Here is a 54819-nt window from a genome sequence, read left to right as displayed (position 1 = left end):
TTCGGCCGTTCCCGCCGTCAGCCTGGTCGATGCCGAAATCTACTACCGCCTGCATCCGGAGGCCTTCGACCGCCCGGAAGCCCGCCGCCTGCGCCACATCCTGATCACCTTCAACAACGACAGTGAAAAGGAAAAGGCGCTGCTCACGCTGGAAGGCCTGCGCAGCAAGCTCAAGGACCCGGAAGCCTTCGCCGCCGCCGCCCTGCGCGACTCGCAGTGCCCGACGGCGATGGAAGGCGGCATGCTCGGCGTGGTCAAACACGAGCAGTTGTACGCCGCGCTGGAGCCGGCCGCCTTCGCGCTGAACGTTGGGGAGATCAGCGCCGTACTCGAATCCCCCATCGGCCTCCACATCATCCGCTGCGACGAAATCCTGCCCAACGGCATGCTGCCCTTTGCCGAGGTCGGCGCGCGCATCGTCGAACGCCTGACCGACAAGCGCCGCCGCGAAGCGCAGCGCGACTGGATCAAGGCCCAGGTTGGCAAAAACCTGGGCAAAAAAAAGGAGGCCGAAGCCTCCTGAAAGGTGGGTAGAGCTCAACGCAGTAAGCCCCCCGACCGCAGAGACACCCCATAGGGTGCAGGAAAGAAAGATCAGTCGCCGCCGCGCAGGTTCTGCACCTGGAACAGTCCCGGCGGGTTCTTCTTCGGATCGACCTGGCCCTTGAACTGGCCGGTGGTGCAGTGCTTGGACTGCAGGTCGACCATCGAGAAGGCATCGTCGATACCGATACCCGAGCCCTTGTTGACCGGCAGATGCTGATCGGGGTGCGACTTGCCGACCATGAACACCTTCCACAGCTCGCCCTTGCGGTCGTAGATCTCGTTGGCGCCGTTCAGGTTCTGCAGCTGGGTATCCATGTAGAAGACACGCTTGCTGACCGGGTGGTTGGTATTGACCGGGGCGGCTTCGAGGACATAGACCTTGCGCAGCTGCCAGGTGCCTTCGTGGAAGCACTTGCCCTGGCCGGCGAAATCGACGTACTTGTAGCCGTCGGCTTCGGCCGGCATGTCGGACGCCAGCTTCAGTTCGTTGTGGTTCCACATCGGCAGCAGGATGTTCTTGGTGCCCTTGTAGGTCCAGTGCATGTCGGAGACGCGGCCGTTGTAGCCTTCGAAGTCCTCGATCATCAGGTCGGAGCCGAGGAAGGCGTCGGTCACCTGGCCTTGCGCCAGGCGACGAACGCGACGTTGGAAGCCGAGGTAGAGGTAGGCGTCGTCCAGCTTGGCGTCATCCTCGAAACGCTGAATCAGCAGCTGGGTGTTCTTCAGGTCGTTCGGCTCGTGCGCCTTGGTGTAGATGGCGCGGAAGATGCCCGACGGGTTCGGGGTGAATTCCGGGATCGGCGCATCCTTGGTCCGGTGCATGAAGTTCAGGAAGTGGAAGTCCCACTTCAGGGTCTTTTCCACCTGGCCGGTCTGCATGTTGCGGTACTTCCAGTAGAACGGCGAAATGATCGCGCCGTCGCCCCAGTTCACACCGTACTTGTAGTTCCAGGCCAGCTTCTCGCCGGCACGCTGGTCCTTGGCGTCCGGCTCTTCCGGGAAGGGACGGCCGGCGACGTAGCCGGTGATCATCTCGCCGGCCTTGGCGCCGAGCTTGGTCTTGTTCAGGTTGGCCTTGGTGGCGTCGATGTAGTTCTTGTTGATGGCGAACTGGGTCGTCGCGCCGACCTTCATTTCGAACAGGCCTTCCTTGATCAGCTTGTACACGCCGGCGCCGAGCACTTCCTTGAACTGGTCGACGTTGGCCTTGTTGATCACGGTGCCCGCGGTCAGCCCGGGGAAGCTCGGCATGCCGGCCTTGTACGGGTTGAACGAGTTTTCCACATCGGCATCGGTCGCGGCCTGCGCCACGCCCACCACACCGGCTGCCATCATGGGCAGCAGGGCAATCAGATGCTTTTTCATACGCTATGTCTCCTCTGTTGGATCAGAACTTGTAGTTGATGCGAAGGAAGATGTCGTTTTCCTTGAAGGCGGCGCCGATCGGGCCGGCGCGGAAGCGGCCGAGCGGTTCCATGCCGCCGAAGCCGCGCGAATACGGGGTATTCGGGTTGGCGTCGCCGGCCGGAGCGGTAAAGGGAGCGAACGGATTACAGGCGCGGCAGTCGTCGAACTTCCAGTGATCGCGGCCGTCGGCCAGCTTGTAGTTGGCGCCGATGGTGATCTTCAGGTCGTTGGTGTAGTTCCACTCCACCTGCGGGGCGATGGCCGTGGCCTGGGCGCGGAAGTCATGCGCCAGGATCAGTTGCGGGCTGACCGAGCCGTTCTTCAGGAAGCCCTTGATCAGCAGGGTGCCGATGAAGTTGTTTTCCCAGTCCGGCATGCCGACCGGGCCGTACTGCTCCTGCTTCCACTCGTGCTGGAAGATGTGCTGGTAGAACAGCTGGGCCGAGATCAGCGTCGCGGAGGTTTCGCTGATGAAGGGGATGAAGGTCGGACGGTCGACACCGATGACGGCGCGGAACACGTCGTTCTTCGAATAGAGCTGCTCACGCATGGTATTGGCGAATTCCTCGCCCTGCGTATAGGCCGCTTCCATGCGCACCGCTGCACCGGCCGCCGGGATCTGGAAGTCCATCGAGCCGCCGACCAGATTGACGCGCGGGAATTCCATGTCGAAGGAGATCAGGTAGGGCCAGGCGTTCTGCTGTGCGCCGGTGAAGGAGTTGGTGGCGCGCTTGCCGCCATGCAGCGACGGCAGTTGCGAACGGTAGGTCAGGGCGTTCAGCGAGAAGGACAGGCCGCCCATGGTCACGCCTTCGTACTTGGCGCCCAACTGGGTGTTGGAAATGCTCCAGTCCGGCAGGTTCACGTCCTTCAGGCCGATCTGGCCCGGACCGAAGTTGGTGGCGAGCAGTGTTCCCGGCGCGATGTTGGCGAAGTTGGCCACCGTGCCGCCGTTGTCCCACAGGTTGGCCATGCCGCGGAAGAAGCAGCCGGCGTCGAGGATCACGTTCGGCGTGCCGCACTGCCCCAGGTTGTTCGGACGGAACTTGTCGAAGTTCCAGACGATCTGGAAGTTGCGGTCCTGCATCCAGTCGCTGGCGCCCATGCGGTATTCGGCCTGGGCGATCCACATCGGGATGCGGATGTCGGACAGTTCGTCGTAGATGTTGTTGCGCGAGAAATCGACCGGGTTGATCACGTCGAGGACGCGGAACAGGTCGGTACGGCCCCACACCACCTGCTGCTTACCGACCTTGACGAACAGTTCCTTGCCGTCGCCGAGGCCGAAAGTCTTCTTGGCGTACAGCTCGCGGATGAAGTCGAGGCGGTCGTTGAACTCGGGCATTTCCAGTTCGGACAGCGTCTTGTTGCCGTAGCCGCCGAAGTCGCGGCAGCCGCGGCTATCCACGTCACAGGGGCGAACCGGTACGGCGAAGCCGACGCCGCCGTCAGTGCCATGCCAGCGGTCGCCGAGGACGCGCAGGCCGGTGTTGGGATTGTTCGGATAGCTCGCCGGGAACTGGGCCAGACCACCCAGCGCCGTATTGAACGGCGGGGCCGGCGGGGCGCCGACACCCCAGGGCACCGTCACTTGGTTGCCGTTGACGGTCGATTGCGAGGTGATAGCCCCGCCCGCATCGTTGCCGTACTCCTTGCTGTTCATGCGATACACGCCGTCCCAGCTGCCGCGCAGGATGCCGTGGATACCCCAGCCGTTGCCGGCGCGCTTGTCGAACTCGGCCTGCATGGTGTTGCGGAACTTGGCCAGCCCGGTGTGCTCGCGCTTGACGGTGTGGTTTTCGTAGGTCAGATCGACCTGCCAGGGCGAGGAATCCTCGCCCAGCGAGGGAAGTTCGCTGCCCCACGCCTGCGTTGCGATGCTGCCAATCAGCACCGCCGCCAGCAGCGACAGACGCCTTCCCGTATTCAAGTTTGTCTCCATGGATTTACCCCCAATGGTGTTGTCGGAAAAATGCTTGCTGTTCCCCCCGGTCGGGCCGGAGTGTTGTTAATCGTTCTCGAGCACCCCGTCCTCGTCGTAGTGGATGGCGGTCACGAACTGCGGCTTGAAGACCACGCACCACGACGGCACGATCAGCACGGCGGCGATCGCATTGACGATGAGCATGAAAGAAAGGAGGACGGCGGCATCCGACTGGAAGCGCAGATCGGACATGAATATCCACATCACGACGCCGGCGATCAGCGTCACGGCGGTAAAGCTGACGGCGTAGCCGGTGGTCGCCACAGCGTTGATGACGGCCTGCTTGATGTCGCGCAACGCGGCGAATTCCTCGCGGATGCGGTCCATGAAATAGACCGCGTAGTCGATGCCGACCCCGACGCCGACGGCGATGACCGGCACGGTGTTCACGTTGATGCCGATGTTGAGCGCCCCCATGTAGGCGTAGGTCATCAGCGTCGAGAACAGCATGGGCAGGATCATCAGCCAGCCGGCGTGCAGCGAGCTGTAATAGACCATGACGATGACGAAGGCGAGGATCATGACCGCCGGGATGATGATCATGTGGTCGGTGTGCAGCGCCTGGTTGCCGGCCGCCGTGACGCCGATGATGCCGCCGCCCAGCTCGACGTGCAGGCCGGGCACTTCCTTCTCGATCTGCTTGATGCCCTCCTCGGCCAGCGCGACGATGCGGTTGATGGTGTCGGCCTGGTGGTCCTTGTAATAGAACACCATGTCGGCCTCGTTTTCGTCCGGCGTGATGAACTCCTTCAGGGCGCCGGGAATCGGGCTGGAGGCCATGTAGGCGAACATCAGACCGCCGATTTCGTCGGCCGCGTCGGGCAGCTGCATCCAGCGCGGGTCGTCGTTGTGGGTCAGCTTGTTGACCACGCGCACCACCCCCGGCAGCGCCTTGGTGCCGCCCAGTTGCGGGTCGGACAGCATGTGCGCCTGGAAGCGTTCGATGGCGGCCATCACCTCGGGACGCTTGATGCCGCCCTTGTCGTCGGTACGGGCCACGACGTGCAGTTCCTCGGAACCCGGGAAGCGCGTGTTGATCGCCTTGGTCGAGATGTTGTAGTCGTGGTCGCGGTGGAGCAGCGGCGAGCCGGGCTCGGACTCGCCGAGCTGCACCTTGCCGACCAGGTAGGCGCCGCCGATGGCGCCGATCAGGGTCAGGATCAGGATGGAGCGCGCCCCGCCGTCGGTGCCGCCGGTCAGCGCCATGGCCTTGGCCAGGAAGTTGCGCACGCCCTCGTTGCCGTTGGCGTGTTCCTTCGGCGCCGGCAGCACGGTCAGCGCCAGCGGCACCATGAAGTGCACCGTGAAGATGACCGAGAAGCCCCAGAAGCCGGCGGCCAGGCCGAGCTTGTGGTTGAACGGCGCGGCACCGAGCACCAGCACGGCGATGCCGACCGCGTCGACGATGATGGCCAGCGAACCGGGACGGAACAGGGCATCCAGCGCATTGCGTGCTGCCTTCTTGCCGTCATGGACGATGGCCAGTTCCTCGTAATAGCGCACCACCAGCTGCACGCCGTGCGACGTGGCGCGGGCGGCGATCAGGAAGGGGATGGGCAGCGACAGCGGTTCCAGGTTGATGCCCATGGCCGCCATGAAACCGAGGCCCCAGATCGACGACAGCGCGATACCGAGCAGCGGCAGGGCGATACCGTAGAAGCGGCGGAAATAGACGATGAGCAGCGTCGCCAGCAGGGCCAGCGTGTAGGCCATGATCTCGACGATCTGGTTCAGGTAGGTATAGACCCAGCCGGTGAGCACCGGATTGCCGGTGACGTAGATCTGGTGCCCCGGCTTGGCCAGCGCCTTGCGCACTTCCTGCAGGGCGGCGAAGGTGGCCGGGTAGTCGATGTCGCCTTCGTTGAGCTGGGCCTTGATCAGCGCCGCCTTCATGTCCGGCGAGACGAGCAGGCCGTAGATGGTCGGGTTGGCGATGACGTCCTTCTTCAGCTGCTCCAGTTCGGCCACGGTGCGCGTCGGCTTGAGCGGGTCGTAGTAGGACTCGGAGGCGAAGCCGCCCTGGTCGTCGAGGAAGACCTTGCGTGCCGTGCGGTGGGTCAGGCTGGTGACCAGGTTGTGGTTCACGCCGGGCAGGTTGTCGATGCCCTGGGTCGCCTCGTGGATCAGCTTCAGGGTGTCGTCGTTGAAGATGGTGCCCTGCTCCACCTCGATCGACATGACGAGCATGTTGGCGCCGCCGAAGTTCTCCTTCAGGCGGTTGTAGACCTTGATGTAGCCGTGGTTCTGCGGCAGCAGGTCGGAAAAATCGGTAAACACGCGCAGCTTGGGCAGCGCGATGCCGAACAGCAGCGTCACCGCGAGGACCAGCGACAGCACGATCTTCGGGTTGCGGAAAATCCACTCCTCGCCCTGATGCAGGCGATGGGTAATGGAATGACGAATTTGACTGACCATGGTGTTGCTCGCTCCCGAATCTATTTGTTGGTCGCCGTGCCGACGGCGCGCAGCAGGCCGCCGGGGCCGCCGATGACGACCGCCGCCTGGCCGGGCAGGGATGCACCGCCGCCGAGGAACATCGGCAGCGGATCGGGATAGGGGACGTTGCGCCAGCTGTCGCCGTCGAGACGGGCGACGATGCCGCCGTTGCCGGCGCCGTAGGGCACGCCGTCATGCACGAACAGGCGGTTCAGCGCGGCCTGCGTGGCATTGACCTGCTTGTGCCAGGTCTGGCCGCCGTCGCGGGTGTGCAGCATCTGGCCGGCAATGCCGCTCACCCAGCCTTCGCGGGCGTCGCGGAACAGCGCGGCGTAGGGATAGAAGTCGCCGGGAATCTTCGGACCCTTCTTCCAGTTCGCGCCGCCGTCGTCGGACATCACGGTCAGGCCGAATTCGCCCACCGCGACGACGCGTTTGGCGTCGACGAACTGCAGGGCGGTGATCTGGGTATCCTCGCCGAGATCGGTTACCTGCCAGGTCTTGCCTTTGTCGGCGCTGCCGGCGATCACGGCATTGGTGCCGGCCACCCACCAGCCGCCCTGCGGGCTGCAGGTCACGGCCAGCGGCGTGCGCGGCTGCTCGAGCTGGACCGACTGCCAGTTCTTGCCTTCGGCGTCGGCCGACCACACCTTGTGGTAATGGTCGATGGCGACGAAAGTCTTGTCGGCACACACCGCGATGTCGACCAGCGACGTCTGGCCGAGCGGCTGACGTTGCCAGGTCGCGCCCTGATCGCGGGAAAGCAGCGCCACCCCGCTCTGGGTGCCGACCACGATAACCTGGCCGTTGCCGGCGATGGCCTGGCTGATGTCGTAACGCTTGACCGAACGCTCGCGTTCGGCGGCAATGCCCGACATGTCAGGCGCTTGCGTGCAGGCCGACAGCAGCAGGCCGGCGATTGCGGCACCGAGCGGCCAGTGTCGTGCGGCAGATATCCGCCCCATATAACCTCCTCCTTACTGGGCGGCCGTTGTTGCGGCCCGCCCGTGATTTGCTCCGTCTCCTGCTTTATTCCGGGATTTCTAGGCTTCCCGTGAATCGCAGAAAATCTCGATATTTTTTTATTGATCGAATAATGGCCGACATCGGCCAATACCGTCCAATACCATTTGCTCGTTACTCCGATACCTGTCGGGTATCAACCCAGAATCGGCAGATGGGTCGGGGCTTGCGCCCCGCCCTTTATGCCGAATTGCTAGCGACCGAGGTCCTTGGCGGTCTTGCCGCCAATGCCCCACTGCGCCTTGGGTACGTCCTGTATCCACACCCGGGTGTTTTCCAGCGGCGCGCCGAGCGCCTCGGCCATGGCGGCGCTGACCTTCTCGATAAGCACCTTTTTCTGCTCATCGCTGCGGCCTTCGATCAGGTAGATTTGGGCGAAAGGCATGGCCGCTCCCTCAGGCGAACTTGAGACTGACGCTACCCAGGGACTGGATGCGCAGATTGACGTGATCGCCCGCCTCGACGGACACCGCTTCAGTGACGCCGCCGGACAGGATCATGGTGCCGGCCGGGATTTCCTCGCCGAGCTCGCCCAGATGGTTGGCCAGCATGGCGATGGCCGCCGCCGGATGGCCGAGCACGGCGGCGCCGGCGCCGATGGCGACGGTCTGGCCGTTCTTCTCCATGACCACGCCCAGGGTGCGCAGATCGAGGTCGGCGACCGGCACCGCCATGCCGCCCAGTACATAGCGCGAGGACGAGCAGTTGTCGGCGATGACGCTCTTCAGGTCGAACTTGAAATCGCGATAGCGCGAGTCGATGACCTCGATGCCCGGCATCACGAAGTCGGTGGCGGCGAGCACGGCGCCGACATGGCAACCCGGCCCGCTGAGCGGCCGGTTCAGCACGAAGGCGATTTCCGGCTCGACCTTGGGGTGGATCAGTTCCTTGATCTTCACCTCGCCGCCATCCGGCACCGTGAAGTAGTCGACCAGGAAGCCGAAGCACGGCGTCTCAACGCCCATCTGCTTCATCTTGGCGCGCGAGGTCAGGCCGCATTTCAAGCCGACCACGCGGTTGCCGCGCGCCAGCTTGCGACGCAGGATTTCGTTCTGGATGGCGTAGGCGTCGTCCCAATCCATTTCCGGATGGGCATCGGTGATCTTGACGACATCGTGCGCCTGCAGTTCGGCGGTTTCGAGCAGCTCGGCGAGGCCGACGATGGTGTTCTGGTTGAGGTTCATTAGATCAATCCCCGTTCGCGTGCCATGGTGATGGCGGTGTCTTCAATCATGTCTTCCTGGCCGCCGACCATACCGCGACGGCCCAGTTCGACCAGGATGTCGCGCGCCGGCACGCCGTACTTGGCGCTGGCGCGCTTGGCGAAAAGCAGGAAGGAGCCATAGACCCCGGCGTAGCCCAGGGTCAGCGCATCGCGGTCGATGCGGATCGGGAAATCCATCATCGGGACGACGAGGTCTTCGGCGACGTCGGTGATCTTGGCAACATCGACCCCGGTCTCGATGCCCATCAGGCTGCACACGGCGATGAAGACTTCCATCGGCGTGTTGCCGGCCCCGGCACCCAAGCCGGCGGCTGCCGCATCGATGCGGTTGGCGCCGACTTCGATGGCGGCGATGGAGTTGGCGACGCCCATGGCCAGGTTGTGGTGGCCGTGGAAGCCGAGTTCGGTTTCCGGTTTCAGGGCTGCGCGGACGGCAGACAGACGTTCCTTGACGCCTTCCGGCAGCAGGTGGCCGGCCGAATCGGTGACGTAGATGCAGTTGGCCCCGTAGGACTCCATCAGCTTGGCCTGCTTGACCAGGCCGTCGGCACTGTTCATGTGGGCCATCATCAGGAAGCCGACGGTGTCCATGTCCAGCTTGCGGGCCATGGTGATGTGCTGCTCGGAGACGTCGGCTTCGGTGCAGTGGGTGGCGACGCGGATGGTGTGGACGCCGAGGTCTCTGGCCATCTTGAGGTGGTCGACGGTGCCGATGCCGGGGAGCAGCAGGGCGGAAACCTTGGCGTTCTTCATCCTGGGGATGACGGCGCCGAGGTATTCCTCGTCGGTGTGGGCCGGGAAGCCGTAGTTGACCGAGGAGCCGCCGAGGCCATCGCCGTGGGTGACTTCGATGAGCGGCACGCCGGCGGCGTCGAGTCCGGTGGCGATGCTGACCATCTGGTCGAGGGTCATCAGGTGGCGCTTGGGGTGCATGCCGTCGCGCAGCGTCATGTCATGGACGGTGACTTTTTTGCCTTTGAGGGTCATTTTGTTTTCTCCTATTCCTTAGGCTTGCACCGGGGCGAGCTTGAGCGTGCCCTTGAGCATTTCTTCGGCGAACATTTCGGCGGTGCGGGCACCGGCGGCGGTCATGATGTCGAGGTTGCCGGCGTAGGTGGGCAGGAAGTCGCCCAGACCGGTGACTTCCATGTAGACGGAGACGCGGTTGCCGTCGAAGACCGGGCCGTTGACCAGGCGGTAGCCGGGGACGTACTTCTGGACTTCCTTGATCATGGTGTGGATGGATTCGGTGATCTTTTCCTGATCCGGGGCGGTTTCGGTCAGGCAGTGCACGGTGTCGCGCATGACGAGCGGGGGTTCGGCCGGGTTGATGATGATGATGGCCTTGCCTTTTTTGGCACCGCCCACCTTTTCGACGGCACCGGCGGTGGTGCGGGTGAATTCATCGATGTTCTTGCGGGTGCCAGGGCCGGCGCTCTTCGAGGAGACTGTGGCGACGATTTCGCCGTAGGCAACCGGCTGGACGCGGGAAACCGCGGCAACCATCGGGATGGTGGCCTGGCCACCGCAGGTGACCATATTGACGTTCATTTCACGCCGACCGACGTGTTCCTTGAGGTTGACCGGCGGGACGCAGTAGGGGCCGATGGCGGCGGGCGTCAGGTCGATCATCAGGACGCCGAGGGCGTTGAGCTTGCGGGTGTTCTCGGCGTGGACATATGCCGAGGTGGCGTCGAAGGCGATCTGGATTTCGTCCTTCAACACATGCGGCAGGAAGCCGTCTACGCCGGTGGCGCAGGTCTTCAAGCCCATGTCGGCGGCCCGCTTGAGGCCTTCGGATTCAGGGTCGATACCGATCATCCATACCGGGTCGAGGACGGGGCTGCGCTTGAGCTTGTACAGCAGGTCGGTGCCGATGTTGCCGGGGCCGATCAGCGCGCATTTGATTTTTTGGGTCATGGGATTATTCCTTGTTGGGGTTTCAACAAATCGTGGACACGATGCCGCCTTCGACGCGCAGGGCGGCGCCGGTGGTCGCTGCCGCCCGCGCACTGCACACGTAGGCAACCAGCGCGGCGACTTCGGACGGATCGATCATTCGCTTGAGGATGGAAGTCGGCCGGCCTTCGGCGAAGAAGCGACGCTCCATTTCAGCCAGGCCAATACCGGATTCGGCGGCCAGCTTGCCGAAGAACTCGGCGACGCCTTCCGAGCGGGTCGGGCCGGGCAGCACGGCATTGACCGTGACGCCGGTGCCGGCGCAGCTTTGCGCCAGGCCGCGCGACACAGCGAGCTGGGCGGACTTGGTCATGCCGTAATGCACCATCTCGCCCGGGGTGTTGATGCCGGATTCGCTGGAGATGAAAACGATGCGCCCCCAGTTGGCAGCCTTCATGCCGGCGACGTAATGGCGCGAAACGCGGACGCCGCTCATCACGTTGGTATCGAAGAAGCGCTGCCATTCGCTGTCCGACGTGGCTTCGAAGGGCGACGGATCGAAAATGCCGAGGTTATTGACCAGGATGTCGGCCTGCGGATGGGCGGCGAACAAGGCTTCGCAGCCGGCCGCGTTTGACAGGTCGGCCGCGCAGCCCGCCACCAGGGCGCCCGGCACGGCGGCCTTCAGGCGCGCCACCGCGGCATCGACACCGGCCTGGCTGCGGCCGTTGATGACCACGCTGGCGCCTTCGCGGGCCAGTTCGCTGGCAATGGCGAAGCCGATGCCGGCGGTCGAACCGGTGACGACCGCTTTCTTGCCGGAAATCTGGAGGTCCATGGCGCGGTCCTTAAACGAAACGCACCGAGCAGCCGCCGATGCCGCCGATCGACACGCGCAGGCTGTCGCCGGCGGTGACCGGAAACAGCGGGGCGAGCGAACCGGACAGGATGACCTCGCCGGCCTTGAGCGGAATGCCCAGCTTGCCCAGGGTATTGGCCAGCCAGGCCACGGCGTTGATCGGCGAGCCGAGGGCGGCGGCGCCGGCGCCGGTGCCGATGATCTCGCCGTTCTTCTCGACCACCATGCCGCACATCGTCAGGTCCAGGCACTTCGGATCGACCAGGCGGTCGCCGAGGACGAAGACGCCGCACGAAGCGTTGTCGGCCACGGTGTCCTGGATCTTGATCTTCCAGTTCTCGATGCGCGAATCGACGATCTCGAAGCAGGCCATCACGCCTTCGGTGGCGGCCAGCACGTCGGCGTTGGTGACGCCGGGGCCCATCAGGTCCTTCTTCAGCACGAAGGCGATTTCACCCTCGGCCTTGGGCTGGATCAGGCTATCCATCGGGATCGACTCGCCCTCGTTGTACACCATGCCGTCGAGCAGGTAGCCGAAGTCGGGCTGATAGACGCCGAGCATGTCCATCACCACCTTGCTGGTGACGCCGATCTTCTTGCCGATGATCTTTTCGCCATTGGCCAGGCGGCGGGACAGCATCTGCTGCTGGATGTGATAGGCGTCCTCGATACTGATGTCGAAGCCGCGCGAAGTCAGCGGGCTGACCGTCTTGCGGGCGGCCAGCGCCTCGTAGAGTTCATCGCCCAGTTGCAGGATTTGTGCTTTTTCCATCGTGTTGTTTCCTCGGTTCAATCGGCCAGGAAGTGGCTGACGAGATGGTTGAAATCGGCGTTGTGCTCGATCTGCACCCAATGGCCACAACGGCCGAAGACGTGCAGTTGGGAATCCTCGATCCAGCGGTTCAGGGTCAGCGAATTGGCCAACGGAATGACCCGGTCGTCGCGGCCGTGGATGACCAGCGTCTTGTGCTTGATGGCTCGGATGTCTGCTTCGGCGCTGGCCATGGCATCGACCCAACGCTGGCGCGGGGCCGGGAACATGGCCGAGAACGACTCCTGGAAGCCGGGCCGGATACTGGCCTGGTAGCGCAGTTCGGCCAGCTCATCGGTGGCCAGACCACGGTCGTAGGCAAAGATGTCGAGCAGGCCGCGCATGGCTTGCAGCGACGGCTGGTAGCCCCACACCGCATCGAGTTCGGCGGTAATCGGGAACGGCACGCCGACGCTGCCCATCAGCACCAGCCGGCGCACGCGCTGCGGATGGCGGATGGCCAGGGCCAGCGCGATGGCGCCGCCGAAGGAATTGCCGATCAGGTCGGTTTGTTCGATACCCAGGGCGTCGAGCAAGCCGATGGCGTGATCGACCCAGCCATCGACACCGTACTCGATACCGGCCGGCCGCTCGGTGTAGCCAAAGCCGACCATGTCCGGCGCGATGGCACGGCAGGTCTTGGCCAGCTCCGGCAGCACCAGCCGCCAGTTGGCCCACGCCGTCACCCCCGGCCCCGAACCGTGGATGAGCAGCACCGGCGCCCCACTACCAACATCGTGGTAGTTGGTGGCGATGCCGCCCGCCACGATCTGGCGGCCGATTTCGGGAGAGTTTGCCGACATGCCGTGCCGCCTTACAGCTTGATGCAGACGTTCTTGAGTTCGGTGTAGAACTCGAGCGAATGCACGCCGCCTTCGCGGCCGATACCGGACTGCTTGGCACCGCCGAACGGCGTGCGCAGGTCGCGCAGGAACCAGCTGTTGACCCAGACCAGACCGGCTTCGATCTTGCCCGCGACGCGGTGCGCACGATTGACGTCCTGCGTGAACACCGAGGCGGCCAGACCGTAGGTGGTGTCGTTGGCGCGCTTGATCACTTCCTCTTCGCTGTCGAAGGGCATGATGGTCGTGCACGGTCCGAAGATTTCCTCGCGCACCACGGCGGCGTTGTCGTCGAGGCCGGTCCAGATGGTCGGCTGCACCCAGGCGCCGTTGGCCAGTTCGCCCGGCATGTCGGGAATGCCGCCGCCGGTGACCACCGTTGCGCCCTCCTCGACCGCCTTGGCGTAGTAGGACAGCACCTTGTCGCGGTGTTCCTGGCTGACCAGCGGCCCCATGTTGGCGCTCGGGTCGCTCGGCACGCCCAGCTTCAACTTCTCGGCGCCAGCCTTCAGCGCAGCGACGAAGGTCTCGAAGAACGGCCGCTCGACATAGACGCGCTCGGTGCCCAGGCAGACCTGGCCGCAGTTCGAGAAACAGGAACGCAGCGTGGCTTCGATGGCGACGTCGAGGTTGGCGTCGGCGAACACGATGGCCGGGTTCTTGCCGCCCATTTCCAGCGACACCGGGCGGGCGCCCTCTGCGGCGGCACGCATGATGGCGGCACCGGTACGCGTTTCGCCGGTGAAGGTGATGGCGTTGACGTTTTGGTTGGTGGTCAGGAATTCGCCGGCCGAGTTCGGGCCGAAGCCATGCACGACGTTATAGACGCCCTTGGGCACGCCGCAGGCGTTCATCACCTCGCCGAGCAGGGTGGCGGTTTGCGGGGTTTCTTCCGACGGCTTGACGACCACGGTGTTGCCGCAGGCCAGCGCCGGGCCTACCTTCCAGGTCATCAGCAGCAGTGGCAGGTTCCACGGACAGACGACGCCGACCACGCCGACCGGGCGGCGCATGGCGTAGTTGATGGCGCCCTTGCCGTCCGGGGTAGCCATTTCGAAGAATTCGGTCGGCGCGTTCTTGATCACGTCGGCGAAAATCTTGAAGTTGGCGGCGCCGCGCGGGATGTCGATATGCGAGGCGAGGCTCTTCGGCTTGCCGGTATCGGCGCATTCGGCTTCGAGGAATTCGTCGAAGCGGCGGTTGATCTCGTCGGCGACCTTGTTCAGGATGTCGGTGCGCTCGACCACGGTCATCCGGCCCCACGGGCCGTTCAGCGCCTCGTGCGCGGCCTTGACCGCGGCGTCGACCTCGGCCTTGCCGGCCTCGTGCACCATGCCGATCAGCGAGTTATCGAGCGGGGTACGCTTCTCGAACTGCTTGGCGGTTGAGATGAATTCGCCGTTAATGAAATTCAGGATCTGTTTCATGCTGTCCTCTGTTGGGTTTCGTTGTCAGGCCAGCCCGATGGCGGCCAGTCCTGCCTTGGCGCATTCCTCGTCCTCGGACTCCGAGGCACCGGATACACCGATACCGCCTATCCATTCACCGCCCTCGCCCGGCACCGGCAAACCGCCGCCGAACACGATCAGGCGAGGCTGGTTGGAGAAGCCGAACTTCATGCCGTCGTCGTGGCCGATGGCGCCCATCCAGGCCTTGGTCGGAAAACCGAAGCTGGCCGAGGTGTAGGCCTTGTCGATGGCGATGTCGATGGAGTGGATGTAGGCACCCGGCTGGCGCAGGAAGGCCATCAGGTTGCCGCCGCGGTCGACAACCGCGACGTTGATTTTCCAGCCCTTCGCCGCCGCGAAGGCAACCGCCGCCGCACAGGCTGCGGAGGCTGCCTCGGCAGTGATCCCCGGTGTGCTGACGGCGACTTGCATCAGGTCACCACCGTCAGGAAGCGGTCGTTCAGCTTGCGGTCGTGGTAGAACACGGCGGCGCCGACTTCATCCATCGTCCACTTGGTCGGCTTCTGGTCGGGGTAGGCATAGTTGCCGCCGCAGAAGGTTTCAAAGCGATTGCCGTTCGGATCGAAGGCGTAAATCGTCGTACCGCGGGTAACGCCGTGGCGGGTCGGGCCGATATCGATGGAGACGCGGTTCATCGACATGATGTCGGCGGCGCGCAGCACCTGCTCCCAGGTTTCGAGCAGGAAGGAAACGTGGTGCAGCTTGCCCGGTTCCGGATGGCGAACGAAGGCGATGTCGTGCGCCTTGGTCGAGCACGACAGCCAGATGGCCAGATCCTGGCTGTCATCGAGGGCGATGTGCTCGACCAGGAAGAAGCCGAGGACGTCGGTAAAGATGGCCTGGGCCTTCTCGATGTCCGGGCCGTAGAGCAGCGCGTGATCGAGGCGGATCGGGGCGATGCCCTTTTCGGCATTGGCGCACCAGGCTTCCGGGTTCAACTCGCCCATTTCGTTGCCGATGGCGGTCTTGTGCGCATACAGCTCGATGTCGTGACCAGTCGGCAGCGTGAAGCGCACGCGCTCACGGGTTTCCAGCAGGTCGCCGGCCTCGATGCGCTTGGTAGCAACGCCATAGGCGTTGAGGTCCTTCTCCAGCTTGGCCAGGGTGGCGTCGCTGTCGACCTTGAAGGCAAAGAAGTCGACCCCGGCGTTATCGGCCTGACGCAGGATCACGCTGTGGTGATCGCGCTCTTCCCAGGTCTTGAAATAGACGCGTCCCATGGCATCGCGGCCGGTCTCGATGAGACCCAGGACGTTCGAATAGAAATCAACGCTTTCATTGAGATCGAGCACTCTCAGTTGAACGTGCCCGGGACGAAGTACGCCAGTCATTGCCATTTGTCTGCTCCTTTTTTTGAGTGTGGCGGTCACATAAAAATCTATGCAATCGCTTTACCATAACGATATTTACAGTTAATCTCGATGTCAACAATTTTTCTCGAGATTTTTTAATTCACCCGAAAATTCCTGCTATCGGGTTAGAATTTTGCAAACGTGGTCCTACCCATAAGCCAAACATCATGAACATCAGCGCTACTGCCGAAGGCCTCGCCGCCGAGCCGAAAACCCTGGTCGAATCGGCCTACCGCGCCTTGCGCCGGGACATCATCGAAGGCCGCCTGGCCCCCGATGAAAAGCTGCGCGTCGAACACCTCAAGGACAACTACGGGGTCGGCGCCGGCACCCTGCGCGAAGCCCTCTCCCTGCTCATCTCCGACGCCCTGGTGATCAGCCAGGGGCAGCGCGGCTTTCGCGTCGCCCCGGTGTCGCTCGAGGATTTCGAGGACATCACCCGCACCCGCGTCATGCTCGAATGCAACGCCCTGCGCCAATCCATCGCCATGGGCGACGATGCCTGGGAGGCCAACCTGCTGGCCGCCTTCCACCGCCTCGCCAAGGCCGAGGAAAAGCGCATCGGCAGCGAGGACCGGGAGGAATGGGAAGAACGCAACCGCATCTTCCACGAGGTGCTGATCGCCGCCTGCCCGTCGCGCTGGCTCAAGCATTTCCTGTCCATCCTCTATCACCAGGCCGAGCGCTATCGCCGCATGTCGCTCTACCTGCAGCCCATCCCGCGCGACATCCACGTCGAGCACGAAGCCCTGCTCCACGCCGCCATGAACCGCGACGCCGACAAGGCCGCCGACATCCTGTCCGAGCACATCCAGCTCACCTTCCGCTCGGTGCAATCGATCCCGGTCGAACAGCTGAACGAGAAGCGGCACGCCTGATCAGCGAAGCCGTCATTCCCACGCAGGCGGGAATGACGGTTTCTTCTAGGCCGCCGCCGACACCGCCGACGCCAAGGTCTGCGTCCGGCAAACGTTCTTCGCCATTTTTCCCAGCACGCGCAGCGTGATGTCGCTGGTCGGCCGCACCCGACAGGCCAGCACCCGGCCCGCCGCCTCGTCCTCGACGCTGACGTAGTCGCGGCTCATCACCCGCTTCTGATAGCTGCCCGAGGTGATTTCCACCTTGCACACCCCGCAGCCGCCGCCCCGGCACCCGACCGGTATGCCCTTCTTGCCCAGGCGCTCCATGCCGACGAGCAGAGATTCATTGGGTGAGCAACGAAAGGTCTCGCCGGTTTCCTCGATCAACACGTTGAAATAGATCATGGCCGCTCCGTCGCCGATCAGATGTTCCTGAACAGCGGGCTTTTCAGCTGCTGCGAGGCATCTGCCGCCGAGAAGAACTTCTCCATGTAGATGTCGCGCTCGAACAGCCGGCCCTGCATCAGGGCCGTGATGCACGCTTCGATCATGGCCGGCGGACCGCACAGGTAGGCCTTGTGGCCGCGGAAGTCGTTGCCGAAATAGGCCTTCGCCGCCTCGTGCACGAAGCCGCGCTGCCCCGTCCAGTCCGAACCGGCCGGCTCGTCGGACAGCGCCGGCACGTAGGTGAAGTTCGGGTATTTCCCGGCCAAAGCCCGAAACTCGGCGTCGTAGTACAGCTCGGCGCGGCTACGCTGGCCATAGACCAGGGTCATCGGCAACGAACAACCCTCGCTGAGTAGGTCTTCGATCATCGACTTCGGGCTGGACAGCCCCGAACCGCCGGCCATGAAGACCAGAGGCACGTTGGCCGACTTCTTGACGAAGAAGCGCCCGTACGGGCCGGTAAACTTCAGGCGGTCGCCGACCTTCAACTGCTCGTGCAGCCAGGTCGTGACCTGCCCGCCGGGCACGATGCGCACGTTCAGCTCGACCACGTTGTCGGTCTGCGGCGCATTGGCCAGCGAGAAGGCGCGCGACTGGCCACCCAGGGCTTCGATTTCCAGATTGATGTACTGGCCGGCCTGGAATTTCATCGGCCGGTCCAGCTTGAGCCAGATGCCCTTGATGGTCGGCGTCAGCGACTCGATCCTGACCACCTCGCCCTCGTAATCCTCGACCGGCAGGTTCAGCGAGTCGGGATCGTCCTCGATCTCGGCCTCGATCACTACATCCGATTCGAGTCGGGAGCAACAGGCCAGGCATTTGCCCTCCTCGCGCTCGAAGTCCATCAGGGCAAAGGTCGAAGCCTCGCCGTGATCAACTTCGCCGTCCGTCACCTGCACCTTGCAGGTGGCGCACAGGCCGTGGCAGCAGGCGTGCGGCAGGTAGATGCCGGCGCGCAGGGCGGCGTCGAGGATGGTCTGGCCGTCCTCGACTTCGATGGTCTGGCCCAGCGGTTCGATGGTCAGTTCGTAGCTCATGCCGCCCTCGACCTAGAAGTAGGTGCCGTTGCCGTTGAGGCCGGGCGTCTGCAGGCGCAGCACGTCCTTGTGCTTGAGGCCCAGCTCGGCCAGGGTCTTGTTCATATCCGGCTGGAACGGCTGGCCGGACTTGAGCCAGACGGCCTTGCCGAAATCGACCTTCTCCCAGTCCGGGTGACGGCTGTACGAATGCGGCAGGTGCTTCTCGACCAGTTCCGAGAACTTGGTGCTCGGCGGGATGCAGTAGGCAAACGGCGCGCAGAACATCAGGTGATCATCCCAGCCGACGTAGAGCAGCTGGTTGCCGTGGAACTTGTCCTGCGTATCGGCGGCCGGGAAGTTGTATTCGCTAAGGGCTTTGACAGCCATGTTCGTCTCCTAAATGCTTGTCGGGAGGGCGCAATCGCCCTCCGCTGGTTGTGATCGATCAGGTGTTTTGCGTTGCGGCACCGCGCCAGGCAGCAAAATTGGCCTGGTCGCCCGAGCCTTCGTAGTCGAGGTTGTCCTTGCCGTTTTCGACGTGGTACCACTCGAGCACCTTGGCCATCGGGTCGAAGCCTTCGACCGTCGGGTCGGTGCCTTCGGGGAAGCAATTGCCCTGGTAGATCTGGTGCACCGGCAGCCAGGCCTGGACGTACTTCTCCGGTTCGTCGTCGAAGATGTGCTTACAACCGTCCGAACAGGTGTGGTACTTCTCGCCCTGGTAATCGGATTCGCGGTAGCAGATCTTGGTCGGGTCGTCCGGCTCGGTGAACACCATCGGAATCTGGCAGACCTGGCACAGCATGGGCAGCGTGTTGTTGTAGAAACGCTCGCCCTTGTCGGCCATCTCCCGCCACTTTTCGTAGCGCGGCCGGTAGTACTTGTCGAAGGTGTTCGGGTACTTGGCCGACAGCCAGTCCATTTCCTCGTCGTTCGGCAGCCAGGTGTGGAAGGCCGAGGCGTGGGCGTACTGGTAGAAGGTGGCCCAGGCCTGGTGCGAGATGTGTTCCTTGTCGACCGTGCATTGGGTGATGCAGTCCGGCACCTTGATGCCGTACTTGGCCAGGTCGTTGAACAGCGCGCCGCCGTTCTGCTCGAAGTAGATTTCCCAGGCTTCCTTCCAGCTCATGACGCGCTTGGGCAGCATGTAGTCCATCATCATGCCGACCAGGGTCAGCACGCGGATGCCGCGCCAGGCCCACTTGTCGATCCACTTCTGAACGATGGGCAGGTTGTCCGGGTCCTGTTCCAGCATGAACTTGATGCACTCGAGGCCGAGCGTCATGTGGCGTGCTTCGTCGGACTGGGCCGAGAAGCCGAAGGTCACCGTCGCCATGTCGCCGTTGTAGGCGGCACCGGACATGAAGGGCACGAACAGCAGGTTGGTCAGCACGTATTCGAAGGAGAAGCCGATGGCGATCATCCATTCGAAGGGGCCGGCCGAGAAGGCGTCGTCGAAGAAGGATTTGGGCACCGACAGGTACCAGACGCGCTCGATCTGGTGCGCGGCGCCGGCGTGGAAGCCTTCGTAGAACTTGTTGTAGTTCGACAGGGCGTGGATCTGGGTCTGGGCGTGGCGGATTTCGTCGATCGACTGCATCAGGCAGGCGACGCGCGGGCCGACGCCCGGGAAGTTGCGGCCGGCCGCGGCGAAACCGCGGTGGGCGACGTATTCGAGCGGCGAAATGCCGGTCAGGAACAGCTTGACCGCATTCAGGTAGCGCGCATCGGTGATGCCGAGGTGGCCGTTGTTCTGGGCGAAGGCGTCGAGCACGGCGTACAGCTTGCGCTCCTTCTCGGCCTGGTACTTCCAGTAGGCGTCCATGGTCAGGCGGAAGGGGTCTTCCCACTTCTCCCAGTCGTGAATCTTGATGCCTTCGAAGGCAGCCTGCGGGAAGACCTTGTCCATCGGCTGGTAGGTGGTTTCCCAGCCCAGGCCGCGCGTCATGTGGGCGTACTTTTCCTTGAGGCCCAGCTTCTTGGTGTTGGTTTTCATGTCCATGTGAGTCTCCTTGCTCAGTTTTTCCAGGCCAGCGTGAACTGGTCGTCGTCCTCGTCGATGTTGCCGGACAGCGTGATCAGGTTGATCTGCAACTCCTGCAGGTCGAAGTCGCGGCCGATGCGTTCCTCGATGGATTCGCGCTTGATGACCAGCTTGCCCTCGGCATTGATCTTGACCATGGCCGGCTGCTCGTCGAGCACCGCATGCGGGTTGTCGGCGAGGATGGACTCGACGATGGGACGGGTGTCCTCGTTGGTTTGAAAGGCGATGAATACGGTAGACATGAAAACTCCTAGACAGCCAGGCCGAGCTTGGCGCAGCGGGCGTTGAATTCGGAGGCGAGATCGGCCAGCACCTCGTCGGCCTTGTCGCCGAAGGCACGCTGGGCAATCGGGGCGAGCGCCTCGCGGGTGGCCGAGCGGTACTGTTTGATCCAGGCGCTCAGCTGATCCTTGTTGGCCGGCGACTCGGCGGCCACCACCTTGATCTGGGCATCGACCCACTTGGCGGTTTCGGCCGACCATTCGGCCATGAAGCGGGTCATCATCGAAATGGCCGTGCCGCCGTGGGCCGAGAACTCAGCATCCAGGTAGTCGTAGAGCATCGGATTGAGCAGGCCTTCGAGCACGAAGTTCTGGGCGACGAAAATCTCGAACCAGTCGTCGAGGACGAGCAGGTTCTCGACATGGTGGCGCATCGGCTGCCAGGCGGCGCCGGACATCCAGGCTTCCTTGGCGGCATCAAGGGCATCCGGACCGTCGAGCACCAGCCCGATGCGGGTCAGGTACTGGGCGACGCCGAGGTGGTCCATGGCGTGGTACAGGCAGGGCTGGGTGATGACCGTGCCGTAGCCGTAGGCCGCGATATAGGAATTGCCCATGTTGCCGCCCCACTCGACATGGCGCATCGGCACCAGGACGTCGAGGGCGATCTGCTTCAGTTCGGCCGGGATCATTTCGGCCAGGCCACGATCCTCGATCATGTCGAAGCTCGACTCGGCGGCGTCCTGCTGGCGGGCACGGGCGATGGTGTAGGCCCCGTAGTAGAACTGGCGCGGGTCCTTCAGCGCGTACCAGTCCTTCATCTCGATCTTGGTGCGCTTCTTGTCGAACAGCACGCGGTCGGCATCCCAGGTCGGCCGGTAGTGGAAGATGTGCTCCTGCTGGATGTTGTAGCTGCCTTCCTGATAGCGGCTGGCCGGCTTGTCGCCGAAACGCTCGATCAGGTGGTCGAAGGTGTGGCGCAACGGCTTGATGGCCACGGTACGCAGATCAATCTGCATGTAGGTCTCCTCTCGTTATTCCCCGCGGGCGGGGTATTCAAACTTCGTCAAACTGCGTCTTCAAAACCCTGGCGCGAGGCATCGTTCAACCGGGAAACCCAGTCGCCCTGATCCGAGGTGGCCGGATCGAGCACGATGACCTCGTTGCCCAGGCAAAACTCGTGGAAGGCCGGTTCGGGCAACATCAGCTCGACAGCCAGTTCCGGATCGCCGATCGAAAACTCGAATTCGATGAAGCCGTCAGGACGACGCTTGCAAATGCGGACATAGTGACGCCCCGCATCGAAGGTGCTGCCTTGCTTCTCGTGATGCCCCATGCCCTGCCTCCTGAAAACTGCGCAGCGCCCATCGCTGCCGGACCTTTCTTTATCAAGGAGCGTGCCAATGAATTAAGTCGCTGTTTTTATTGGAAACACGAAAAACAGATGCCCGTTTTGCTGCGGCGCACGATTACGATCTGATGAATAGATTTCGCTTCAGTTAATCAAATGATCAACTGCCGGATGACCGGTTTTGATGCCCGAAGCCGCCCCCGCGAATTCCGCCGCGCCGGCCGCCATGCCATGTGAATGGCGCGCCGTTTTGGGGTGCATGCACTCCCCCACGGCCGACAAAACCGTGGAATAATCTCGAGAAAATTATCGGTTGCCGGAGCAAGGCCAAGTCGGCACCACGACAGAACATAAGCAGACCGCCCCGGCCCCGGGGACGCTCCGCGACAGTGAGACAACATGACTATCATCCGTTACCCGGAATCGAACGACCTGCGCAATCTGGTCAAGTTCTGCGAGAAGGACGGCACGATCTGGCTGGCCGAGAACCGCATGGTGCTGATGCACACCTCGGCCCTCGGCGCCCTGCGCCGCGAGTTGGTCGGCTCGGTCGGCAAGGAGCACGCCCGTCGCCTGCTCACCCGCATGGGTTACGCCGCCGGCGTCTGCGACGCCGAGCTGGCCAAGCGCATCCGCGGCCACCAGTCGCTGCAGGACGCCTTCTTCACCGGCCCGCAACTGCACATGCTGGAAGGCATCGTCCGCGTCACGCCGATCGACATGAAGCTCGATTTCGACAGCGGCACCTTTTCCGGCGAATTCCTGTGGGAGAACTCCTGGGAGCAGGATATCCACCTGCGCGAACTGGGCCAGTCGGACGAACCGGTGTGCTGGTCGCAGATCGGCTACGCCTCGGGCTACACCTCGGCCTTCATGGGGCGCTTCATCCTGTTCAAGGAAGTCGAGTGCGTCGCCTGCGGCCACAACAACTGCCGCATCGTCGGCAAGCCGCTGGAGGAATGGGAAGACGCCGACCAGCACGCCGGCTATTTCGAATCCGACTCCATGCTCAACCACCTGCTGGAACTGCGCCACCAGGTCGACTACCTGCGCACCACCATTTCGCAGCAGGGCCAGGCGCCGCAACTGGTCGGCAATTCCAAGGGTTTCCAGCATGCCTACGACCTCGTCACCCGCGCCTCGGGTACCCAGGTCACCGTGCTGCTGCTCGGCGAAACCGGCGTCGGCAAGGAGCGTTTCGCCCGCACCCTGCACCAGATGAGCAACCGTAAGCAGGGGCCGTTCATCGCCGTCAATTGCGCGGCGATGCCCAACGACCTGATCGAATCCGAGCTGTTCGGCGTCGAGAAAGGCGCCTTCACCGGCGCCCAGACTTCGCGCATGGGCAAGTTCGAGCGCGCCGACGGCGGCACCCTGTTCCTCGACGAAATCGGCGAACTGCCGCTCGCCGCCCAGGCCAAGCTGCTGCGCGTGCTGCAGGAAGGCGAGATCGAACGCTTGGGCGACGACCGCGTGCGCAAGCTGAACATCCGCCTGGTCGCCGCCACCAACGTCGACCTGCAGGCCGCCGTCAAGGCCGGGCGTTTCCGCTCCGACCTCTATTACCGGCTCAGTGTCTATCCGATCCAGATTCCGCCGCTGCGCGAGCGCATCGCCGACATCCCGCTGCTCATCGAGGCCATGGTCACCCGCTTCGGCACGCTCTACGAAAAGAAGCTGCTCGGCGTCAGCGACAAGGCCATGCAGGCCATCAAGCACTACCAGTGGCCGGGCAACGTGCGCGAACTGGAAAACATGATCGAGCGCGGCATCATCCTCGCCCCCAACGGCGGCTGGATCGAACTTGAGCACCTGTTCGCCAACGTCGCCGACAGCGATTTCAGCGAAGCACAGATTTCGCAGGCCGGCAGCCTGGAGCAGAAGCAGGAGCCGTGCGCCTCGGCCGGCCTGATCGATGCCATCCTGGCCAGCGGCATCCCCTTCGAGGATCTGGAAAACCGCCTGATCGACGAGGCCGTCAAGCGCGCCGACGGCAACCTGGCCGGCGCCGCCCGCACGCTGGGCATTACCCGGCCGCAGCTGCAATACCGGCTGAAGAAGAAGGATGGCGGCTAAGGGGGAGCTGACATGGAATTCAGGCAACTCAAATACTTCATCGCCGTCGCCGAGGAACTCAACATCGGCCGCGCCGCGACCCGCCTGCACATTTCGCAGCCGCCGCTGACCCGGCAGATCCAGCAGTTGGAAGAGGAATTCGGCACCCAGCTTTTCCTGCGCACGGCGCGCGGCGTCGAGCTGACCCAGGCCGGCGAGATGCTGCTGCGCGACGCCCGCAACATCCGCGAGCTGATGACCCAGGCCGTCGAGCGCGTCCGCGAGGCCGGCCAGGGCAAGCGCGGCAAGATGGACATCGGCATTTTCGGCTCGGGCATCCTCGACGTCATCCCCAAGGTCTTGCACGCCTTCCGCGCCAGCCACCCGGACGTCCAGATCGCCCTGCACCAGATGAGCAAGAAGGAGCAGATCGAAGCCCTGCGCCAGCACCGCATCATGGTTGGCTTCAACCGCATGCTCGCCCCCCTGCCCGACATTTCGTCGGAGCCGGTCATGCTCGAAAGCATCATGGTCGCGGTCAACGAGAAACACCCCCTGGCGGCCAAGGCAGCCATCCTGCTCAAGGAACTGGCCGGCCAGCCGCTCATCCTGTTCCCCAGCGGCGCGCGCCCCAGCTTCATCGACAAGGTGTGGTCGCTGTGCGCCGGCGAAGGCTTCGAGCCGAATGTCGCCCAGGAAGTCGGCGACGCGCCGACCAGCGTCGCCCTGGTCGCCGCCGGCTTCGGCCTCAGCCTGGTCCCCGAAGCCGCCACCAGCCTGAGCGTCCCCGGTGTCGTCTACCGCCGCCTGGCCAACGCCCCCGACGCGGTGGTCGACCTCAGCTGCATTTACCGCACCGACGAGACCTCACCGATCTTGCAGGCCTTTCTGCAGACCATACGGGAATTCCGGGCGAAGAACGACGGGCGGCATTGAGCGAAGCGGCCAGGCAGGTGTCGCTGAGACGCCCGCCCTGCCGTGCGGCCGGCAGACTGCGCTGCTTACAGTGCGTTGGTCAGGATGGCGACCACCGCTTCCCGGGGGTAGCTATCGGCAATACCGAAGACGCGCAGGTTCCCCAGCACGTTGTCGACGGTGGCAGGCAGGTCTGCTTCGCGGATTCCCAGCTGCCCCAGCCGTGTTGGCGTACCGATCTTGGCGAACCACGCCTCCAGCGCCGCAATGCCTTGCTCGCCGGTATCGACGCCAAACACGTTTCGGGCGAACCGCGTGAACTGGGCCGGGTTGCGCTCCTGGTACCACTTCATCCAGGCCGGCACGACGACCGACAGACCGGCACCGTGCGGCACGTTGAACAGCGCCGAAAGCGAGTGCTCGATGGCATGATTGGGATAGCTGAAACCGGCGGCGCCGGAATAGCTCAGTCCATTCAAAGCCAGGGTCGCCGCCCAGGCGAACTGGGCGCGCGCATCGTAGTCGGCCGGATCGGCGAGCAATGCCTCGGTCGTCTCGATGATGGTATTGAGGAGTGACTCGACCAGCCGGGACTGCAACCTGGGATGCACGGTCGCGGTGAAATAGGCCTCGATCAAATGCGCGATGACGTCGGCCGCCGAATAGGCCAGATAGTCGCGCGTCACCCCCTGCATCAGCGCCGGATTGACGATGGAAACCTTAGGGAACAGCGCCGTCGAGGCGATAAAGAACTTTTCCCGTGTCTCGTCGTTGGTAACGACCGACGACGGGTTCATCTCGCTGCCGGTAGCGGCCAGGGTCAGGATGGCGAACAAGGGGAGTGCCGACGCGATGCGCGCCTTGCCGGCAAACAAATCCCACACGTCGCCGGCGTAAGGCACGCCGGCGGCAATCGCCTTGGCGCTATCGAGCACCGAACCGCCGCCGACGCTCAGGATGGCATCGACCTGCTGCGTTCTGGCCAGCGCAATCCCTTCACGCACCTTGGAGATGACGGGATTGCTGACGATGCCGCCGAGTTCGACCAGTGAAATCCCTTTCTCGGACAGGCTCTTGCTGACCAGATCAAACAGGCCTTCCCGCTTGATGCGCTCGCTGCCGTAGCAGAGCAGCACCTTCTTGACGCCATGCTCGGCCAGATGCCGTCCGATCAGTTGCTCCTTGCCGGTCCCGAATTCGATCCTGGTCGGATTGAAGAAGGTGAAGTTTTCCATGTCCTTATCCTTTGCATGAAATGGTATGCCTTGCCGCTTGAGGCGTATTTTTGTCCATGCACACCATTCATCGATATACGAATCGTCCGCTTTTCTTGCCTGATTCTCCAACAGCGCCTTGCCGTATCTAGCTCAACAAAGCGCGGCATCCGATGCTGAGGAAATGGAAGACCCAAGCGCCAATTGCGCCACCGCGCCGCCCAAGCGAACGCCCGTCAGCTCACGCCGACGATCTGAAAGGAATGGTGGGGACCAGGGACTCAGAATCCGGCTTGCCGGAAGCGGGCCCGGCAGCGACCGTAACAGTCGCGCATTTCCTCGCTGTCCCACGCGATCTGCAGACTATGGACCGCTGCCGCATTGAGCCTGGTCAGGCGATTCTTGGGCGAAGGGGGGATATCCAGAGCGCGGGTCAGACTCTCGGCCACGTTGATGACGGCCTGCAACGGGCTGCTGACCGTGGTGCCATCGTGATGCTCGGCAATCGCCGACACGAAATCGTCGGGCAGCCCCCAGTGCCGGGTGAGTTCCCCCCCCAGCATCGCATGATCGACCCCGAAAATAGCCGCTTCATGCTCCAGCAACCTGCCGTCGATCGCTGATAGCCGATACACCTCCTGGAAGGCATCGGCATCCAGAACATGGAAACAGAGCTGCCCGATATCGTGCAGTATGCCGGCGACGAAGGCCTTTTCCGGCGACACGCCGCATAGCGCGGCCAGTTCCTGGGCGACGATGGCGACCGCCCGCGAATGCTGGAGCAGGAAATCCGCCCCCTTCTGATTGGCGAGAAACTTGTTGAGCGCCGATTCGACCACGATGCGGCGCAACTGGTTGACGCCGATCAGCGAGGCGCCGATGAACGGATCGTAGATTTCCGACTGGAGATGAACGCGCCGAATGCGGTTGGCCGTTGCCAGGATGCCGGAGGTGATCACCGGGTCGTTGCGCGCCAGCCGGGCGAGCGCTTCGAGCGAGGTATCTTCGTCGCGCAGCATGTCCAGCAGTTGCAATACCACCTGTGGAAACGGCGGCAAGGTGCCGGCCAGTTTGGCTGCGTCGGCGGCGAGATTGGCTTGGCTCAACATGTGCCGGGTCCCTCGGCAAGCAATGCAGCCAGCAGGGGGCCGCAATTTTCGTCGGGGTCGGCGCCGAAGATTTCGTGCAGCCGGGATTCGTAGCGGGCCACCGCTTCCGCCCGGCCTGCCTCATCAGCCGGCGCCTGCCGCGCGACGGCGACGCACTCCACCCCCTTGGTGATCAATTGGCTGATCGTGCTGGCGGTAATGCTGCTGCCGACCGCCAAATGCATCGACAACTGCTGGCCGGAGCGGCCGAAGACCGGCCTGGCCAACACCATGCCGGGCTCGAGATCCATCGTTGAAAGCCAACAATGGGCACCTGGAGATGGGCCTTCATCCGTCTCGATCAACATCGCTGTCCGTCCAGTTTGTCGTCTTTGATAAATTTCTCAACAAGATAACCAAATCCTGCGCCGAAAGCCAGATGCCACAATGGCCGGCCTACTGAGGGTTGGATCACTGAGGGAACCTTGCCGTTCGCAACCACTCGAAAAAGAGTACGGGTGAACTGTTCACCGTTCCGTGTGTGGAGTTGTTCGGACCGCCTGCCGGAAAAAGCTGCTCTACGAAACACGTAGCATCTATTGTGCAGGGCAGCGTTCGTTATGGCCGTTTCACTGAATATCCAGCCAGTCGCGCTCACCGATCCGAGCACGATCAATCCGCTCTTCGACCGGTCGCCGACCAGCGCCGCTGCGGTAAGCAGGGCGGCAGTCGCGGACAGTACTTCCAGTATCGTCCGCGTGTCGTCGCTTGGGCGCTTCCTGGCAGCAACGCCAGTAGCCGATACATCGCCCGCGGCTGCACCCACCGCAAATGCCGCGACCGTTACGGCGGCAGCCCCAGTTGGCGTGTCGAATGCCGACGCCTTGGCCGCAACACAGAGCACCTCGGCCGCAGCGGCTGCCTTGCAATCCCTGGTGAATGATCCGGAATTACGTGCCCTTGCCAACAATCAGTTCAACCCGGTTTACTCGGCGCTAATGGCGGCCGCGCACCAAGCGGACTTCATCACGCCACAAGCCGAGACGCGATTCAATGCGCTTGCACTCGACATCCCGGCCCCTGTCCAGCCGATAACTCCGAGCGAGGCTATCAGCAATTACATCCAGGCGGCACAGGATTTCGTCCGCCAGCGGACGGAAAAGACGAGTTGAATTCGACGCGTTGAATTCGCGCTCCGGCCGGCCTACTGATAGAGCGCGGGGAATTGTTTGCGCAGATGCTCGATCTTGGGCAAGTCGTGGATGACGATGTAGGGTTGGTTGGGATGCAGCGCGAGATAGTTCTGGTGATACGCCTCTGCGGGATAGAACTGCTGCAGGGCAGCGACTTGGGTGACGATGGGTTTACCGAATGTACGATCCGCCGTCAGTTTCTGTATCTGGTCGGCGACCGTTTTTTGCTGCTCGGCATCGGTGTAGAAAACAGCTGAACGGTATTGGCTGCCGACGTCCGGGCCTTGCCGGTTGAGTTGCGTCGGGTCGTGAGCGACGACGAAGAAGACTTGCAGTAGTTGTTGATACGAAACCTGCGCCGGATTGAAGCGAACGCGCACCGCTTCGGCGTGCCCCGTGCGGCCGCTGCTGACCGCCTCGTAATTGGCCTTGTCGGCGCTACCGCCGGCATAGCCCGATTCGACGCTGGCGACGCCTTTGACGTGCTTGAACACGGCATCGACACCCCAGAAACATCCCCCGGCGAAAACGGCGGTCTGCAAGGCGTTATCCCGGACGCTCTCGGCCTGCACCGGAATGGCATGGGCGGGAATCGCAAACGCCAGGGCCAGTCTGGCGAGCAGCGCCGGCAAGCCGGCTGTCAACGATCTGAAAAGAAAATTCATGGTTTGCTCCTGCCTGGTGTCGCCTTGGAACGGTGGGGCCAGGCGAATTTGCCCCGTACCCCACCTGATACCTACTTACTTCTTCATTTCGTCCTTGCCCATGGCGTCCTTCTTCATTTCGCCTTTGCCCATGGTGTCCTTCTTCATCTCGCCCTTGCCCATGGCATCTTTCTTCATGCCATCCTTGGCCATGTGGTCCTTGCCCATCGCATCCTTCTTCATGCCGTCCTTGGCCATGCCGTCGTGCGACATGGCGTCTTTCTTCATCATGTCGTCGGCAAAGGCGGTGCTGCCGGCAAGCATCAAACATGCGGCGAAAATGCTGGTAATGATTGTTTTCATGATGGACTCCGTTGTAGTTGGTAAGTAGCGGCAAAAGTGCCGGGTATTCAGGGCAGTTGTGCGGGATTGCTCAGCTGCCGCCGAACCAGTTGTACCCCTGGTCTTCCCAGTAGCCCCCGGGGTAGGTGTTGGTGACGAAAATGGCCTGGATGTGCTTCGGGTTCTTGTAGCCGAGCTTGGTCGGCATCCGCAGTTTCATCGGGAAGCCGTAGCGCGGCGGCAAGGGCTGACCGTCGTAAGTCAGCGTCAGCAGCGTTTGCGGATGCAGGGCGGTGGGCATGTCGATGCTGGTGTAGTAGTCGTCGGCGCATTTGAAGCCGACGTACTTGGCGTTCAGATCGGCCCCCACCCGGCGCAGGAAGCTGGAAAACGGCACGCCGCCCCATTTGCCGATGGCGCTCCAGCCTTCGACGCAGATGTGACGCGTGACCTGGTCGGTCTGCGGCATGGCGCGCAACTCGGCGAGCGTCCAGGCGTGCTTGTCGGCGACCAGGCCGGTGACTTCAAGGCGATAGCCCTCTTCCTCGACTTCCCGGATCTCGTCCTCGCCGTAGTAGGCGTTGAACGGGAACGGGCGGGTAATCATCGAATCCGGATAGGTCGGCGCCAGCCGGTTGGGGTCGAACAGGAAGGCCTGGGCCTTGTCGTTGAAGCGCGAGACTTTCATCAGCGCATTTTCGACATCGCTTTCCTCGACGATGCCGCAGCCGCTAAGCAGCGACAGCCCGCCCAGACTCAAGGTCCGCTGCAGGAAGGCGCGGCGCATCGGTTGCTCGAGATGACGCCCCATATCCTTCAGCGCGTCCTTCAGTACGAGATCGCCATGGGCGATGGGTTGCCGGGAAGGTTTCTTGAACATGGCGATGACTCCTAACGACCGCGGATCATGGCCAGCAGCGTGCGGGGAACCAGCGCCACCATGACGATGTGAATGACGAAGAAGGCGACCAGCGCCGCCATGGCCAGAAAGTGCTCGCGCCGAGCCGCTTCGTAGCCGCCGAGCAGTTCACGCAACAGGGGGAATTGCACCGACTTCCACAGCACCAGGCCGGACAGCACGAGCAGCACCAGGTCGAGCATCACGAACAGGTAGGCGGCCCGTTGCACCATGTTGTAGTGGCTCAGATCGGCATGCGCCAGCTTGCCTTTCAGCGCGGCCAACGCATCGGCCACAAAGGCCCGCGGCGACCACGGGAAGAACTTGCGCCCCAGGCGTCCGCTGACGATATTGCACGCCAGGTAGATCAGGCCGTTGCCGACCAGCAGCCACATCGCCGCAAAATGCCATTGGATCGCGCCGCCCAGCCAACCGCCGAGGGTGATTTCACCCGGGATGGCAAAGGGGAAAAATGGCGAGGCGTTGTAGATGCGCCAGCCGCTCATGGTCATGATGACGACGGCGACGGCATTGACCCAGTGGGTGATGCGTACCCAGCGTGGATGTATCAGATCGGTAGTGTTTGCCATGGCCGTCCTTCCAACAGGTGGCTAATGAGTTTGATTGCCTTGTCTGAAAGGTAGTTCGCGCATGCTTGGTGAATGGTTACAAGCTCAGGCAAAATTTCTTTTCCCAACACATCGGCCGGTATTTTTTCCGGCTGATGTAACCAAAGGCCCCGATGCAACGAATAAACAGAGAAGCAGGGTTTCGTGCCAAGGAAGATCGCCTGAGAGGACTTCTGGTACGGGGTCTTGCCGGCGACAATGCCGCCTACCAGGCGTTCTTGACGGAATTGAGCGCGCATCTGCGCGCCTTCCTGAGACGACGCCTGAGCGGCTTGCCAGACGAGATAGAGGATTTAGTGCAGGAGTCGCTCCTCGCCGTGCATAACCAGCGCCATACCTATGACCCTGAGCAGCCCTTGTCGGCCTGGGCGCAAGCCATCGCCCGCTACAAGCTGGTCGATCTGCTCCGGCGGCGGGCGGTGCATGAGCAGTTGAACGATCCGTTGGACGACGAAATGGAACTATTCACCACGGCCGATTCAGAGGCGGCCGAAGCGCGGCGGGACCTGAGCAAGCTGCTCGACGACTTGCCCGATCAACTGCGCCTGCCGATTGTGCACACCAAGCTGGAAGGCTTGTCGGTGAAGGAAGCAGCCGATCTGAGCGGGATGTCGGAATCGGCGGTGAAGGTCGGCGTCCATCGTGGCTTGAAAGCGCTCGCCGCCAAGATTAGAGGTGTCCTATGAAAACTGATGACCTGATCACCATGCTGGCCAGCGGCGCCGTTGCCGTCGATGGCCCCCCAGCCGCCCAACGCTATATGGCATCCATCGGCTGGGGCGCGCTGGGTGCCGGCCTGCTCATGCTTCTGCTGCTGCAGATTCGCCACGACCTCGCGCAAGCGATTCTGCTGCCGATGTTCTGGGTCAAGATCGGATTTGTCGCCTCTCTGGCCGCGGCTGGGCTGTTTGCCGCCCTGCGCCTGTCGCGCCCGGGCGCCAAAATCGATTGGGTGCCGGTGGCGCTCGGCCTGCCGGTTCTCGGTATCTGGGGCATCGCCGCCTTTGCCTTGATCGAGGCTGAACCCCTGGAGCGCTCCAAGCTGTTCTTCGGCGACACCTGGAAAACCTGCCCCTTGTTGATCGCCCTGCTCTCGATCCCGGTCTTCGCCGCCGTGATGCGCGCCATGAAGAACCTGGCACCGACCCGGCTGCGGCTGGCCGGTTTTGCCGCCGGCCTGCTGTCAGGCGCTGTTGCCGCCGTCGTCTATTGCCTGCACTGCCCGGAAATGGGCGCCCCCTTCGTCGGCTTCTGGTACCTGCTGGGTACGCTGATTCCGGCCGGAATCGGCGCCCTGCTGGGTGACAAGATCCTGCGCTGGTAGCCATCATCGGGGGAATGTGCCATGCCTGCCGCCCACAAGACAGCCCGCATCATCGAACCGCAACGCAGCATCCTCGTCTTCCAGGGCGGCGGGGCGCTCGGCGCCTACCAGGCCGGCGTTTACGAGGCATTCGAGGCCAGCGGCCGGCAGCCGGACTGGGTGGTCGGCACCTCGATCGGCGCGATCAATGCGGCATTGATCGCTGGCAACCCGCCAAATAGACGCCTCGAACGGATCAAGGCTTTCTGGAATCGCATGGCGCGGCCGGAGACCGGCCTGGCCGCCGGCTGGTCGCTGCCCGACGAAGCCGGCCAGCTGCTGGGCAACGGCTTGGGCAGCATGCTGCGCAGCCTGCACACCATGGCCTTCGGCCTGCCCGGCTTTTTCCAGCCCCGGACCAATGCCGCATTTGCCTGGGGCCTGGCCGGCGCGCCGACCGATGCCAGTTTCTATGACGTCGCCCCGCTCCGCGAAACCCTGCTCGAACTGGTCGATTTCGATTACCTCGCCGACTCGCCGGTGCGCCTGTCGGTCGGCGCGGTCGATGTCGAGAGCGCGCAGATCCGTTATTTCGATTCGCAGCATTGCCGCATCGGGATCGAGCACATCCTGGCCAGCGGCGCCCTGCCCCCGGCCTTTCCGCCGGTGGAGATCGACGGCCGCCTGTACTGGGACGGCGGCCTCTACTCGAACACGCCGCTCGACTGGATCCTGCACCAGCCGCGCATCCACTCGCTGTGCCTGTTCGCCATGCTGTGGCAGCAAAACGATATCCCGCCGCAAACCCTGAGCGATGTCCTGCGCCGCAGCAAGGAGATCCAGTACCTGAGCCGGGCCGAATCGCTGATTGCCATCGAGCAGGAACTGCATCAGCTGCGCCATGCGGTCAATCTGCTCAGCTACGAACTGGCCAAAACGGACGCGCAATCGCCCTTGCGCGATCTGGCCCGCCTGGGGTGCGGCAGCGTCTTCCACCTCGTCTATTTGCAGGTGCCGCGCCTGGCCGGCGAGGATCACAACAAGGACATCGAATTCACCGCCGGCCGCGTCGCCGAGCGCTGGGCCGCCGGACTCGCCGATACGCACCTGGCGTTGCGCGAGAAACCATGGGAACGGGAGAAAGTGGCGCGCTCGGAAGGCATCGTGGTGCACGACTATTCGTCGGCGAGTGCACGCTAGCGTCGGCGCACCGACGCCAGCGGTCGCGAAGCGCCCCGGGTCTTCCACAAAAATTCAACGGAATTTTTTTTGACAGGGCGATGTCGAAAAAATACGTCGCAACCTCAGGAGAAGAAGATGAAGAAAACTTCTGTTCGCTTCGTCCAGACGGCCCTGCTTGCGCTGGCTGTCGGTTTCCACACCCCTCTCGTGCGCGCCGAACTGGTGACCACCCCGGAAGCAGCCTCCCAGGAGTCCGCTGATGCCGAGCGAGCCAAGGTGCAGCACTTCCTCGAACAGGCCACCGTCAAGGATCGGCTGCAGGCCATGGGTGTCGGCGGGGTCTTTGCCGCCCAGCGCGTGGCGGCCCTCGATCAGCAGGAAATCCATGCCCTTGCCCAACGCATCGATGCGATGCCGGCGGGGGGCAATATCACTACTACGGAATGGATACTCATCGTGCTCGTTGCCATCCTGATAGTCATCCTCGTCTGATGTGGGACTCCTCTCACGCTGCCTGAGTGCCGCCGCGGTTCTGGCCCTGGCAGCGTGTGCGGGTCTCCCGCCGGCCGGCTGGGATACCGCACCTCGTGATTCGCTTCCCGAACGGGCGGAAAGGCAGGATGTGCCTTTCCATCCGCAGGAAGCCTACCAGTGCGGCCCGGCAGCCTTGGCCACGGCCTTGGCGAGCGTCGGCATCCGGCGTAGCCCGGACCAATTACGGGATGAGGTCTATATCCCTGCCCGGCAAGGCAGCCTGCAGCCCGAAATGCTGGCGGCCGTTCGCCGCGCGGGCGCCATTCCTTACCGCCTTGCTCCCGAGCCGCAGGCGCTGCTGAAGGAACTGGCAGCGGGGCATCCGGTGGTGGTGTTGCAGAATTTGCGCTTCGACTGGGCGCCCCAGTGGCACTACGCGGTGGCGGTAGGTTACGACCTGCCCGCCGGACAGGTGATACTGCGCTCCGGCGTCGAGAAGCGCCTCGTCATGGACCTTGGAGCTTTCGACCGCAGTTGGGCGAAAGCCGGGCGCTGGGCGTTTGTCGCTCTGCCCCCCGAGCAGCTTCCGGCCGCCGCCAATGAAACCGACTACGTGGCGGCGGCGGTCGCACTGGAGCGCGTCGTCCCGGAAGCCGCCGAGAAAGCCTACGGTACTGCCTTGAAGACCTGGCCGGGCAATCTTCTCGCCCGCATCGGAATCGGGAATGCTGCCTACCGGCGAGGTGACTTGGCCGCAGCCGAAGCCGCCTTCCGTCAAGCGGTTGACGAGCATCCGGCATCCGGCGACGCCTGGAACAACCTCGCCCAGACCCTGCACGAACGGGGAAACCAGCCGGCCGCCCGCGAAGCCGCGGAACGGGCGGTAGCCATTGGCGGACCGCGCCTGCCTATCTACCGGCAGACCTTCAAGACCGTCTCGGGCGGGTGACCTGATTGGAAAAAAACAGCCAGAAGTGCGCCGCAGAGCGGCTGCCTGCCAAGCTGCCCGTTTAGCGTTGCGTGCACACCTCGGTCCCGAAATTGCCGCCCTTGAATTCGGGTTCGTAGTAATACTTGGCGAAAGACCACTTGCCCGATTTGGCCCTGGCAAACGAGGCGATTCCGGTCCCGAAATCCTTGGGGGCCGGGTCGGTGTTGGCGAAATGAATCGCCATGGTCTTGCCCCGTGACGCGGCATGGCCGGGATAGCTGCCATAACCCGGAACTTCCAGCTTGAATGCATACGCGCCGTGGGGTCCGGTGCTCTGGCTGTCGACCCGCGCCAGCGTTACGACGCCGGTATAGGGCCCCTCGTGGCTGTCCTGCCCGGTGCAGTCGTAGGTACCGCTGAAGTCCGGTCCGGTAAAGGCCGGCTTGGCGTAGGCGGCACCCGGCAAAATGGCGAGAGCCGCCAGGAAGGCAAGGAGTCGCATGCATGCTTCGTGAGGACAAAGGAAACCACTATAGCCCAAGCGGCTGCCTGACCTGATGGTAGACCGCGGCCTGCGCTCCACATGCAGCAATTCGCCAAAACCGATTCCTTGCCCGACTTGTCTATTGGATTGTGAATATGGCGAAGCGGAGGCCATCCATGCCTGATATTGACGAAGACAAGCGCTTTGCGGGTTCCATTCCACGCCTCTACGACAGCTATCTGGTGCCGCTCATTTTCGAACCCTATGCCGGCGACTTGGTGGGGCGGCTCGACATGGAGGCGCCTTCCCGCATACTCGAAATCGCGGCCGGCACCGGCGTGGTGACACGCGCTCTGGCTGCTGCCTTGCCGGACACCGTCACCATCGTCGCCACGGACTTGAACCAGGCCATGCTCGATCATGCCTTGAGCGTGGGCACGCAGCGTCCCGTCGCCTGGCGTCAGGCGGACGCGATGCAGTTGCCCTTCGCCGCCGAATCATTCGATGCCGTGGTCTGCCAGTTCGGCGCCATGTTCTTTCCCGAAAAGTCCGCAGCCTTCGCCGAGGTGCGCCGGGTGCTCAGGTCGGGCGGCGTGTTCATTTTCAATGTGTGGGACCGGATCGCCGACAACGAATTTGCCGACGTCGTGACGACGGCCCTGGAAGCCATCTTCCCGGAAAATCCGCCGCATTTCCTGGCGCGTACGCCGCACGGCTACCACGACCGCCAGATCATCGAGCGGGATTTGGCGACGGCCGGATTCAGCCGCCCGCCCCAGTTCCACACCGTCGCCGCGCGCAGCCGTGCCGCCTCTGGCCGCATCCCGGCGATTGCCTACTGCCAGGGAACGCCCTTGAGGAACGAGATCGAGGCCCGCGATGCTTCGCGCCTGGGCGAAGCCACCGAGGTCGCGGCGGCAGCGATTGCCGGACGCTTCGGCGTCGGAGCCGTCGATGGCAAGATCCAGGCCCACGTTGTCATCGCCGTAAAGTGACAGCGGACGCCCTTTGCGACCGCCTGGCCTTTTTCGAGCCGGGCGTCAAGGCCGTTCGGCTCCATCCGCCGTCGGTCCGGCGCCGGGAAAGGCGCCTGCTACAATCCACGGCATTTCAACACCGAAGCCGAGCACCGTTGGGTGCAGGTGGGCTTCACCCATGGACATAGCGCTACTCCTCGTACTAATCCTCATCAATGGCGTCTTCGCCATGTCGGAAATTGCCGTGGTGTCGTCCCGCAAGGCCCGACTGCAGACGCTGGCCGATGACGGCAGCCCGGGCGCGCAGGCGGCGCTTGCGCTGCAGCACGAACCGTCCAGTTTCCTGTCCACCATCCAGGTCGGCATCACGTCGGTCGGCATCCTGAGCGGCGCCATCGGCGAAGCCGCGGTGGCCGACCCGTTGGCCGACATGCTGGCCGCCGTGCCGCTCCTCGCCCCCCATGCCCGATCCGTGGCGCTGGCCATCACCGTGGTCGCGCTGACCTATTTCTCGGTGGTGGTCGGCGAACTGGTGCCGAAGCGGCTGGCCATGCTGGCACCGGAAGGCATCGCCTCGCTGATTTCCCGCCCGATGATGGTCCTGGCCAGGATCGCCCATCCGCTCGTGGTTGTCCTGTCGTCGTCGTGCACCGCCATCCTGAGCCTGCTCGGCGCCCGCCGCAAGGAGGAGCCGCCGGTCACCGACGACGAGATCAAGGTGCTGATGGAGCAAGGTGCCGAAGCCGGCGTCTTCCACGAAAGCGAGCAGGAGATCGTCGCCAACGTGCTGCGCCTCGACGAGCAGCGCATCGCCGCCATCATGACGCCCCGCCGCGACATGTTCGTCATCGACCTCGCCGACGACGAGGAAAACATGCGCCGCCAGATCGTCGACACTGAGTTCTCCCGGGTCGTCGTATGCCGCGACGGCCTGGAACACATACTCGGCGTCCTGCAGACCGGCGACCTGCTCCGGAAAGCAGTGCCCGGCCATTGCATCACCGCGGCGGATGTCGAGGCCGTCCTGCTGCCGCCGCTCTACGTCCCGGAATCGGTGACGACCACCCAATTGCTTGAGAATTTTCGCAACTCCCGCCTCCAGTTCGCCCTGATCGTCGATGAATACGGCGAGGTCGAGGGCCTGGTGACGCTGACCGACGTCCTGTCCGCCATCGTCGGCGAACTATCGGTGCCGGCCGCGCCGGAAGACCGCGACATCGTGCAGCGCGAGGACGGCTCGTGGCTGGTCGACGGCGACGTCAGCATCGAACGCCTGAAATCCTCGCTCGCCATCGCGGCCGACCTGCCCGGGGAAGACGAGCGCAGCTTCCATACCCTCGGCGGCTTCATCATGCACACGCTCGGCCGCATTCCGGCCCCCACCGACCATTGCGAAGCGGTGGGCTGGCGTTTCGAAGTGATGGACATGGACCGCAATCGGGTCGACAAGGTCCTGGTTTCCGCCACAATCCCCGCCGGCTAAGCCGTTAGCCTGCGCCGGGAGCTTTCCACTCGGCCATCCAGCTGGGCAGATCGGCCGCCGGCATGGGCCGCGCGATGAAATAGCCCTGCGCCAGGTCGCAGCCAGTTTGACGCAGGAAATCCCAGTCGGCCAGGTCCTCGACCCCTTCGCCGACCACTTCCATGCCCAGTTGTTTCGCCAGCCCGATGCTGGCCAAATAGATCGCCCGGATCGTTTCGTTGGCATGGGCGCCATGCACAAAGCTCTGATCAATTTTCAGCTGATTGAAAGGAATGTCGCGCAACTGGACCAGCGACGAATGTCCGGTCCCGAAATCGTCTATGGACAAACCGAAACGCTTCAAACGCAGGCGGGTCAGGATTTCCAGCGGCGTTCGCAAGTCGCCCATCAGCCGGCTTTCCGTGACCTCCAGCACGATTTTCTGCGGCGCTACGCCGGCCGCCGCCACCAGCCCGGTGACGAGACCCGAGAATTCCAGCGAAGTCAGGTTGTCCATCGACACGTTCACCGCCACCCGCAACTCCAGTCCGGCTTCCTGCCAGTCCTTGGCTTGGGCCAACGCGGCGTAGAGCACGGCGCGCGTCAGGTCGCCGATCAGGCCGTGTTCTTCCGCAACGCCGATGAACTGGTCCGGAAATACCAGGCCATCCGCCGGATGGCGCCAGCGGACCAGGGTTTCCACTCCGACCACCCGTCCGGTGGCCAGGGCCACTTTGGGTTGGTAGAAATTGATCAGCTCGCCGTTGGCGATGGCGGCCCGCACCTCGTCCACCCCGTAAATCTTCTTGGTCGGGCGCGGCACCTTCGGAGCGGGCGGCAGCCACTTCTCCAGCAGTCTGGCCAGTCCGTCCGGAGAAATCGGCTTGTTGAGATGGCCGAGCAGCGTGATCCGATGCGCTTCGACCAATTTCTCGGCCGTCTGCAGCAAGCGCTCCCCTTCCCCGCTGACCAGGATCAGGCTGCCGGCGTAATGGTGCTCGACCAATTTGCGGACAAACTCGATACCGTCCATTTCCGGCATGTTGAGGTCGGACAGGATCAAATCCGGCGTACGCTGCGCACTGCCGACCCATTCCAGGGCGGCGCGCGCCGTATCGCAAGTCGTCACCTGGGTAAAACCCTGCCTGGCCAGCATATGGGCAATCAGCTGGAGCATGAAGGGCTCGTCATCGAGAACGAGAATCCGGATGGCCGATTTGTCGATCATGGTCATTCCTCGATTACGTCGGCGAATGGGCGAAACAGACTTGGAGATAAGTCTCCACGTGCGCCATTTCCTCCTCGAAACGAGGCAGCAGTACGGATAATTGTTCATTCCGGCCGCTATTGGCGGAGGCTTCCAGCTGCGCACACAACTCACCGAGCGCGAAGGCGCCCACGGAACGGGCAGAGGATTTCAGTTTGTGCGCCTCCGCACTGACCTTCGCGGCCATGCCGCTCGCGCAGGCGCGTTTCAACTCCACAGCTGTTTGGGCAGCGGTGGTCTGGAAGAGTTGCAAAAGCTCCCGAATCAGTTTGGGATCGCTGCCTACCAAGGTCTTCAACACGTCGATATCGACCGGCGTCACATGCTTGCCCGCGGCGTGTTGCGGCACGGCCGGGCCCGGTCCGGTTTCGGCCGCCGGCAACCATTTCTTCAACATCGCTTGCAGGTCGGCCAGCTGCACCGGTTTGCTCAGATAATCGTCCATGCCCACGCTGCGGCAGTGCGTGGCTTCTTCCTTGAGAGCGTTGGCGGTCAAGGCGATGATGGGCAGGTGCCGGGTGCCCTGTTCCTGTGCGCGGATCGCCGTTGTCAGCTGATAACCGTCCATTTTGGGCATGTGCAGGTCGGTTAGGAGCGCCGCATAATTTTCCTCCGGCAAGCGTTCCAGGACTTCGTGGCCATTGCCGACGATATCGGCTGCGAAGCCGAGCAGATGGAGCTGCTGCAGAATGACCTTCTGGTTGGTTTCGTTGTCCTCGGCGACCAGGACCAGGCGCCCGGATCGTCCGGCCTCTTCGCGTGACGGCGGGCTGATCGGAGCGCTGATTTTGCCGGATTGCGGGATGACATCGTCTTCTTCGGCGCGCCCGGCGGCGATTGCCACCGCTTTCAGCAGCATCCGGCGCGTCAGGACATTGCGGTCGACCTGCACCACACCGCTGGCTTCGGCTCGCGGCCGCCGCCGTGTGCCGCGCCCGACCACCACGAAGCGCAGCATCAGGTCGGAGCGGGTTCCGCCGATGGAGTGCAACGCGTCGGCCGACGGCCGCTGGTCGTCGCCGACGATGACGCACACCCATAGGCCGGGCGCCAAACTGGCGGCCCGGTCAGCTGCCGCTGGCAGATCCGGCGCTTGCTCGACCGTCGCCCCGCCGTGCGCGAGATAGGCCGCGAAATCGGCGGCCAGGCCCGACGCGGCGCCGACGACCAGGCAGCGGACCCCGGCGACCGCTGATCCTGCCTGACCCGTGTCGGCCTCGGCGGCCAAGGTCGCAAACGGGATGGACGCTGTAAAGGTGGCCCCTGTACCGACCGTACTGCGCACCGTGATCGTCCCGCCCATCAGTTCGACCAGATGGCGGGAAATGGCAAGCCCCAGGCCGGTCCCGCCGAAGCGCCGGGTGGTCGACACATCCGCCTGGTTGAAGGGAGCGAACAAGCGCGCCATGGTCTCGTCGTCCATGCCGATGCCGTTGTCGGTGACCTGAAACTCGATCACGACCTTCTCCGCATCGCGTTCGGCGAGCACGGCGCGCATGGCGACCGAACCGGAACGCTCGCCGCCGCTGGAAAACTTGATCGCATTGTTGGCCAGATTGACCAACACCTGACGCAGGCGCAGGGCGTCGCCCAGAATTTCCGGCGGAATCGACGGATCGGTAAACAGCGTCAGCTCCACCCCTTTTTTCTCGGCCAGGCGATCCAGCAAGCCGGCAACCTTTTCGACCACATCGGCCACCGCCAACGGCGCCCGTTCGATTTCCAGCTTGCCGGCCTCGATTTTGGAAAAGTCGAGGATGTCGTCGATGATGGTCAGCAGCGAGAATGCCGAGTCGCGGATGAGATCTGCCATTTCGACCTGGTAGCCCTTCAGGCTGGTCTGGTGCAGGACGTCGATCATGCCGACAACGCCATTCATCGGCGTGCGGATCTCGTGGCTCATGGCGGCCAGGAAGTCCGACTTGGCGCGGTTGGCCTGCTCGGCATCGGCCCGCGCCCGGGTCAGTTCGGCGATGAAACGCTTGCGCTCGCGGATATCGCGCAGGGTGCCGACAAAAAAACGTTCGCCGCGCACCACATATTGGCTGACGGCCAATTCGAGTGGGATCAGGCGGCCATCCTTGTGCCGCCCCTCCACCTCGCGCCCAATACCCATGACCTGGGCTTCGCCGGTGCCCAGGTAGTTGGCGAGATAGCTGTCATGGATGCTGCGATGCGGTTCGGGCATGAGCATCGAGACGTTGTGCCCGATGACCTCCGCGGCGGCGAAGCCGAGCACGCGCTCGAGCGCCGGGTTGGTGCTGCGCACGATGCCACGGGTATCGATGGTGATGACGCAGTCGACCTGGTTTTCGACGATGGCGCGGATTTCCTCGTCCTTGTGGTTAAGCGCCTCCAGTGCCGCGGTGCGCTCTTCGGCGCGCCGGTCGGACTGTACCCGCAGCCGTTCCAGTTCGACCGCCTCGTGCCTGGCTCGGTCATGCGCTTCGGCGAGGCGGATGTAGAGCACCAGGTTCTCGAGCAGCAGCACGAGAAGAATTGAGCTGGCCGCCAGCAGCCCGTAAATCCGGCCGGCGTAGAAGCCGAGATCGAAACGGCCGCCGTTGAGGACCGCAGACAGTGCAATATCGAAGATCCACACGCACAGCACGACCATCAGCCACACGTCCAGCACCGAGTATGGTTTTCGCCGCCACAGGATCGCCAAGGCGATGATGCTCAAGACCCAGGTCATCGTAAATACGATGCTGCCGACCACGGTGTAGTGATTGCCCAGCATCAGCGCAGGAAGCAGGTCGTGCCCGGCTGTCGTCAGAGCGGTGATGCCGCACACCGCGATCAGGACGGCTGCGACACCGGACAGAATGGTGCTCAAGGGAAAATCGCGTGACGGAACCGTTGCGTGCGTCTTGCCCTTGAGCAGCGTGTAGGTGATCACATAGAGCGGAAAACCGCCATGCCACAAGGTATATAGCCAGGCCGTGGTCTGTGGGCCGGCGCCGAGAAGGCCGGTAGCCGAGAACAGCCCCGGAAAGGTCAGCGCATGCGGAATCGTCAGGAACGCGGTGAACAGGTACCCGCAAGCCAGCACAAACAGCGCCCGGGAGCGCAGGATGCCGAATTGGCCGAAGAGGAAAACAGCAGTGATCAAATCGTTGATCACCAGGGCCGATTCGTAAATCGGGATGAAGGCCGGTACCGGAACCAGCGGGACTTTCGCAAAGGGTACGGCGCACAGGAAGAGCGCAGCGGACACCAGCACGGCGGCCAAGGCGAAGCGGCGCTGATTGCGTCCCGCCGCCAGGGTCGATAAGAACACCGGACTGTCGTCGGATGATTCGTACGCCATTTTGCCTCCTGTCATATCAGCCAAGCCATACGGCAGCTGCGGCTGCGTCAGACTTTACGCATTTTGCAGCATGATGTCATTACAGCCCGGCGGCGCGGGTGGACGATTTTCGTAGTATCGCGATGCCAGTATCCATCGCGCACTCTGAGCAAACGCCGCCTGCGGATTTGTGACCATTGAGAACGATGAGGGGACGTCCGGTATAATCGTGCCTTGGGTGTCCGCACGGCAAGACGAACGCGGACAGGGTTTTCGTGCTGGTCGGGCCGCCGCACGGGTCAATCGAGAGCACCCATGAACCCTTATTGCGCCCCTCGGCAGCATTCGCTGCGCGATTTTTACTCCCTTGTCACCCGCCAACCGGCTGCATTCCGCGCCCGTTGCGAAGCGCCCTGTGCCGCAAGTAGCCGGTCGAGCGACAACCTGCGGAGCGCCTGACATGGAAACTGCCCTGATTGCCGTTTTTGTCGTGGCGTATGCCGCCATTGCGCTCGAGCATCCGCTGCGGATCAACAAGTCCGCCTCGGCCCTGCTCGGCGCCGGACTATTGTGGACCCTCTACGCCGTGGCGACAACCGCCCCCCAGCAGGTGAGCCATGAACTGGGCGAGTCGCTGGCGGCGACCGCGCAGATCGTCTTCTTCCTGATGGGCGCGATGACCGTCGTCGAGGTGGTGGACGCCCACAACGGCTTCGAGATCATTACCCGGCGCATCCGCACCTCCAGCCTGGCGACGCTCCTCTGGCTGGTCGGCGGCGTGAGCTTCTTCCTCAGCGCCATACTCGACAACCTGACGACGACCATCGTCATGGTATCGCTGCTGCGCAAACTGCTGGCCAGGGACGAGGATCGCTGGTTCTTCGCCGGCATCATCGTCATCGCCGCCAACGCCGGCGGCGCCTGGTCGCCGATCGGCGATGTGACGACCACCATGCTGTGGATCGGCGGCCAGATCACGGCGCTGGCCATCATCCAGTCCGTGCTGGTGCCAGCATTGGTCAGCCTGATCCTGCCCTTGGCCATTGCAGCCTGGCTGTTGCGCGGGCGGGCAGTCGTGCCGGTCGCCGGGTCGGAGAACGGCAACGGTTCGTGTACCACCGATTTCGAAAGGAACCTGATGTTCGGCCTGGGCCTCGGCATCCTGGTCGCGGTGCCGGCCTTCAAGACGGTGACCCACCTACCGCCGTTCATGGGCATCCTGTTCGGCCTTGGCATCCTGTGGCTGGTCGGTGACCTGATGCAGCGCAAGCACGATGCGGACTTCAGGCAGCACCTGACGCTGGGCCATGCCTTGAGCCGCATCGACATGAGTTCCATCATGTTCTTCGTCGGCATCCTGCTGGCGGTGGCGACCCTCGAACACGCCCACGTCCTGGCTTCCCTCGCCCAGTGGCTCGATCAGGCCATCGGCCGGCAAGACGTGATCGTTCTGCTCATCGGCATCCTCAGCGCCATCGTCGATAACGTGCCGCTGGTGGCGGCGGCGATGGGCATGTACAGTCTGGGCGACTTCCCGGCCGACCACTTCCTGTGGCAGTTCCTCGCCTATTGCGCCGGCACCGGAGGATCGGTGCTCATCGTCGGCTCGGCGGCCGGCATCGCGGCCATGGGTTTGGAGAAGATCAGCTTCTTCTGGTACGTGAAAAGGATCAGCGGCCTGGCGTTGATCGGCTACTTCGCCGGGGCCGGCGCGTTTCTGGTCCAGCACCGCTTCCTGACTTAGGAAAGCCGGTACTAAAGCCGGGCCGATTCCATCTGCTCGCGCACCCGGCGATGGAATTCGGCCGGCGGCAGCGGGCGGCCGAACAGGAAGCCCTGGCCGACATCGACGCCCAGCTCGCGCAGCGTGGCGGCCTGCGCCTCGGTTTCGACGCCCTCGGCGATGGTTTCCAGCCCCAGCCCCCGGGCCAGCGCGACGATAGTCCGGGTGACGCCGAGGGCCGGCGAGCTGTCCGGCAGATCGCGCACGAAGGCGATGTCGATCTTCAGCGAATCGACGGCAAACTGGCGCAGGTAGGCGAGCGCCGTATGGCCGGTGCCGAAATCGTCCAGCGAGATGCCGACGCCCAGCGCGCGCAACGCTTGCAGCCTGCCGTTGACCAGGGGCACGTCGTGCACCGCGGCCGATTCGGTCAGCTCGACGACCAGCCGGTCCGGCGGCACCGCTGCCTTGTCCAGCGAGTCGCACAGGCGGACGACCAAGTCGGGGTGGTAGAAATCCAGCGCCGAGAAATTGACGGCGACGCTGATCGTCGGGTCGGGACAAGCGGCGATCTCGGCCAGGCTGCGCTGCAGCATCCAGTCAGTGATCTTGCCGACCAGGCCGAGGCGTTCGGCCAGCGGGATGAATTCGGCCGGCGGCACCGCCCCCAGCAACGGGTCGGACCAGCGGACCAGCGCCTCGGCGCCGACGATGCGCCGGTCGGCCAGCCGGCATTTGGGCTGCAGGACCAGCGTCAGGAGGTTGTCGCGCACCGCCTCGCGCAGCCGGGATTCGATGCCGAGTTCGCGCACCACCGACTGTTGCAGGCCCTCGGCGAAGGCGTTGATGCCGCCCCGACCGGCCGCGCCGGCGCGATAGCAGGCCCACTGGGCGGTGCGCAGCAGGCTGGCGAAGTCGCCACCCGGCGCCGACAGGCCGAAGGTGACGGTGAGCAGGAAGACGGTCGTGTCCAGCGCATAGGGTTCGCGCAGCACGGCGGCCAGGGTTTCGATCCGCGTCCCGGCATCGTCGCCCAGCCACAGTGCGAAGCTGTCCTCGCGCACGCGCCCGGCGATTTCGTGGGGTGCCAGGGCTGTGCCCAGGCGGGCGGCGATTTCCTGCACGGTAGCGATGCTCCAGCGTTCGCCGTAGGCCACCGAGAAGCGCCGGAATTCCTCGATCCGGAACACCGCCATGCGCCGCTCGCCGCCGGCTGCGGCGGCGCACTGTTCGGCGAAGCCGCGGTAGTTGAGCAGGCCGCTCTCCGCATCGTGCAGCGCGAGGTAGCGCATGCGGTCCTCGGCGTGCTGGCGTTCGCTCATGTCGCGGACGAAGCCAGTGAAGTAGCGCTGTCCGTCGCGCTCGAAGGCGGAAATGCCGACCTCGACCGGGAAGCGCGAGCCGTCCTTGCGCAAGCCGTCGAGCCGCTGGCCGCTGCCCAGCACATGCTTGACGCCGCGGTCCGGGCGGAAGGCGCGCAGGAAACCGTCGTGCTTTTCCTTGAGCGGCGACGGCACAATCAGTGAAATATTGGCCCCGAGAAACTCCTCGCGCTGCCAGCCGAACATCCGGGTCGCCGCCGGGTTGGTATCGACGATCAGGCCCTGCGCGTCGATGGTGAACACCGCATCGAGGCTGGTGCCCAGGATGGCCGCGATGGCTGCGGAATCGTAGTCGAACATGCCGCTCTCCCGGATGGCGCGCCCGGCCCGTCAATAGCCGTAGAAGCCTTCGCTGCGGATATCGTCCTCGTCGGCGCCGTGGCGGCACAGATCGTCCTGCATGGCCTCGACGAAGGGCGGCGGCCCAGCCACGTAGTAGATCGGCGCCTGGGCGGCGACCTCGGCGAGCAGCGCGCCGCTGATCCGGCCGATGCGCCCCGTCCAGCCCGGCGGCACGTTGTCGGCCTGGGTCAGCGTCGGGATGAAGCGCAGGCCGGGGTAGTCGCGCGCCAAGGCCAGCAGTTCGTCGAGGAATGCCGCATCCTCGGCCCGCCGGTTGGAATAGACCAGCACGAAGCGCCGTTCCTGGCGCTGCTGCGCCACCTGGCGCAGCATGCTGACGAAGGGCGTGATGCCGATCCCGCCGGCGATCATGATGGCGTCGCGGGCCACGTCCTTGTGCAGGGTCAGGCTGCCGAACGGGCCGTCGACCTGCACGCCGGCACCCGGCGCCAGCGCGTGCAGGCCCTCCTTGTAGGCACTACCGCGCAAGCGGGTGGCGATGCTCAGCCGGGTCTCGTGCGGGGCGCTGACCAGCGAGAAGGCGTGGCGGGCGGCCTGGCCGTTTTCCTCAACCGTCGGCAGGACGAGGTCGATCGCCTGACCGGCCCGGAAAACGAAATCGGCCGGTTTTTCGAAATGGAAGGCCATCGTCCGCTCGGCGACCAGCTCGCTGCCGATCAAGCGTGTGCTGTAAGTGCTCATCTCCGTGTCCTCCTTTTACGGCAGGCGTCCGGCGCCCGCCGGCAGATTCTGGCAGCGCGCCGCGCCGCCGGCTTCGCGCAGGAACACGATCAGGTCCCGCCGCTCGCCGTCGTCCTTTACTCCATCGTAGCCCATGCTGGTGCCGGGGACGACCGTGAGCGGCGAGCGCAGGAAGCGGTCGAGCGTTTTCTCGTTCCACACCCAGCCGGCACGGCGCATGGCCGGCGAATAGGCAAAGCCGGGAACGCTGCCCGCCCGCCGGCCGAACAGGCCGCAATGGCGCGGCCCGGTCCGGTCGGTGTCCAGGGCGTGGCAGGCGGCACAGCGCTCATAGACCAGGGCGCCGCGCGCATAGGCCGCGGCGGAGGTATCCGCCGCCGCGCTGCCGGCCAGCGTGGCGCCCAGCAGCAGCCAGCCCAGCGAACGGATCGTGCCCATCGCCGCCGCTTCTCCGGTTCACTTCACAAAGGCGTCGGGCACCGGCACGTCGCCGACCGCCTGGCGCAGCACCGCCCAATGCATCGCCTCGTCGCCGAGGATGCTGCCCGCCGCCTTGGCCAGGTCGCGGTTGCCGAACAGCGGGATGGCGCCCAGGTAGGCGCTGACCGCGCCCTTTTCCAGCCCGGCCGCGAAACGCAGCACATCGGTCTGGTTCTTCAGCGTGTCGACCGGAAAGCTGTATTTGTCCTTGGCGCTGACCGCCCGGCCGCCGAGCTTGGCGATGGTGGCGGCGAGCAGGTCGGCGTGCTGCTTGTGATGGCCCTGAAAGGTGACCGCCAGATCGAGCACCGGCTTTTGCAGCAGGCCGCTTTCGGCGCCGACCTGGTAGGCGGCGATGGCTTCCAGTTCCGCCCCCAGCGCAGTGTTCAGGATACGCAGGTCGCTGTCGGCCGCCTTGCCGGCCTGGGCGGCCAGCGCCTCGCGGCCGGAGAGGAGCGCAATGGCGGTGCCGGACAGCAGGAGGCCGGCCTGGCCGAGGAAAGTGCGGCGCGGTTCGACCGCCGCGATGGCGTGCTTGATCAGTGCGTTCATGGTAGTTCTCCTGTGGGGTGCAGCCCTCGGCTGCTCAAACGGATTTCCGCGCCAGGCGTGCCAGCACGCCGGCAACGATCCGGTCGCATCGGTCGCCGGCAAAGGCATAGACCTCGCCGAAGACCTCGTCGATATCCTTGGCCAGCGCCTGGCTGAGCAGATGCCGGGCGCGGAAGAAGCGGGTACGCACCGTCGCCTCGGGTATGCCGAGGATCGCGGCAGTCTCCTCATTGCTCAGTTCCTCGACGCCGCGCAGGACGAAAATCTCCCGGTACAGGTCGGGCAGCCGGTCGATGTGCGATTCGAGCAGGTGCCGCAATTCGCCGTTGGCGGCGGCGGCTTCGGGGTTCTGGAAAGTGCTTTCGGCCATGTTGTCCTCCTCGCCTAGCGGGGCGTCTCCCGCGGCAAAGATCGTCCGGTCGCGGCCCAGGCGTTGCCGGCGGCGGATGGCCCGGTTGGCCACGATGCGGATCAGCCACGTCGACAGCCGGGCCTCGCCGCGGTAGCGGCCCATGCTCCGGTAGGCGAGCAGGTAGGCATCCTGCACCACCTCCTCGGCTTCCCGGTCGTCGCGCAGGATGCTGCGCGCCGTACGGAACAGCATCTGGTTGTGGCGCCGCATCAGGGTCTTGAAGGCTTCCTGGTCGCCCGCCGCGACGGCTTGCGCCAGATCGAGGTCGGCGCTCGGTGCGTGGGTGGAGGGTGCTTGGTCCGGGATCATGACAGGCTCCTTTGTCTTTAACCCATTGGATGCAGGCAATCCTCTCCACGTTTCAAACAGGGCACAATAATTTGCGCGTGTTCCGGGCCAAGCCAGCTATCTGCCCTTCCGGAAGCTCCAGTCATACCTTTCCCGTATCACCTGTCGATTTCAACGGTATTGGACGGTATCCCCGGCATCACGTTTAATTGATCCCAACATCCCCGGCAGGCATTTTCCGGGGCGATCGATTTCAGGTGAGAGGCGATGAAAATACCGAGCAACCAGTTCAAGAGCGCATTGCAGGCCGGTCGTGACCAGATCGGGCTGTGGCTTGGGCTGGGCGAGACCTTCAGCGCCGAAATCTGCGCCGGTGCCGGCTTCGACTGGCTGCTGATCGACGCCGAGCACGGCCCCAACGACCTGCGCAGCATCCTGTCGCAACTGCAGGCGCTGGCCCCCTACCCGACCCAGCCGGTAGTCCGCCCGCCGCAGGGCGACCACGTGCTGATCAAGCAGTTGCTGGAAACCGGCGTCCAGACGCTGCTCATCCCGATGGTCGAATCGGCCGAGCAGGCGCAGGGTCTGGTCGAGGCCATGCGCTATCCGCCGGCCGGGATCCGCGGCGTCGGCAGCGCGCTGGCCCGCGCCTCGCGCTGGGGGCGCATCGATAATTACGCTCACCTCGCCAACGACCAGATGTGTCTGCTTGTGCAGGTCGAGACGAAGGCCGGCTACGAGCAGTTGGACGACATACTGGCGGTAGACGGAGTCGATGGCGTATTTTTCGGCTCGGCCGACCTCGCTGCTTCCTACGGCTATCTCGGCGAGTCCACGCACCCGGAGATCGTCGCCGCCATCGAGCACGGCCTGCGCCGCACCCGGGCGGCCGGCAAGGCGGGCGGCGTGCTGTGCAGCGACCGGCAGTTGAACGACCGCTACCGCCAAGCCGGCGCCAATTTCGTCGCCGTCGGCATCGATGCCCTGCTGCTCACCGCGGCGACCACGGCGCTATGCCGGAGCTACAAGCCGGACAGCACGGCGGCCGGGGTGCCCGGATCGTATTGAAAACTTGAAAAACCAAGCCATCGACGAATGGCCCATTCGATAAACAAAGGAGTGTAGACAATGGCAATGACAGGCGTTTTGCGACCGGGACACGGAGCCATCCGGGTCCTCGATCTGGAAGAAGCAGTGCACCACTACCGCGACATCCTCGGCATGGTGGAAACCGGGCGCGACGCCCAGGGTCGGGTGTATCTGAAGTGCTGGGACGAGCGCGACCACAACAGCGTGGTGCTGCGCCAAGCCGACCGCGCCGGGCTCGATTTCTTCGGTTTCAAGGTGCGCGACAAGGCCACCCTCGACAAGATGGAAGCCGATCTGAAGGCCTACGGCCTGAAAACCGAGCGCATTCCGGCCGGCGAGATGCTGGCGACCGGCGAGCGCGTCCGCTTCGAACTGCCCTCCGGCCACCTGATCGAGCTGTACGCCGAGAAAAAGGCGGTCGGCAACGGCCTGCAGGTCACCAACCCGGCGCCATGGACCAAGGCGTCCGAAAATGGCATCGCCCCGGTCCGCCTCGACCACTGCCTGCTCTACGGCCCGAACATCGCCGAGGTGCAAAAGATTTTCACCGAGGTGCTCGGCTTCTACCTGGTCGAGCGCGTGCTCGCCCCGGACAACGAAACCAACGCCGCCATCTGGATGTCCTGCTCGCACAAGGTGCATGACATCGCCTTCGTCGAACACCCGGAGCCGGGCAAGCTGCATCACCTGTCCTTCCTGCTCGACAGCTGGGAAGAAGTGCTGCGCGCCAGCGACATCATGTCGATGAACGGCGTGCCCATCGACATCGGCCCGACCCGCCACGGCATCACCCGCGGCTGCACCATTTATGCCTTTGACCCGTCGGGCAACCGTTTCGAGACCTTCATGGGCGGCTACCAGCCCTACCCCGACTACGAGCCGACGACCTGGACCTTCGACGGCCTCGGGGCCGGCGGCGGCCTGGATTACCCGCAGCGCAAGCTGCACGAGACCTTCCTCACCGTCGTGACCTGATCGTCCCGGGCGGCCGGCAGCGGCCGCCCCCTCCTTCACCGTCCGCCACGCGTAGTCGCCGACTGCCGCAGCACCCACACGCCCTCAATTTCCGGAAGCAGCCATGAGCCAGCCGCCACGCATCCACCACTTCATCGCCGGCGAATTCACCGCCTCGCCCACCGCCCGCTATTTCGACAAACGTTCACCGGTCGACGGTAGCGTCATCGCCCACATTGCCGAAGCCGGCCAGGTCGAGGTGGACGCCGCCGTGTCCGCTGCCCGCGCCGCGCTGAAAGGTGAATGGGGCAAGCTGACCACCGACCAGCGCGTCGACCTGCTCTACGGCGTAGCCAACGAAATCACCCGCCGCTTCGACGATTTCGTCGCCGCCGAGATGGCCGATACCGGCCAGCCGTCGCACGTCATGACCAACGTCTTCATCCCGCGCGGCGCGGCCAACTTCAAGGTTTTCGCCGACGTGATCAAGAACGTTGCCACCGAGTCCTTCCGCATGGCGACGCCGGACGGCAAGGGGGCACTCAATTACGCCATCCGCAACCCCAAGGGGGTGATCGGCGTCATCTCGCCGTGGAACGCCCCCTTCCTGCTGATGACCTGGAAAGTCGGCCCGGCGCTGGCCTGCGGCAACACGGTCGTCGTCAAGCCGTCCGAGGAAACCCCGCTCACCGCCACGCTGCTCGGCGAGGTCATGAACAGCGTCGGCATCCCCAAGGGCGTCTATAACGTCATCAACGGCTTCGGCCCCGATTCCGCTGGCGCCTACCTGACCCGCCACCCGGGCGTCGATGCCATTACCTTCACCGGAGAAACGCGCACCGGCACGGCGATCATGAAGGCGGCGGCCGAAGGCATGCGCGACGTGTCCTTCGAACTGGGCGGCAAGAATGCCGGCATCGTCTTCGCCGACTGCAATTTCGAGGCGGCGGTCGACGGCATCTTCCGCTCCGCCTTCCTCAACACTGGCCAAGTTTGCCTCGGCACCGAGCGTGTTTATGTCGAGCGTCCGATTTTCGAGCGTTTCGTGCAGGCCCTGAAAGCCAAGGTCGAAGCAGTGCGCTACGGACGCCCGGAAGACCACGCCAGCACCTATGGCCCACTGATCAGCCAGGAACACCGCGACAAGGTGCTCTCCTATTACCGGAAGGCCATCGACGAAGGCGCCACGCTGGTCACCGGTGGCGGCGTGCCCGACATGCCGGCCGACCTGGCCGGCGGCAGCTGGGTGCAGCCGACCATCTGGACGGGGCTCCTCGAAACTGCCGCCGTGGTACGCGAAGAGATCTTCGGCCCCTGCTGCCATATCCGCCCCTTCGACAGCGAGGACGAGGTGATCGAACTCGCCAACGCCAACGACTACGGCCTGGCGACCACCATCTGGACCGAGAACCTGTCACGCGCCCACCGCGTCGCCGAACAGGTCGAGGTCGGCGTCACCTGGGTGAACAGCTGGTTCTTGCGCGATCTGCGCACCCCCTTTGGCGGCTCCAAGCAATCCGGCATCGGCCGCGAAGGCGGTGTTCATTCGCTCGAGTTCTACACCGAGACCCGCAACGTCTGCATCAAGCTCTAAACCAAGAGGCCACCATGAAAAAAATACGATGCGCCCTGATCGGCTCCGGCAACATCGGCACCGACCTGATCTATAAAATCCAGCGCAGCCCCGTCCTTGAACCGGTGTGGATGGTCGGCATCGACCCCGAATCCGAAGGCCTGGCCCGCGCCCGCGAGATGGGCCTGAAGACCACCGCCGCCGGTGTCGACGGCCTGCTGCCACATGTGCTGGATGACAACATCCAGATCGCCTTCGACGCCACATCGGCCTACGTTCACGCCGAGAACTCGCGCAAGCTGAACGAGCTGGGTGTGATGATGATCGACCTGACACCTGCCGCCATCGGCCCGCTGTGCGTGCCGCCGGTCAATCTGCGCGAGCACGCCGAGAAGGTCGAGATGAACGTGAACATGATCTCCTGCGCCGGACAGGCGACCATCCCCATCGTCAACGCCGTCTCCCGTATCCAGTCGGTGGCCTACAGTGAAATCGTCGCCAGCCTGGCTTCGAAATCGATCGGCCCCGGCACCCGCGCCAACCTCGACGAATTCACCTACACCACCTCGAATGCCATCGAGGTCGTTGGCGGCGCCCGCAAGGGCAAGGCGCTGGCCATCATCAACCCGGCCGAACCGCCGATGATGATGCGCAACACGATCTCCTGCCTGACCGACGAGACGCCGGACGAGCCACGCATCATCGAATCGGTGCTCGCCATGATCAAGGAAGTGCAGAAGTACGTGCCCGGCTATCGCCTGGTCAATGGCCCGTTGTTCGACGGCAAGCGGGTCACCGTCTTCATGGAAGTGGCCGGTCTCGGCGACTACCTGCCCAAGTACGCCGGCAACCTCGACATCATGACGGCAGCCGCCACTCGCACCGCCGAAATGTTCGCCGAGGAAATCCTGGCCGGCAGCATCCAGCTCAAGCCGATGGAGGTTGCAGCATGAGTGAAGTTAATCTGAAGGGCCGCAAGGTCATCGTCCACGACATGTGCCTGCGCGACGGCATGCACGCCAAGCGCGAACAGATTTCCATCGAGCAGATGGTCAAGATCGCCACCGCGCTGGATGATGCCGGCGTCCCCTACATCCAGGTCACCCACGGTGCCGGGCTGGGCGGCAATTCGCTGCAACACGGCTTCGCGCCGCACAGCAACGAGGAATACCTGTCCGCCGTGTGCAACGCCGTCAAGCGCACCAAGGTCTCGGTCCTGCTGCTGCCCGGCCTCGGCACCATGCGCGAACTGCAATCGGCCTACGACTGCGGTGCCCGCAGCGTGCACGTCGCGACCCATTGCACCGAAGCCGACACCTCGCCGCAGCACATCGCCTTCGCGCGCAAGCTGGGCATGGACAGCACCGGCTTCCTGATGATGGCCCACCTGAACACGCCGGAAGGCCTGGCCCAGCAAGGCAAGCTGATGGAATCCTACGGTGCGCAGACAGTGTACATCACCGATTCGGCCGGCTACATGCTGCCGGCCGACGTGAAAGCCCGCGTCAGTGCCCTGCGCGATGTGCTCAGCCCGGAAACTGAGATCGGTTTCCACGGCCATCACAACATGGGCATGGGCATCGCCAACTCCATCGCCGCCATCGAAGCCGGGGCCAGCCGCATCGACGCCTCGGTCGGCGGGCTGGGTGCGGGGGCCGGCAACACGCCGCTCGAAGCCTTCGTCGCCGTCTGCGAACGGATGGGCATCGACACCGGCTGCGACCTGTTCAAGCTGATGGACATGGCCGAGGACGTAATCTTCCCGATCATGGACCACATCGTCCGCGTCGACCGCTCGTCGCTGACCCTGGGTTTCGCCGGCGTCTATTCGACCTTCCTGCTGCATGCCAACCGGGCCGCCCAGCGCTTCGGCATCCCGGCCCGCGACATCCTGGTCGAACTCGGCCGCAAGAAGATGATCGGTGGCCAGGAGGACATGATCATCGACACCGCGATGACCATGGCCAAGGAACGCGGACTACTCAAGGATGCCGCGGCAGGAGTCGCACCGTGAAGCCCTACGTAGAGCGAGACGAGTGTGCCATCCTGGTCGGTGCCACTGGCGCCTTCGGCAGCGCCATCACCCAGCGCCTGCTCGCTGCCGGGCTGGGTGTCCTCGCCGTGGCCCGCTCAGCCGACAGCCTGGCAACGCTGGCCGCCAGCCATCCGGGCATCCGCCCATGTGCCGCCGACATCGGCAACGACTCGGCCATCGCCGCCATCGGCGCCGCCATCGACAAGCCGGTACGCATGGTCGTGCATGGCCCTGGGGTAGCCGTCGCCGGCGGCATCCTGACGGCGCCCACCGAATCGATGGTCGATGCCGTCAACATCAAGGTCGGCGGCCTGCTGCGCCTGGTGCGGGCAGCCGATGCCCATCTGGCGCCCGGTTCGCGCATCGTCGCCATCAGCGGCCACTACGGCCTGGAGCCGACGGCTTATGCGGCGGCGGCCGGCGTCGCCAACGCCGCCATCCTCAACGTCGTCCGCCAATTGAGCCTGGCCTACGGCCCGCGCGGCATCACCGCGCACACCATCGTCCCCGGCCCGGCCGACACCGAGCGCCTGCGCCGGGTCGCCGCCACCCGCGCCGAACAACGCCAGTGCAGCACCGATAACGTCCTCGACGAAATGCGCGCTGAATCCTCGCTCGGCATCCTCAGCACCCCGGAGCAGATCGCCTGGGCGGTGACCCTACTGCTCGCCCCGGAAGCCGATGCAATGACCGGTTCCAGCCTGATGCTCGACGCCGGCCGCCGACGCGGCCTGCCCTAACCCAAGGAGAAGAAGAAAATGCCCGTCGCCAATCTGCACGTCCTGAGCGGACATCCCCGCCAAAACCTGAAAAGCTGGATTCGCGAAACCTCCCAGGCCCTGTCGGACATCCTGGCCGCCCCCAAGGACCGGCTCGAAGTCTGGGTCACCGAAATCGACCCCGACTTGTGGGGTATCGGTGGCGAGCCGGCCAGCGAAGTGCTGGCCCAGACGCCGCGGCATGATGCCGAAATGCCCTTCATCAAGATGATCCTGATGGAAGGCCGTCCGGTCGAGCAACTGCATCGCGTCATCGCCCAACTGACGGCCATCACCGCCCACCTGCTCAACGCCGATGCGGAACGTATCCGCGTGCACATCGAGCATGCCCATCCCGACCGTTGGGGCATCGGCGGCGTGCCGGCC

The 54819-nt window shown here is 64.1% G+C and carries 57 protein-coding genes (2 of these 57 running past the window's edge); 20 read left to right on the top strand and 37 right to left on the bottom strand.

All coding sequences use genetic code 11. The features are described from left to right. Window positions 1–523, top strand: partial view of a nitrogen fixation protein NifM gene (gene nifM, locus LZ012_RS07820; RefSeq protein WP_275709307.1) — the 3' portion only. 329 nt of this gene lie to the left of the window's left edge; only the last 523 of its 852 coding nucleotides appear in the window; its start codon lies off the left edge, out of view; the stop codon is at window positions 521–523. Window positions 524–594: 71 nt separating this feature from the next. On the opposite strand, the gene LZ012_RS07815 is transcribed toward nifM, so the two are convergent. From LZ012_RS07815 to LZ012_RS07750, 14 genes are all read right to left on the bottom strand, one after another. Beyond that, entirely contained in the window at window positions 595–1911 is a 1317-nt protein-coding gene (locus LZ012_RS07815; protein WP_275709305.1) for a DUF1329 domain-containing protein, read from the bottom strand. Window positions 1912–1933: 22 nt separating this feature from the next. Beyond that, a complete protein-coding gene (locus tag LZ012_RS07810) occupies window positions 1934–3883 on the bottom strand; it encodes a DUF1302 family protein (RefSeq protein ID WP_275709304.1) in 1950 nt (649 codons plus the stop codon). A 78-nt stretch (window positions 3884–3961) separates the two neighbouring features. Beyond that, the gene (locus LZ012_RS07805; RefSeq protein WP_275709302.1) at window positions 3962–6352 is read right to left on the bottom strand and encodes an efflux RND transporter permease subunit; all 2391 of its coding nucleotides are present in this window, start codon (window positions 6350–6352) and stop codon (window positions 3962–3964) included. 20 nt (window positions 6353–6372) lie between these two features. Beyond that, complete coding sequence (locus LZ012_RS07800) at window positions 6373–7338, bottom strand: WD40/YVTN/BNR-like repeat-containing protein (RefSeq protein ID WP_275709300.1); 966 nt, start codon at window positions 7336–7338, stop codon at window positions 6373–6375. Window positions 7339–7589: 251 nt separating this feature from the next. Further along, a complete protein-coding gene (locus tag LZ012_RS07795; protein WP_275709298.1) occupies window positions 7590–7781 on the bottom strand; it encodes a 2-hydroxymuconate tautomerase in 192 nt (63 codons plus the stop codon). 10 nt (window positions 7782–7791) lie between these two features. After that, window positions 7792–8580: a 2-oxo-3-hexenedioate decarboxylase gene (gene dmpH / locus LZ012_RS07790; protein ID WP_275709296.1), complete on the bottom strand. Its 789-nt coding sequence runs from the start codon at window positions 8578–8580 to the stop codon at window positions 7792–7794. Next, on the bottom strand, window positions 8580–9608 hold the full coding sequence (gene dmpG, locus LZ012_RS07785; protein ID WP_275709294.1) for a 4-hydroxy-2-oxovalerate aldolase: 1029 nt from the start codon (window positions 9606–9608) through the stop codon (window positions 8580–8582). The genes dmpH and dmpG (LZ012_RS07785) overlap by 1 nt, the downstream gene beginning before the upstream one ends. A gap of 18 nt (window positions 9609–9626) precedes the next feature. Further along, window positions 9627–10541, bottom strand: a complete 915-nt coding sequence (locus tag LZ012_RS07780; protein WP_275709291.1) for an acetaldehyde dehydrogenase (acetylating) — start codon at window positions 10539–10541, stop codon at window positions 9627–9629. A gap of 22 nt (window positions 10542–10563) precedes the next feature. Beyond that, the gene (locus LZ012_RS07775; protein WP_275709289.1) at window positions 10564–11358 is read right to left on the bottom strand and encodes an SDR family NAD(P)-dependent oxidoreductase; all 795 of its coding nucleotides are present in this window, start codon (window positions 11356–11358) and stop codon (window positions 10564–10566) included. Window positions 11359–11368: 10 nt separating this feature from the next. Further along, window positions 11369–12151, bottom strand: a complete 783-nt coding sequence (gene dmpE / locus LZ012_RS07770) for a 2-oxopent-4-enoate hydratase (RefSeq protein WP_275709287.1) — start codon at window positions 12149–12151, stop codon at window positions 11369–11371. Between the two features lie 17 nt (window positions 12152–12168). Beyond that, window positions 12169–12993: an alpha/beta fold hydrolase gene (locus tag LZ012_RS07765; RefSeq protein ID WP_275709285.1), complete on the bottom strand. Its 825-nt coding sequence runs from the start codon at window positions 12991–12993 to the stop codon at window positions 12169–12171. 11 nt (window positions 12994–13004) lie between these two features. Next, complete coding sequence (locus LZ012_RS07760) at window positions 13005–14459, bottom strand: 2-hydroxymuconic semialdehyde dehydrogenase (RefSeq protein WP_275709283.1); 1455 nt, start codon at window positions 14457–14459, stop codon at window positions 13005–13007. A gap of 24 nt (window positions 14460–14483) precedes the next feature. Continuing rightward, window positions 14484–14912 (bottom strand): GlcG/HbpS family heme-binding protein, encoded by a 429-nt coding sequence (locus tag LZ012_RS07755; RefSeq protein ID WP_275709281.1) that lies wholly within the window; start codon window positions 14910–14912, stop codon window positions 14484–14486. Continuing rightward, window positions 14912–15838, bottom strand: coding sequence for a catechol 2,3-dioxygenase (locus LZ012_RS07750; protein ID WP_275709279.1), 927 nt, complete (start codon window positions 15836–15838; stop codon window positions 14912–14914). The genes LZ012_RS07755 and LZ012_RS07750 overlap by 1 nt, the downstream gene beginning before the upstream one ends. Window positions 15839–16020: 182 nt before the next feature. On the opposite strand from LZ012_RS07750, the gene LZ012_RS07745 reads away from it, so the two are divergent. Further along, window positions 16021–16731 carry a GntR family transcriptional regulator gene (locus LZ012_RS07745; protein WP_275709276.1) on the top strand — a complete coding sequence of 237 codons (711 nt, stop codon included), beginning with the start codon at window positions 16021–16023 and terminating at the stop codon, window positions 16729–16731. 45 nt (window positions 16732–16776) lie between these two features. Here the strand turns inward: LZ012_RS07745 and LZ012_RS07740 are convergent, their stop codons facing one another. Genes LZ012_RS07740 through LZ012_RS07710 form a run of 7 tightly spaced genes read right to left on the bottom strand, consistent with a single transcriptional unit; the run spans window position 16777 to window position 21780 of the window. After that, window positions 16777–17118 carry a 2Fe-2S iron-sulfur cluster binding domain-containing protein gene (locus tag LZ012_RS07740; protein ID WP_275709274.1) on the bottom strand — a complete coding sequence of 114 codons (342 nt, stop codon included), beginning with the start codon at window positions 17116–17118 and terminating at the stop codon, window positions 16777–16779. A 17-nt stretch (window positions 17119–17135) separates the two neighbouring features. Further along, complete coding sequence (locus LZ012_RS07735) at window positions 17136–18197, bottom strand: NADH:ubiquinone reductase (Na(+)-transporting) subunit F (protein WP_275709272.1); 1062 nt, start codon at window positions 18195–18197, stop codon at window positions 17136–17138. Between the two features lie 12 nt (window positions 18198–18209). Next, a complete protein-coding gene (locus LZ012_RS07730; RefSeq protein WP_275709270.1) occupies window positions 18210–18566 on the bottom strand; it encodes a phenol hydroxylase subunit P4 in 357 nt (118 codons plus the stop codon). A gap of 58 nt (window positions 18567–18624) precedes the next feature. After that, on the bottom strand, window positions 18625–20181 hold the full coding sequence (locus LZ012_RS07725; protein WP_275709267.1) for an aromatic/alkene/methane monooxygenase hydroxylase/oxygenase subunit alpha: 1557 nt from the start codon (window positions 20179–20181) through the stop codon (window positions 18625–18627). Window positions 20182–20195: 14 nt separating this feature from the next. Beyond that, window positions 20196–20465 (bottom strand): MmoB/DmpM family protein, encoded by a 270-nt coding sequence (locus LZ012_RS07720; RefSeq protein WP_275709265.1) that lies wholly within the window; start codon window positions 20463–20465, stop codon window positions 20196–20198. A gap of 8 nt (window positions 20466–20473) precedes the next feature. Further along, window positions 20474–21463: an aromatic/alkene monooxygenase hydroxylase subunit beta gene (locus LZ012_RS07715; protein ID WP_275709262.1), complete on the bottom strand. Its 990-nt coding sequence runs from the start codon at window positions 21461–21463 to the stop codon at window positions 20474–20476. Between the two features lie 47 nt (window positions 21464–21510). After that, a complete protein-coding gene (locus LZ012_RS07710; RefSeq protein ID WP_275709260.1) occupies window positions 21511–21780 on the bottom strand; it encodes a phenol hydroxylase subunit in 270 nt (89 codons plus the stop codon). Between the two features lie 414 nt (window positions 21781–22194). Here LZ012_RS07710 and LZ012_RS07705 point away from each other — a divergent pair, with 414 nt between their 5' ends. Further along, entirely contained in the window at window positions 22195–23871 is a 1677-nt protein-coding gene (locus tag LZ012_RS07705; RefSeq protein WP_275709258.1) for a sigma-54-dependent Fis family transcriptional regulator, read from the top strand. A 12-nt stretch (window positions 23872–23883) separates the two neighbouring features. Next, window positions 23884–24786, top strand: a complete 903-nt coding sequence (locus LZ012_RS07700) for a LysR family transcriptional regulator (protein ID WP_275709256.1) — start codon at window positions 23884–23886, stop codon at window positions 24784–24786. Window positions 24787–24851: 65 nt separating this feature from the next. Here LZ012_RS07700 and LZ012_RS07695 read toward each other — a convergent pair whose 3' ends face one another. The 3 genes from LZ012_RS07695 to LZ012_RS07685 form a co-directional block, all read right to left on the bottom strand. Further along, entirely contained in the window at window positions 24852–26000 is a 1149-nt protein-coding gene (locus tag LZ012_RS07695; protein ID WP_275709254.1) for an iron-containing alcohol dehydrogenase, read from the bottom strand. Window positions 26001–26260: 260 nt separating this feature from the next. Continuing rightward, complete coding sequence (locus LZ012_RS07690; RefSeq protein WP_275709252.1) at window positions 26261–27088, bottom strand: HDOD domain-containing protein; 828 nt, start codon at window positions 27086–27088, stop codon at window positions 26261–26263. Then, window positions 27082–27378, bottom strand: a complete 297-nt coding sequence (locus LZ012_RS07685) for a hypothetical protein (RefSeq protein ID WP_275709250.1) — start codon at window positions 27376–27378, stop codon at window positions 27082–27084. The genes LZ012_RS07690 and LZ012_RS07685 overlap by 7 nt, the downstream gene beginning before the upstream one ends. 309 nt (window positions 27379–27687) lie before the next feature. On the opposite strand from LZ012_RS07685, the gene LZ012_RS07680 reads away from it, so the two are divergent. After that, window positions 27688–28239, top strand: coding sequence for a hypothetical protein (locus LZ012_RS07680; RefSeq protein ID WP_275709249.1), 552 nt, complete (start codon window positions 27688–27690; stop codon window positions 28237–28239). Between the two features lie 32 nt (window positions 28240–28271). On the opposite strand, the gene msrA is transcribed toward LZ012_RS07680, so the two are convergent. The 5 genes from msrA to LZ012_RS07655 form a co-directional block, all read right to left on the bottom strand. Beyond that, window positions 28272–28892: a peptide-methionine (S)-S-oxide reductase MsrA gene (gene msrA, locus LZ012_RS07675; RefSeq protein ID WP_275709247.1), complete on the bottom strand. Its 621-nt coding sequence runs from the start codon at window positions 28890–28892 to the stop codon at window positions 28272–28274. 108 nt (window positions 28893–29000) lie between these two features. Continuing rightward, window positions 29001–29267 carry a pentapeptide MXKDX repeat protein gene (locus tag LZ012_RS07670; RefSeq protein WP_275709245.1) on the bottom strand — a complete coding sequence of 89 codons (267 nt, stop codon included), beginning with the start codon at window positions 29265–29267 and terminating at the stop codon, window positions 29001–29003. A 70-nt stretch (window positions 29268–29337) separates the two neighbouring features. Then, entirely contained in the window at window positions 29338–30126 is a 789-nt protein-coding gene (locus LZ012_RS07665; protein WP_275709243.1) for a molybdopterin-dependent oxidoreductase, read from the bottom strand. An 11-nt stretch (window positions 30127–30137) separates the two neighbouring features. Then, window positions 30138–30734 carry a cytochrome b/b6 domain-containing protein gene (locus LZ012_RS07660; RefSeq protein ID WP_275709241.1) on the bottom strand — a complete coding sequence of 199 codons (597 nt, stop codon included), beginning with the start codon at window positions 30732–30734 and terminating at the stop codon, window positions 30138–30140. After that, complete coding sequence (locus LZ012_RS07655; RefSeq protein ID WP_275709660.1) at window positions 30713–31012, bottom strand: hypothetical protein; 300 nt, start codon at window positions 31010–31012, stop codon at window positions 30713–30715. Before LZ012_RS07655 ends, LZ012_RS07660 begins: the two co-directional genes overlap by 22 nt. On the opposite strand from LZ012_RS07655, the gene LZ012_RS07650 reads away from it, so the two are divergent. From LZ012_RS07650 to LZ012_RS07630, 5 genes are all read left to right on the top strand, one after another. Further along, complete coding sequence (locus tag LZ012_RS07650) at window positions 30896–31459, top strand: sigma-70 family RNA polymerase sigma factor (RefSeq protein WP_275709653.1); 564 nt, start codon at window positions 30896–30898, stop codon at window positions 31457–31459. The genes LZ012_RS07655 and LZ012_RS07650 overlap by 117 nt on opposite strands. Further along, window positions 31456–32097 (top strand): DUF1109 domain-containing protein, encoded by a 642-nt coding sequence (locus tag LZ012_RS07645; protein ID WP_275709239.1) that lies wholly within the window; start codon window positions 31456–31458, stop codon window positions 32095–32097. The genes LZ012_RS07650 and LZ012_RS07645 overlap by 4 nt, the downstream gene beginning before the upstream one ends. Window positions 32098–32118: 21 nt before the next feature. Then, entirely contained in the window at window positions 32119–33276 is a 1158-nt protein-coding gene (locus LZ012_RS07640; RefSeq protein ID WP_275709237.1) for a patatin-like phospholipase family protein, read from the top strand. Between the two features lie 117 nt (window positions 33277–33393). Then, window positions 33394–33750: a PA2779 family protein gene (locus tag LZ012_RS07635; protein ID WP_275709235.1), complete on the top strand. Its 357-nt coding sequence runs from the start codon at window positions 33394–33396 to the stop codon at window positions 33748–33750. 130 nt (window positions 33751–33880) lie between these two features. After that, the gene (locus LZ012_RS07630) at window positions 33881–34681 is read left to right on the top strand and encodes a PA2778 family cysteine peptidase (RefSeq protein ID WP_275709233.1); all 801 of its coding nucleotides are present in this window, start codon (window positions 33881–33883) and stop codon (window positions 34679–34681) included. Between the two features lie 61 nt (window positions 34682–34742). Here the strand turns inward: LZ012_RS07630 and LZ012_RS07625 are convergent, their stop codons facing one another. Beyond that, on the bottom strand, window positions 34743–35165 hold the full coding sequence (locus tag LZ012_RS07625; RefSeq protein ID WP_275709231.1) for a hypothetical protein: 423 nt from the start codon (window positions 35163–35165) through the stop codon (window positions 34743–34745). 158 nt (window positions 35166–35323) lie between these two features. On the opposite strand from LZ012_RS07625, the gene LZ012_RS07620 reads away from it, so the two are divergent. Then, window positions 35324–36142, top strand: a complete 819-nt coding sequence (locus LZ012_RS07620; protein WP_275709229.1) for a class I SAM-dependent methyltransferase — start codon at window positions 35324–35326, stop codon at window positions 36140–36142. A 160-nt stretch (window positions 36143–36302) separates the two neighbouring features. Next, window positions 36303–37607: a hemolysin family protein gene (locus LZ012_RS07615; RefSeq protein ID WP_275709227.1), complete on the top strand. Its 1305-nt coding sequence runs from the start codon at window positions 36303–36305 to the stop codon at window positions 37605–37607. A gap of 4 nt (window positions 37608–37611) precedes the next feature. Here LZ012_RS07615 and LZ012_RS07610 read toward each other — a convergent pair whose 3' ends face one another. Further along, window positions 37612–38814 carry an EAL domain-containing response regulator gene (locus tag LZ012_RS07610; RefSeq protein WP_275709225.1) on the bottom strand — a complete coding sequence of 401 codons (1203 nt, stop codon included), beginning with the start codon at window positions 38812–38814 and terminating at the stop codon, window positions 37612–37614. 13 nt (window positions 38815–38827) lie between these two features. Next, window positions 38828–42163 (bottom strand): MASE4 domain-containing protein, encoded by a 3336-nt coding sequence (locus LZ012_RS07605; RefSeq protein ID WP_275709223.1) that lies wholly within the window; start codon window positions 42161–42163, stop codon window positions 38828–38830. A gap of 439 nt (window positions 42164–42602) precedes the next feature. Here LZ012_RS07605 and nhaD point away from each other — a divergent pair, with 439 nt between their 5' ends. Then, window positions 42603–43886 carry a sodium:proton antiporter NhaD gene (gene nhaD, locus LZ012_RS07600; RefSeq protein ID WP_275709220.1) on the top strand — a complete coding sequence of 428 codons (1284 nt, stop codon included), beginning with the start codon at window positions 42603–42605 and terminating at the stop codon, window positions 43884–43886. An 11-nt stretch (window positions 43887–43897) separates the two neighbouring features. Here the strand turns inward: nhaD and LZ012_RS07595 are convergent, their stop codons facing one another. The 5 genes from LZ012_RS07595 to LZ012_RS07575 are packed head-to-tail and all read right to left on the bottom strand — an operon-like array spanning window position 43898 to window position 48044. Continuing rightward, window positions 43898–45547 carry a putative bifunctional diguanylate cyclase/phosphodiesterase gene (locus LZ012_RS07595; RefSeq protein WP_275709218.1) on the bottom strand — a complete coding sequence of 550 codons (1650 nt, stop codon included), beginning with the start codon at window positions 45545–45547 and terminating at the stop codon, window positions 43898–43900. 30 nt (window positions 45548–45577) lie between these two features. Beyond that, window positions 45578–46291 carry a ferredoxin--NADP reductase gene (locus LZ012_RS07590; protein WP_275709216.1) on the bottom strand — a complete coding sequence of 238 codons (714 nt, stop codon included), beginning with the start codon at window positions 46289–46291 and terminating at the stop codon, window positions 45578–45580. 15 nt (window positions 46292–46306) lie between these two features. After that, complete coding sequence (locus LZ012_RS07585) at window positions 46307–46729, bottom strand: c-type cytochrome (protein WP_275709214.1); 423 nt, start codon at window positions 46727–46729, stop codon at window positions 46307–46309. A gap of 18 nt (window positions 46730–46747) precedes the next feature. After that, window positions 46748–47323 (bottom strand): ferritin-like domain-containing protein, encoded by a 576-nt coding sequence (locus LZ012_RS07580; protein ID WP_275709211.1) that lies wholly within the window; start codon window positions 47321–47323, stop codon window positions 46748–46750. Between the two features lie 34 nt (window positions 47324–47357). Beyond that, window positions 47358–48044: an RNA polymerase sigma factor gene (locus tag LZ012_RS07575; protein ID WP_275709209.1), complete on the bottom strand. Its 687-nt coding sequence runs from the start codon at window positions 48042–48044 to the stop codon at window positions 47358–47360. A 246-nt stretch (window positions 48045–48290) separates the two neighbouring features. Between LZ012_RS07575 and hpaI the strand changes: the two genes are divergently transcribed. From hpaI to LZ012_RS07540, 7 genes are all read left to right on the top strand, one after another. Next, window positions 48291–49091: a 4-hydroxy-2-oxoheptanedioate aldolase gene (gene hpaI / locus LZ012_RS07570; RefSeq protein ID WP_275709206.1), complete on the top strand. Its 801-nt coding sequence runs from the start codon at window positions 48291–48293 to the stop codon at window positions 49089–49091. A gap of 60 nt (window positions 49092–49151) precedes the next feature. Beyond that, complete coding sequence (locus tag LZ012_RS07565; RefSeq protein WP_275709203.1) at window positions 49152–50087, top strand: catechol 2,3-dioxygenase; 936 nt, start codon at window positions 49152–49154, stop codon at window positions 50085–50087. A 103-nt stretch (window positions 50088–50190) separates the two neighbouring features. After that, window positions 50191–51660, top strand: a complete 1470-nt coding sequence (locus tag LZ012_RS07560; RefSeq protein WP_275709201.1) for a 2-hydroxymuconic semialdehyde dehydrogenase — start codon at window positions 50191–50193, stop codon at window positions 51658–51660. 14 nt (window positions 51661–51674) lie between these two features. Then, window positions 51675–52592 (top strand): acetaldehyde dehydrogenase (acetylating), encoded by a 918-nt coding sequence (locus tag LZ012_RS07555; protein ID WP_275709199.1) that lies wholly within the window; start codon window positions 51675–51677, stop codon window positions 52590–52592. Then, complete coding sequence (dmpG, locus tag LZ012_RS07550; RefSeq protein WP_275709196.1) at window positions 52589–53653, top strand: 4-hydroxy-2-oxovalerate aldolase; 1065 nt, start codon at window positions 52589–52591, stop codon at window positions 53651–53653. The genes LZ012_RS07555 and dmpG (LZ012_RS07550) overlap by 4 nt, the downstream gene beginning before the upstream one ends. Next, window positions 53650–54414, top strand: a complete 765-nt coding sequence (locus LZ012_RS07545; protein ID WP_275709194.1) for an SDR family NAD(P)-dependent oxidoreductase — start codon at window positions 53650–53652, stop codon at window positions 54412–54414. Before dmpG (LZ012_RS07550) ends, LZ012_RS07545 begins: the two co-directional genes overlap by 4 nt. Window positions 54415–54432: 18 nt before the next feature. Further along, a protein-coding gene (locus LZ012_RS07540) for a tautomerase family protein (RefSeq protein WP_275709192.1) crosses the window boundary here: on the top strand, window positions 54433–54819 show its 5' portion. Its footprint extends 45 nt past the window's final position; only the first 387 of its 432 coding nucleotides appear in the window; it begins with the start codon at window positions 54433–54435; the stop codon falls past the right edge of the window.

Source organism: Dechloromonas hankyongensis (assembly GCF_022012295.1).
Lineage (GTDB): Bacteria > Pseudomonadota > Gammaproteobacteria > Burkholderiales > Rhodocyclaceae > Azonexus > Azonexus hankyongensis.
This window is presented reverse-complemented; position numbering and strand designations above follow the sequence as displayed.

Bases quoted from the DNA above. Each gene is read 5' to 3' on its own strand.
- LZ012_RS07765 (WP_275709285.1), bottom strand. From the start codon at position 12,993: ATGTCGGCAAACTCTCCCGAAATCGGCCGCCAGATCGTGGCGGGCGGC.
- LZ012_RS07735 (WP_275709272.1), bottom strand. From the start codon at position 18,197: ATGAGCTACGAACTGACCATCGAACCGCTGGGCCAGACCATCGAAGTC.
- LZ012_RS07705 (WP_275709258.1), top strand. From the start codon at position 22,195: ATGACTATCATCCGTTACCCGGAATCGAACGACCTGCGCAATCTGGTC.
- LZ012_RS07560 (WP_275709201.1), top strand. From the start codon at position 50,191: ATGAGCCAGCCGCCACGCATCCACCACTTCATCGCCGGCGAATTCACC.
- LZ012_RS07575 (WP_275709209.1), bottom strand. From the start codon at position 48,044: ATGATCCCGGACCAAGCACCCTCCACCCACGCACCGAGCGCCGACCTC.
- nhaD (WP_275709220.1), top strand. From the start codon at position 42,603: ATGGAAACTGCCCTGATTGCCGTTTTTGTCGTGGCGTATGCCGCCATT.
- LZ012_RS07635 (WP_275709235.1), top strand. From the start codon at position 33,394: ATGAAGAAAACTTCTGTTCGCTTCGTCCAGACGGCCCTGCTTGCGCTG.
- LZ012_RS07750 (WP_275709279.1), bottom strand. From the start codon at position 15,838: ATGGCAATGACTGGCGTACTTCGTCCCGGGCACGTTCAACTGAGAGTG.
- LZ012_RS07660 (WP_275709241.1), bottom strand. From the start codon at position 30,734: ATGGCAAACACTACCGATCTGATACATCCACGCTGGGTACGCATCACC.
- LZ012_RS07715 (WP_275709262.1), bottom strand. From the start codon at position 21,463: ATGCAGATTGATCTGCGTACCGTGGCCATCAAGCCGTTGCGCCACACC.
- LZ012_RS07640 (WP_275709237.1), top strand. From the start codon at position 32,119: ATGCCTGCCGCCCACAAGACAGCCCGCATCATCGAACCGCAACGCAGC.
- LZ012_RS07645 (WP_275709239.1), top strand. From the start codon at position 31,456: ATGAAAACTGATGACCTGATCACCATGCTGGCCAGCGGCGCCGTTGCC.
- LZ012_RS07780 (WP_275709291.1), bottom strand. From the start codon at position 10,541: ATGACCCAAAAAATCAAATGCGCGCTGATCGGCCCCGGCAACATCGGC.
- LZ012_RS07690 (WP_275709252.1), bottom strand. From the start codon at position 27,088: ATGTTGAGCCAAGCCAATCTCGCCGCCGACGCAGCCAAACTGGCCGGC.
- LZ012_RS07590 (WP_275709216.1), bottom strand. From the start codon at position 46,291: ATGAGCACTTACAGCACACGCTTGATCGGCAGCGAGCTGGTCGCCGAG.
- LZ012_RS07725 (WP_275709267.1), bottom strand. From the start codon at position 20,181: ATGGACATGAAAACCAACACCAAGAAGCTGGGCCTCAAGGAAAAGTAC.
- dmpG (WP_275709196.1), top strand. From the start codon at position 52,589: ATGAGTGAAGTTAATCTGAAGGGCCGCAAGGTCATCGTCCACGACATG.
- LZ012_RS07585 (WP_275709214.1), bottom strand. From the start codon at position 46,729: ATGGGCACGATCCGTTCGCTGGGCTGGCTGCTGCTGGGCGCCACGCTG.
- LZ012_RS07605 (WP_275709223.1), bottom strand. From the start codon at position 42,163: ATGGCGTACGAATCATCCGACGACAGTCCGGTGTTCTTATCGACCCTG.
- LZ012_RS07685 (WP_275709250.1), bottom strand. From the start codon at position 27,378: ATGGATCTCGAGCCCGGCATGGTGTTGGCCAGGCCGGTCTTCGGCCGC.
- dmpE (WP_275709287.1), bottom strand. From the start codon at position 12,151: ATGGAAAAAGCACAAATCCTGCAACTGGGCGATGAACTCTACGAGGCG.
- LZ012_RS07795 (WP_275709298.1), bottom strand. From the start codon at position 7,781: ATGCCTTTCGCCCAAATCTACCTGATCGAAGGCCGCAGCGATGAGCAG.
- LZ012_RS07730 (WP_275709270.1), bottom strand. From the start codon at position 18,566: ATGGCTGTCAAAGCCCTTAGCGAATACAACTTCCCGGCCGCCGATACG.
- LZ012_RS07580 (WP_275709211.1), bottom strand. From the start codon at position 47,323: ATGAACGCACTGATCAAGCACGCCATCGCGGCGGTCGAACCGCGCCGC.
- LZ012_RS07670 (WP_275709245.1), bottom strand. From the start codon at position 29,267: ATGAAAACAATCATTACCAGCATTTTCGCCGCATGTTTGATGCTTGCC.
- dmpG (WP_275709294.1), bottom strand. From the start codon at position 9,608: ATGACCCTCAAAGGCAAAAAAGTCACCGTCCATGACATGACGCTGCGC.
- LZ012_RS07615 (WP_275709227.1), top strand. From the start codon at position 36,303: ATGGACATAGCGCTACTCCTCGTACTAATCCTCATCAATGGCGTCTTC.
- dmpH (WP_275709296.1), bottom strand. From the start codon at position 8,580: ATGAACCTCAACCAGAACACCATCGTCGGCCTCGCCGAGCTGCTCGAA.
- LZ012_RS07805 (WP_275709302.1), bottom strand. From the start codon at position 6,352: ATGGTCAGTCAAATTCGTCATTCCATTACCCATCGCCTGCATCAGGGC.
- LZ012_RS07800 (WP_275709300.1), bottom strand. From the start codon at position 7,338: ATGGGGCGGATATCTGCCGCACGACACTGGCCGCTCGGTGCCGCAATC.
- LZ012_RS07625 (WP_275709231.1), bottom strand. From the start codon at position 35,165: ATGCGACTCCTTGCCTTCCTGGCGGCTCTCGCCATTTTGCCGGGTGCC.
- LZ012_RS07775 (WP_275709289.1), bottom strand. From the start codon at position 11,358: ATGGACCTCCAGATTTCCGGCAAGAAAGCGGTCGTCACCGGTTCGACC.
- LZ012_RS07610 (WP_275709225.1), bottom strand. From the start codon at position 38,814: ATGATCGACAAATCGGCCATCCGGATTCTCGTTCTCGATGACGAGCCC.
- LZ012_RS07700 (WP_275709256.1), top strand. From the start codon at position 23,884: ATGGAATTCAGGCAACTCAAATACTTCATCGCCGTCGCCGAGGAACTC.
- LZ012_RS07555 (WP_275709199.1), top strand. From the start codon at position 51,675: ATGAAAAAAATACGATGCGCCCTGATCGGCTCCGGCAACATCGGCACC.
- LZ012_RS07620 (WP_275709229.1), top strand. From the start codon at position 35,324: ATGCCTGATATTGACGAAGACAAGCGCTTTGCGGGTTCCATTCCACGC.
- LZ012_RS07745 (WP_275709276.1), top strand. From the start codon at position 16,021: ATGAACATCAGCGCTACTGCCGAAGGCCTCGCCGCCGAGCCGAAAACC.
- LZ012_RS07565 (WP_275709203.1), top strand. From the start codon at position 49,152: ATGGCAATGACAGGCGTTTTGCGACCGGGACACGGAGCCATCCGGGTC.
- LZ012_RS07665 (WP_275709243.1), bottom strand. From the start codon at position 30,126: ATGTTCAAGAAACCTTCCCGGCAACCCATCGCCCATGGCGATCTCGTA.
- LZ012_RS07815 (WP_275709305.1), bottom strand. From the start codon at position 1,911: ATGAAAAAGCATCTGATTGCCCTGCTGCCCATGATGGCAGCCGGTGTG.
- LZ012_RS07740 (WP_275709274.1), bottom strand. From the start codon at position 17,118: ATGATCTATTTCAACGTGTTGATCGAGGAAACCGGCGAGACCTTTCGT.
- LZ012_RS07710 (WP_275709260.1), bottom strand. From the start codon at position 21,780: ATGGGGCATCACGAGAAGCAAGGCAGCACCTTCGATGCGGGGCGTCAC.
- hpaI (WP_275709206.1), top strand. From the start codon at position 48,291: ATGAAAATACCGAGCAACCAGTTCAAGAGCGCATTGCAGGCCGGTCGT.
- LZ012_RS07655 (WP_275709660.1), bottom strand. From the start codon at position 31,012: ATGCGCGCTCAATTCCGTCAAGAACGCCTGGTAGGCGGCATTGTCGCC.
- LZ012_RS07695 (WP_275709254.1), bottom strand. From the start codon at position 26,000: ATGGAAAACTTCACCTTCTTCAATCCGACCAGGATCGAATTCGGGACC.
- LZ012_RS07595 (WP_275709218.1), bottom strand. From the start codon at position 45,547: ATGTTCGACTACGATTCCGCAGCCATCGCGGCCATCCTGGGCACCAGC.
- LZ012_RS07720 (WP_275709265.1), bottom strand. From the start codon at position 20,465: ATGTCTACCGTATTCATCGCCTTTCAAACCAACGAGGACACCCGTCCC.
- LZ012_RS07755 (WP_275709281.1), bottom strand. From the start codon at position 14,912: ATGCAAGTCGCCGTCAGCACACCGGGGATCACTGCCGAGGCAGCCTCC.
- LZ012_RS07680 (WP_275709249.1), top strand. From the start codon at position 27,688: ATGGCCGTTTCACTGAATATCCAGCCAGTCGCGCTCACCGATCCGAGC.
- LZ012_RS07760 (WP_275709283.1), bottom strand. From the start codon at position 14,459: ATGAAACAGATCCTGAATTTCATTAACGGCGAATTCATCTCAACCGCC.